We start from the raw sequence: 57671 nt of genomic DNA on the forward strand, positions 1-57671 counted from the left end.
TGGTGAAAAATGAATATCACTCTGCGCTCTGGCAGCATGATAGCTTTCTAACGAAGGCGTGGCGGAGCCTAAAATCACGGCTGCCCCACACTGTTCGGCTCTGCGAATAGCTGCATCACGGGCATGATATTTCGGATTTTCCTCCTGCTTATATGAGGTTTCATGCTCTTCATCCATAATAATCAAACCTAGGTTAGAGAACGGGGCAAACACCGCTGAACGGGCGCCAACGGCAACCGTAGCCTTTCCTTCACGGATTTTGCGCCACTCATCGTAACGTTCGCCAACAGATAATCGGCTATGCATTACCGCGACACCACTTCCGAAGCGCCCCTTAAAGCGCTCCACCATCTGCGGCGTTAATGCGATTTCTGGGACGAGCACTACGGCCTGTCTACCCTGATCCAAACAACGTTTGATACATTGCAAATAGATTTCTGTCTTACCGCTCCCCGTAACGCCATGTAACAGAAAAACTTCATGGAGCTGTTCTTCTAGCGTTCGTGAAATACGTGTGTATACAATCTCTTGTTCTGCTGTAAGTGGCAGAGGCGTAGTAGGCTTAAAATCACGTCCTTGATAAGGGTCGCGATAGACTTCGATTTCACTGATTTCGATAAAGCCTTTTTCCTCTAAACCCTTCACGGTGCTTGCCGTCACTTGAAGTGCAGACAAGACTTCCTTAAGCGCCATTGGGAGTGTAGCTTCCCTTTCAATCAGAAAGCTAAGTACTTCCTTCTGTCGCGCGGACTTTTTGGGGAATTTATTCAACGCCTCACGAGCAGCCGTGATCCCTATCGCAAGATCTACTGCTTTCAGCTTCTTCTTGCCCATTTTATCTTTAATCGATTGGCTCTCTACAAGAACTCCACGTCTTAGCATGAACTTCACCGTCTCCGCAGCCTCCGGAAATGCACGGGTGAGCTGCTTCATGGAAACTTCGCCATTACGTCCGATAAACTCAGTAATTAGTCGTTCCTCATTCCCTGTATCTGCAAACATAGGGAATAATTCATCATCAGAAAATGCTGCTTCTTCTTCCACATCTCCTAGCGAAATCAGTCGTTCTGCCTTCCCTTTTAGAGCAGTGGGCAGCATCGCTTGCAGGGCTGAAATTCGTCTGCATGCATATCTTTTACTCATCCAGTCCGCTAGCTCAACTAATTCAGGAGATAAAGGTGGAAGCAAATCCAGCACCTCTTGAATAGCCTTAAGACCAGGATTCACTACTGTTTCACCTGACTCCAGAGAAACGACAAAGCCTTGCACCGTGCGGTGTCCAAACGGTACTGCTACTCGGCTGCCCACTTCAATCCATAACTTTAGTGATTCTGGAATACTATAATCAAATGGCCGGTCAGTGCTGCGTACAGGCACATCCACAATGACCTTGGCAATATCCATTATAATGAAGCTCCAGTAATCCGCTCTGCCACGAGCGTCAGCAAGCGGCGAGCGACCTCATCCTTAGACAATTGTGGCAATTCGAGCACCAATCCATCTACATCATAAATCGATACAATATTCGTATCCGATCCGAATCCGGCTCCTGCAGCCGCTACATTGTTTGCAACAATGAGATCGCAGTTTTTGCGGACCAGCTTGTCCTTTGCATAAAATTCTGTGTTTCCCGTCTCCGCAGCAAAGCCGATCAAGAACTGCTTGTCTTTGTTCTTACCTAGCGTTTCCAGAATATCCGTTGTTTTTATAAGCTCAAGTGTCAGTGTATCTCCACTTTTTTTAATTTTGGATGGCTCACTTTGCTTAGGCCGGTAATCCGATACAGCAGCCGCCTTGATCATGATATCGCAGCTATCCCACTGCGCAGTAACCGCATCGTACATCTCTTGTGCAGATTGAACACGAATGACATTCATATCCGGGTCCTGCGGAGGCGCTTCATCTGTTCGCGCAGCAATCAAGGTAACCTCAGCACCCATAGCACGTGCAGCACGTGCCAATGCAAAACCCATCTTACCGGAGGAATCATTGGAGATATAGCGTACCGGATCAATCCGTTCTACTGTACCACCAGCTGTGATGACGATCTCTTTACCCTTGAGTGGACTAGACTTCACACTTTCTTGCAACGCAAAAAAATCCTCAACATTACTTACAATAGTCTCTGGTTCCTCTAAACGTCCTTTACCCACGTAACCACATGCCAGCAGACCTTCTCCAGGCTCAATAAACTGAATACCTCGTTTAGCGAGGGTATCCAAATTGCTAAGTACAGCGGGATGCTGATACATATGAACATTCATAGCCGGTGCCACCATTATAGGTGCAGTAGTAGCGAGTAACGTTGTGGATAACATATCATCCGCAATTCCGTGCGCCATTTTAGCAATAATATTTGCAGTTGCTGGTGCTACTATCACAAGGTCCGCCGAATCAGCCAAATCAATATGCGAGATGGAGGATGGATCCCGTTCCTGGAATGTATCGCTATATACTCGTTGCTTCGACAGTGACTGTAGAGTTAATTCTGTAATGAACTGCTTTGCCGAAGCTGTCATAATGACATGAACCTCGGCTCCTTTTTGGACAAGCTTACTGGTCAGGGCTGCTGCTTTGTAAGCGGCAATTCCCCCTGTAATCCCAAGTAAAATAGTCTTCCCCTTTAAGCTCTTCAACATGATCTCCCCCCTGTTCCCTTCTCTTACAACGAATGATCTATTTCTTAAACTTCTTATATTTTGAGAAAAAAATAACAACCTTCCGGTTGTCAGAAACAGCCCGGTCTTGGGCTATCAGCATTCATTAAAGACCCATAATTGCTCCATAACCCAAGAAGAAACGGCATCGCCTAATAACAAATAGGCGGTATCCGTTTCTACAAAAGGTCATATCTAAATAGGCTTGAGACTACTCTTCACCACGGGTAAGCGTAATGCGATCTTCGTAAATTTCCTCAAGAGCAACACCGACGAATTTATGCGATCTAGGGTTCTTCACATCTGTCTTGCCACCCTCACGCAATTGTCTAGCACGACGTGCTGCGGCTACAACGAGCGAATACTTACTGTCAACCTTGGTCATCATTTCATCAATTGATGGATATAGCACAGGGACACCTCTTCATAGTTTACTGGTAATACCTTCAGCCTTGCAGCATTCATTATCTAACTTTACAATGTTCGGCGATAATAATGCTTTCTATTCTCTTACAGGCCAGATCAATCTCATCATTTACAACAGCATAATCATAATGCTGCATTAGATTAATCTCATCCTCCGCTACAGTCATGCGGTGATCGATCACATCTGGATGTTCCGTACCCCGTCCGCGTATGCGGTCCTTCAGCTCATCCATAGAAGGTGGAAGAAGGAACACAAAAATACCTTCAGGAAATTTTTCTTTAACTTTGAGAGCTCCCTGAACCTCAATTTCGAGAATAATATCTTTGCCGTTATTGAGAGTTCTCTCTACAAAATCACGTGGAGTACCGTAAAAATTACCTACGTACTCCGCATATTCAAGCAGTTGATCGGCTTCTATCATAGCCGAAAACTCCTCTTTGCTTTTGAAAAAATAATTCACGCCGTCTTCCTCACCCGCACGCGGACTGCGAGTAGTAGCAGAAACTGAGTAGACAAGTTCGGGCATCTTCGGTCGTAGCGCAGTACATACAGTACCTTTACCCACGCCGGAAGGTCCGGATAATATGATGAGCAATCCTTTTGACATAATACACTCCATTTAGTTGTTATTCGTCGTTGTCGTCATCTTTACTGGATAAGCGATGCGCTACAGTCTCCGGCTGTACAGCCGACAGAATGACATGATCACTATCTGTAATGATTACGGCACGAGTCCGTCGGCCATAGGTGGCGTCGATCAACATATGTCGATCTCGAGCCTCCTGGATAATGCGTTTGATTGGTGCAGATTCCGGACTGACGATGGAAATAATGCGATTGGCGGACACAATATTCCCAAAGCCAATGTTGATAAGTTTGATTGCCATGTTCCGGTAGTTCCCCCCATAAAGTTCTATGCTATTGCCTGTTCCCGGTTACTCTATGTTTGCCGCTTGTTCGCGAATCTTCTCCAGCTCAGCTTTCATGTCTAGCACAAGACCCACGAGTGTTAAATGATTACATTTCGATCCGATTGTATTCGTCTCCCGGTTCATCTCCTGAATGAGAAAATCCAGCTTGCGTCCTACCGGTCCTTTCCCCTTCAGGAGGGTTCTGCATTGTTCGAAATGACTATACAACCGGGTCAACTCTTCATCAATATTACAGCGATCTGCAAAAATAGCGATTTCCATCCCGAATTTATGCTCATCAAAAGCGAACGTCCCATCATTTAACTCATTTAATCGATGACGAAGCTTGTCACGATATTCAATGATTACAACAGGTGCAAGTTCGACCATTTCAGCATGCATGGATTCGAGATGATTGAGACGCTGTTCAATATCAGCGGCTAGAAAACTGCCTTCACGGGCGCGCATCTCTAGCAGAGACTGCAAACTCTGCTCAAGTCCCGTCTCCAACATTTCAGAGTAGTCTTCTAAGGCCGCGGACACGGCACCCGCAGCCTCATCTTTGCTTTCCATAATACCGGGTATAGAAAGTATATCACGTAGAGTCAACTCACCGGACAAACCATACTCGTTCTTAAGCTGATCTGCTGCCTTAAGATAAGTCATGACAGTAGAGCGATTCAGAACCGGTCCGGAAGACGACTCATCGTGCTCTCTATTGATGGTAACATCTATCCTTCCCCGTTTGACGTGCTGCTGAACCTTTCTTCTCAGCACATCCTCATAACCCGTCCAATCCCGGGGCATCCGCAGTACAACTTCGCAGTACCGGTGATTCACCGATTTCACTTCGAACATAATCTTGTAGCCGCCGAATTGCAGGGACGATTGACCGTATCCGGTCATGCTAAATGACAACGGAATCACATCCATTACACTATTGTAATTGATTATTACTAGCGAAACAAGGGGGACAATTTACGTCCTGATTTCTCCCATACATACTCGATCAGCTGTGCGCTCATATCATAGAACATGAAAGGTGTCATTAAATAGATCCCATTAAAATGGGCTGTAGCTACATCTAACAATTCCTTGGCGATGGCGACCCCTTCAGCTCTTCCTGCTTCTCCTTCAAGTCCCTTCATTCGATTCCGGACATCATCCGTAAGCTGGATTCCCGGAACCTCGTTATGCAGGAACTCTGCATTACGCCCACTAGCCAGTGGCATCACACCAATAAACACGGGAATATCCAGATGTGCAGTTGCCTCAGCGATCTTTACGATAAGCTGCTGATCGTAGACAGGCTGAGTCATAATATAATCTGCACCAGAGGCAATTTTCTTCTCCAGTCGCTGTACGGCCTTATCTAAATGTTTAACATTCGGGTTAAAGGCAGCACCGATAACAAAATTTGCTTTCTGCTTCAAAGGTTTACCTGAAAAGGAAATGCCATCATTCAACTGCTTAATCATACGAATAATCTCAAAAGAGGTTAAGTCGTAAACCGAACTTGAGCCGGGAAGATCTCCGAATTTCGCTGGATCTCCAGTCACCGCTAACACATGATCAATTCCTAGCGCATCAAAACCCATCAAATGCGATTGGGTACCAATCAGATTGCGATCGCGACAAGCAATATGCACTAGTGGACGGAGTCCAGTTTTAGCATGCACCAAATGGCCCAAAGCCATATTGCTCATCCGTGTAACAGCCAGTGAGTTATCGGCGAGTGTCAGCGCATCCGCACCTGCTCTTCTCAACGCTTCTGCACCCTTCATGAACTTGCCGATATCCAAATCACGAGGTGGATCAAGCTCAACGATAACTGTATGACGTTCCTTGACTAGATCAAGCAGGTTCGGCTCACGACCATCTCTTCCCTCATCTTCGCCAAAATGCTCCTGCAAAGATACACGCTCCACAGTCGGAAGCGTCGGTTCTGGAAGTGGCTGAGGTACGTAATCTTTCAATGCGGAAGAAATTTCAGCAATATGCTGCGGAGTAGTACCACAGCAGCCCCCAATAATTCTGCAACCCATTTCTGCAAAAGTAACTGCCATTTGTCCGAAATATTCCGGTGAGGCTCCATACCGATATTCTCCATCTACATAATCCGCAACGCCCGCATTCGGATAGACCGAGGTAGGTAGAATAAGATTGCCTTGTACCGCTTTTAGTGCTCTCTTAATCCCGTTTGGGCCAGTATTACAGTTAAATCCGATGATATCCGCTCCATCACCTTCTAAGATCCGGAAAGCCTCTGGTAAAGTCAATCCATCTAATGTACGTGCCGATTCATCCACAGCAAATTGGCAAATGACTGGGAGAGTACTATGTTTACGTACTGTTCTTAGCGCAAGATGCAGTTCCTCGACATCGTAAAAGGTTTCTAGCATAATACCGTCTACTTCTTCTTCTAATAATGCTGTAATCTGCTGTGTAAAATACTTTTTCAACTCTGTCGATGAGAGATTTGCACGCTTACCGGCGCGAATAGAGCCTACAGCACCTAATACATAGCCTGTATCTCCAGCAGCTTTACGAGCGATTCTTACTCCGGCGCGATTAATTTCTTCAACCTTGGACTCCAAACCATATTTGGACAGCCTGTCAAAATTCGCTGAGAAGGTGTTGCTTTCTAGCAGCACTGCTCCTGCATCGATATAGCTGCGATGGACATCTTCGATAACCCCCGGAGAGGTCAAATTTAATTCTTCGTAGGAAATGCCGACAGGGAAACCCTTCTGATATAAATAGGTACCCATCGCTCCGTCTCCGACCAATACTTTGTTTCCCCATGCGGAACGTAAATCCGGCTTCACTGCAAGATCCTCCCCTGTCACATTAGGTTCTACTTTAGTTTCATACTAATGTAACATAAATCGCTATGGATGATAAGCTTTCATAAGAAAAGCAATCAACCCCCAGTGGTATGAATGATCAAGTATTAAAAGCCTCATACTAACGTTAAAAACAATAAAAGGGGTATTTAAGTGAAGAAAAAAACAAGAAAGTTTCTGATCCGAAAATACACGGTAATTCTACTCTTATGCATTCTCTGCTTATTATTTCTGTATTTGGGAGATTGGATGTACGGATATGGTCTGGGCAATATCGGTTATATTCTAAATTACTTGCTATATACCCCCTCTGAGAAAGTCGCTGCTTGTATTTTATTGCTATGCCTGATTATTCCCGATATCCTAGCCTGGAAGACGGGGCATCAACCAGAACGAGGAGGGGAACTGTGACTTCTTATCGCTGTAATAATAATTAGGAGCAATGGAATCAACACCATAAAGAAGGGAAAGACCGTGTATAGCAGTTTCCCTCCCTCTTCAATATGTTCTGTGAAGCTTCGGGCATTCAGCATCGAACTGAACAGGATTATGAGAGCTACCGGATACACCATTCTTCGGTAAGGAATCTTGAACAATTCTGAAATCCCAATAAGTGCTGCTGCAAAAAAAACAGACAATTTGAAAAAAACACCGATTATTAGCACCATGACAATTAGAATATCCACACGTTGAATAAAATCGGAGATAGAGATCTTACTGATCGTAGGCATTAAGGGGAACGGAGAACGCCTGACAATATCTGTACCAAGCACCGATATATTTAAGGCCATGGTCATACTTAACAGTATACCTGATACAAATATGCCCGCTGCGATTACCCAAGGACCTTTTTTAACGTTATTCAGATAGGGCATAAGCATAGTAAAACAGATCATTTCACCAAAAGGGAAAATGTAGTTTTGATGTAAAACAGAAGAAACAATTGGCTTAATTCCATTCTCAAAAACAGGGAGCAAACGGTTCAAATTAATGGAGCCCGAGAACATTAACATGCTCGAACAAAATAAACCGATTAATATCACAATCACCGCAAACACCAACGAAGTTCGGGACAGCACTTCTACTCCTTTATGCAATACATAAGCACTAGATAATACCATTAACATCGCTACAATGAATAACGGCGTCCTGTGCATAGTAGCCATAACTAGCATAGAGCTACCATCTCGCAGATCACGACCAGCCAAATTAAGAAATATCACGATATAAGCTATGGATATCAACGAACCCACATATTTACCAAATAGTTGCCGGATATATGCCGTAAGGGGCAGATTCGGAAACTTTCTATAAAGATAGGCATATCCTGCAAAAACAATTAATCCTATCAAATTCCCCAGCAATATGGAAATCCAAGCATCCTTATCAGACTCCATTCCAAGATTCACTACCAGCGCCGTCCCTAGTTCAAACAACACTGTCAGGGTGAAAAATTGAAGTAGTCCTATTTTTATATTTCCCATAGCTGCCCTCCTAAATTATCATTTCTTTTTGGACTGAAAGGAATCACTCCGCATGTCGGTATGCCGAATAACTATATCCACATTAAACTTGATCTCACAGGTTGCAAATATGCTATCCCAATGATCTTTTACTTGCTTCCACCCCCGCGGATTCTCTCGTTCTACAACTTCACCAAATCCAAGATAATCGCTTTTTAACGAACGAGCTGCTGAGACAGCTGCATGTAACTTATCATTGATACTCTGTTCTAGAAGTTCCGAAAGATTATTTAAGACCTTGGGATCTGTCAAATCCAAAGCATTAGGCGATTCTTTCAAACCTGCCTGCTCAGTGATATTTATTGTGATTACCGGATGCTCCGCGTCCTTCGCATCAGCATGAATATGTACCTGAGATAAATACACGATGAACGCTACATATTCATCCTCACCAATCGAAACCACTACTGGAATTTGTGTAATTTTATTCTTTAGCAGGGCAGTGCCTATAGCTTCATCACCTCGTAGCCAGCCTTTCAGCTTGTCCTCTTTAAATGCAGCGAAGTCTGTAACTCTAAGAATGGCCTCAGGATCTATATTTTTCAAACTGTCGTTATTATCTTTTTTGTCCAATTCGCCTGTTACCATTACCCCATTGACGATAGGCCCACCACCTGGAATTTGAATACCACGAATTATATCGTCTACTTCCATCCGGTAATTATATCCATACTGTTTAGAGGTCGTCTGCAGCTTCTCCACTAGATCATTGGCGGGTATTTTACCAAACGTAGTCATGGTCGTCATACTATCTACCGCCGGCTGTCCCTTTGATATAAAAATAAAACTGCTTAGCCTAGTTTCACTCTCTCTTTCTAGGACATCCATCATATCTTTGATACCTTCGCGAGCAAACTTCTCCGAAATAACGATCACTCGGATATGTCCTAAGGACAAGAAACGCGCAGTCTGACGCGAGGCATTAGCCAACGCTTCAAACATTGTACGTCCACTGCCTTTATATACTACGACTGGCGAAGTACCTCTGGCGTTCTCGCCAGAGATTTCGTCAGCAATTATAATCTGAAAAGATAATACATATTTTTCCTCATCTGTAGGACCTCTATCAATAGCCACTCCAGAAACGATTGCCCTTCTATTTAACTCCACACTGTCCCAGCAGCCTGTAAGACTGAGAAATATCAATAAACATAGCAGGACAACCCCAATAAAAATAGTGCGATTACTCTTCATCCTGCGCTCCTTTTTTTGGATGCTCTGCCCCAGTAGATTTTTCAAGGATTTTAGGAGAAACATTCTGTTCATGTCCTGTTGAGATCTTCTTTCCTTCCGAAATGCCTTCTTGCCTCTTTGTTGTAGAAACTCGCTCCGTTCTCAAAGCCCATAAGGGCAGTCTTAAGAACGCATCTTTTTGACCATGTGAGGATATAGGCACAATAGGGGATAGATAAGGGACACCGAATGAACGCAGACTATTCATATGTGCAAGCAAAACAATTAAGCCTAAAGTAATCCCATAAAAACCAAACATACCGGCCAGTACTAAAAATCCGAAACGGATAATTCTTCCTGATATCGCCATGTTATACGCAGGTATAGCAAAGCTCGCAATCCCTGTCAGCGCTACTACAATAACCATAACCGGTGTGATAATTCCTGCTTCCACTACTGCCTGACCCAAAATAAGCGCCCCTACAACGGATACAGTCTGTCCCACTGCACGCGGCATCCTTACTCCAGCTTCTCTAATGATCTCGAACGCTCCCTCCATCAGGAGTGCCTCCACAAAAGCAGGAAAAGGTACATTTTCACGTTGTGATAATAGATTGATTAACAGGGTTGTAGGAATCATCTCATAATGGTAAGTGGTTAACGCTATATAAACGGAAGGCCCAAGAATTAGTACAATAAAACTGATATATCGAACAAGACGCATGAGAATTGTAATATCGAACCTTTGAGCATAATCCGAGGCAGACTGAAAAAACAGTGTAAATACCGCAGGCAAAATCAATACAAACGGGGTGCCATCTATAATGATCACAACCCTACCCTCTAATAGGTTCGTCGCTGCAACGTCAGGCCGTTCACTATTATTAATGGTTGGAAAAGGTGTGAAGGTTTTATCCTGAATCAGCTCTTCGATATAACCTGATTCCATGATGGCATCGACATTAATCTGTTGTAGCCGATTTCTCACCTCTTCTACCAACTTCTCGTCTGCATTGTCTTTAATGTACATGAGGGCCACATCTGTGTGAGTTACCTTTCCGATCTTTAAATGTTCTAGTCTTAGCTTAGAAGACTTAATTCTTCTCCGAATCAAGGAAATGTTCGTAGCTACAGATTCAACAAAACTATCCTTTGGGCCTCGCACGACTAGTTGGGTGGATGGTTCGCTGACGGAGCGAGCTTCTCCTCCCTCGGTCTCACACACAATTGCACTGTCATAACCTTCAATCAGAATGACCGTTTTGCCAGAAAGGATCGCCAGTAGAACCTCATTCCACTCCTCTTGCAGCTGTGCTTGACCTATTTCCAAAGCACGGTTCAATACGAATTCCTTAAGATCATTTGTTGCAGAGATGTTCTCTTTGAGCATTTCGTCTGTGATTCCGAGTAACGAACCGATTACGAATTCATCGACCGTTTCCTTGTTGACAAGACCATTAAGATGAATCGCTGCTGCTTGAACGGGGCTCTCACCTCCGATCTTTACCTGACGAATTTTGAGATCAGGACTATGACCCAACTCATTATCTATTTGGTCGAGCGTTTGGTCCAAATCATCGGTAAGCCTCGGAATTCGAGTATCTTCATGACCTGAGGCTCCTTGTTGTTCCTTAGCGGATTTGTTTCTTCTGTTTATCCCGTTTATGTTCAACAAGGTCCCCCCTTTTTTTCAATCTTAGGGGTATTATTCTCGGTTATCCCTTCCATTATTCGGCTACATAAAGTCGCAAGGATGTGGAAACACAAAAAGACAGCCCAAGAGATTACTCTTAGGCTGCCTTTTTAAGTGTTTTTCTAAATGTCTACACTGCCTGTGAATGCAACCTCGGCAGGACCTGTCATATACACATGATTATCCTCTTCGTTCCATTCAATATAGAGATCGCCACCCTTTAGACTAATCCAAGCCGCCCGGTCTGTCAGACCATTGAGTACAGAAGACACTAAAGTTGCGCAGGCTCCAGTCCCACAAGCAAGTGTTGGTCCAGCTCCGCGTTCCCATACCCGCATATCTACTCTGCCTCGATCCAGAACCGTCGCGAACTCGACGTTTACCTTTCTCGGGAACAATGGATGTACCTCTAGCTTAGGTCCCCATGTCGCAAGATCGAAAGAAACTGCATCTTCTACATAGATAACGCAATGAGGATTACCCATAGATACTGCAGTAAACTTAAATTCGGTTCCATCCGATTCAATCCGCTCTGAGAGCACGGGTTCTGCATCAATAGCTACCGGAATTTGAAGACCGGACAATACAGGTTCACCCATATCAACCGTTACAGTTTCCACTACACCGTCTTTTACATTCAAGGTAACCTTTTGTTCTCCGGCACCAATCGTTTCAATAACAATCTGCTCGGAGTTTACCAGGCCATGGTCGTAGACATATTTGGATACACAGCGAATGGCATTTCCGCACTGCTCTGCTTCCGAGCCATCAGAGTTCATAATGCGCATCATGTAATCGCCGCGTTCAGACGGAAGGATGTATACAAGTCCGTCCGCTCCAATTCCGAAGAATCGATTGCATAACGTTACAGCAAGATCTGCTGCATTGCTTGGTAGCTCTTGCTCGCCGAAAACTACGATGAAGTCATTGCCTAGGCCGTGCATTTTTGTGAATTCCATTGAAAGTCCACTCCTAAAGGTTATGTTAAGTTAGATACGAGCTGTTAACTGCAACAAGTATACCTTTAGGAATGGAGCGTTACTATTAACTTTATGCCGAAATTTTTGTACTTTTTATCATCGAATTACTGCCGCTACGACCACGATTACGTTTACCGCCCCAAACACTGCCAGCCCCCATCAAGAAGGTCGGAATCCCCGCTGTTACAAATACTAGACACCATTCACGGAAATTAAGCGGCACTGTTTTAAAGACGGGTTGGAGAAATGGAATATACATAACAGCCAGCATCAAAATCACGGATGACAATACAGCAAGAACTAGGTACTTATTCTGGAACGGATTTCGATGGAACACCGAACGAGAACTGCGGCAATCGAAGACATGAATCAACTGAGCCATAACAAGTGTTGCAAAAGCTACAGATTGTGCTCGAATCAGCTGCGCTGGATTCTCTGGTGCTACACGTAAGGTTAGCCAAAATGCTCCTAACGTACATAAACCGATTAAAAATCCACGGCTTATGATCTTCCACCCTAAACGACGGGCAAAAATATTTTCCTTTGCACCACGCGGCTTATGCTCCATTAAGTCCTTCTCAGGCTGGTCAACACCAAGCGCCATCGCTGGCAGTCCGTCTGTCACCAAGTTGACCCATAAAATTTGAATAGGCACTAATGGCAGAGGCAGACCGAGCATCATGGCAAAGAACATGGTCAAGATTTCCCCTACATTTGATGCAAGCAGGTATCGAATGAATTTACGAATGTTCTCATAGATGTTTCTACCCTCTTCAATGGCCGCAACAATGGTTGAGAAGTTGTCATCCCCTAACACTAATGAAGATGCTTCCTTGGTCACATCTGTTCCAGTGATCCCCATAGATATTCCTATATCTGCCGCTTTAATGGCTGGAGCATCATTGACTCCGTCTCCGGTCATAGCCACAACATGACCACGGCGCTGCAAAGACTTCACAATACGAAGCTTATGCTCTGGAGATACGCGGGCGAATACGTACACATTATCCGATACTTTATCCAGCTCATCATCATCCATCCGAGTCAGTTGAGCCCCTGTTAATACTGTGCCCCCACGTTGCAGAATTCCTAATTGGTGAGCAATGGCCTCTGCAGTCGTTCCATGGTCCCCAGTAATCATCACAGTCTTAATTCCTGCTCGGCGTGTGACGCTAATGGCATCGCGAACTTCACGCCGTGGCGGATCAATCATTCCAGCCAATCCGATAAAGACAAGTTGGCACTCCGCATCCTTTTCACTATCCACATGTTCACTTGGACGCATATCACGATAAGCCATACCTAGGACACGAAGTGCACCTGAAGCCATTTGCTCATTGGCATCAAGTACTTTCTGCCGCAATGTTGGCGTTAAAGGCACGACACCGCCCTCCCAGAGCATATACGAACAGCGATTAAGCAGCACATCTGGCGCGCCTTTCGTACATACCATCCTTCCTCCGGGATGACCAATAATAACTGACATTAACTTCCGCTCGGAATCAAAAGGAAATTCCTTCTCACGGGAGTAGGTTACGGCTAGCGTCTGGGCGGTCAAACCCATCTTCCCTGAAAGCGCTACTAGAGCTCCTTCCGTTGGATCTCCTTTGAGTTCCCAGATCGATGAGCTGTCAGAAGATTTATCAACTACAATCTCCTTATCCTTCCCTTTACGCTTACCTCGCACTTCGGTCGGAAAGGTCTCAATAATCTCCGCATTACTGCACAAAGCACCCACCTGTAGCATCCGTCTTAAACTTTGATCATTTTTGAGATCTACCGGTTTACCTTTCTCCAGAACCTGTCCGTTCGGAGCATAACCTTCACCTGTTACTTCAAGGCCACGTCCGCCCGTCCATAATCGGGTCACCGTCATTTTATTCTGAGTCAATGTACCCGTCTTGTCCGAACAGATGACGGATGCGCAGCCCAAGGTTTCCACTGAAGGTAATTTACGAACGATGGCCTTTCGTTTGATCATCCTCTGCACACCCAGCGCAAGTGCGATGGTTACAATGGCCGGAAGCCCTTCCGGAATCGCAGCGACCGCCAAGCTTACCCCGGCCAAGAACATTGCTGTGGCAGGCTGTCCATGTAAAATACCGGCTGCTACAACTACAATAGTTAAACCTAGTGATACATAGATCAAAATTTTTCCTAACTGCTCGAGACGATGCTGAAGGGGAGTCTCCTGAGACTCTGTATTCTGGATCAGGTCTGCAATCTTACCCATCTCTGTGTCCATACCCGTACGAATTACGATAGCTTTACCAGTACCCCTGGTTACCATTGTGCCCATGAACCCAAGATTCTTCTGATCGCCGAGCGGAATCTCCTCCGCGCGGATCACATCCGAATGCTTCGAGACAGGCAGTGATTCCCCAGTTAGCGCGGATTCCTCCACATATAGAGAACTGCAATCCAGCCATCGTATATCCGCGGGTATTCGATCACCACTCTCCAGCAAGACAATATCACCTGGTACTAACATCTTTGCTGGAATGACCTCACTGTTCCCCCCACGCAGTACTTTGGCAGAAGGTGCGGAGAGCTGTTTTAAAGCTCTTAGCGAACGTTCGGCGCGGAACTCTTGAACAAACCCAAGGGCTCCGTTTAAAAGGATAATCGCGATGATCGTGATGGCATCCAAATATTCGCCAAGCAAACCGGATACGAGCGTCGCACCCATAAGCACAAGCACCATGAAATCCTTAAACTGGTTCAACAGCAGGGTAAACGGGGATACGGTCTTTCCTTCGGACAGCTCGTTATACCCATTTTGCTTCCGTCGCTCCGCGGCATCCTCTCCACTGAGGCCCGTCCTCGGATGGACATTGAACATTTTCTGCAGCTCTTCTGCACCGAGCCGGTGCCAACTGTTTTGTTCCATGACTTTTCTTTCCCTCCCGGTCGTTTCTTGACTTCCGGCGGCGCACAGCTTTTCCACCTGTTCATGACCAAGTGTATTCAAGGTCGTCCAATAATATCACCGCCTAACCAATTCCCCTTTTGCACGAATGTCCCAAAGTATGGCATCATAGAGAGGTAAGCTTAAACGTCTTCGGTGTTCTTATAAGGGCGGTAAGCGTTTAAACAAGAAATATAAGATATAAAGTATGATGTGAAACTTATACTTTCTTATATTTTCAGAAATTCATTTCACGTCGACAGGAGAGCTTTATCATGGCATTAGACGGCATTGTTACCCGAGCTATCGTGCACGAACTGCAATCATTCATCGGTGCGCGTATAGGCAAAATATATCAACCGAGCAATCACGATCTTATCTTCAACCTGCGGGGTGCCGGTGGCGGCGGCAAGCTATTGCTCTCTGCTAATCCGACATATCCGCGTCTGCATCTTACAGAAAGAAGCAGCATAAACCCGTCAGAAGCACCTATGTTCTGCATGCTCATGCGTAAGCATTGTGAAGGTGGGGCTATTGAGAGTATCACTCAGGTAGGCATGGAACGAATTATTCACATAAATGTTAAGACTAGAGATGAGCTTGGAGACGTCTCTGCCAAAAAGATCATCATTGAGCTCATGGGACGGCATAGTAATATCATCCTTACTGAGCTCGGCACAGGAACGATCATAGACGGCATTCATCATGTTACTCCATCAATCAGCAGCTACCGGATCGTAATGCCCGGTGTCGCTTACACAGAGCCTCCTCAGCAACACAAGCTGAACCCTCTGGAGATCGATAAAGAACGATTTCTCAATTTGATCTCAGCTGCTGAAGAATCCGCTCTACTGGAAGAAGATGAGAAGGAGGCCGAACCGGAAGAAATCATTGAAGGTGAGCTCGCCAACCTGATTACAAAAGAAGAGGTTGAACAGAAACCTGACGGCTCAGGCGGTCCTTCCCCATCAGCTGACCCGGTAGGCTGGATGGTGCATGCCTTCAGCGGAATGAGTCCACTTGTTGCCGGAGAGATTGCTCTTCGTCTCAGAAATGACCTTGCGATAGGTGATACACAGGGATCTGCACCAGAATTTCCAACAAAGTTATGGGACGCCTTCCAGTCTGTAATGGGACCTGTCCATAATTGCGAATTCTCTCCTGTTTCAGGTGCGAATGCGAAAGGGAAAATGATTTTTTCCGCGATTCCTTTATCTCTATTGGGTGAGAATGCGAAGCAATATAACACGATTAGTGAGTGCATGGAGGATTATTACGGGGATAAAGCTGAACGTGATACGGTGAAGCAACGGGTAAGTGATTTGATCCGTTTCCTGAGCAACGAACGTAGCAAAAACGTTAAGAAGCTTGCCAATCTACAGAAGGATCTAGACGAAGCGCAAGACGCAGATCGCTATCGTATTTGGGGTGAATTGCTATTCGCGTCCTTACATGCCGTGTCCAAAGGAGATAAAGAAGCCTCTTTGGTCAATTATTATGACGAAAATCAGGCAGAAATGGTCATCCCACTCGACCCTTTATTAAGCCCATCGGATAATGCACAACGTTATTTTAAAAAGTACAACAAATATAAAAACAGCCTCCTTGTCATTAATGAGCAGCTGATTAAGACCCATGAGGAAATATCCTACATGGAAAGTTTACTTCAGCAGCTTGCCCATGCCTCATTGAATGACATTGAAGAGATCCGCGATGAGCTTGTAAGTCAAGGATATCTTCGCGACCGAAGCAAAAAAGGCAAGAAAAAGAAAAAAGCAACCAGACCTACATTGCAGGTCTTCACCTCGTCTGAAGGCATCGACATTTATGTCGGAAAAAATAATTTACAGAACGAATACGTCACTAATCGACTGGCTTCACCTAATGACACTTGGCTGCATACCAAGGATATTCCTGGTTCTCACGTTGTCATCCGTAGTGAGGAATTTGGAGATGCCACACTGGAAGAAGCCGCCCAGCTTGCCGCTTATTTCAGTCAGGCGAAGCAGTCAAGCAGTGTGCCTGTAGACTGTACACTAATCCGCCATGTCCGCAAACCGAGTGGCTCGAAACCCGGATTTGTGATCTATGATCATCAGAAAACATTGTTTGTCACTCCAGATGAAAATCGCATTAAGAGTCTTCCAAATACGCTGAGAAGCTAATTAACAAAAAGAACCGGCTGTCGTCCATTTGTGGATGACAGCCGGTTTTCGTTTTTTTGTATATTATGTGCAACTGATTGAACTTAGTTTAGACGTAACATGCCAGCAACCTTCTTCAACTGTTCCAGCGCTTCAACAGAAACCGTAACACTACCGATATCTCCATGGAATACAACACCTTGGCGGGCACCATGAAAATCCGAGCCACCGGTTATAATTAAGCTGAATTCTTCAGCCATGGTTAGGTAACGCTCTGAATCAGCGGGTTCGTGATCCGAATGATAAACCTCAATCCCTTTAAAAGCCCCCCGCTCCATAATCCCTCGTACTAACTGGTCGTCACCATATAGGCCTGGATGCGCCAATACTGGAGACCCACCCGCCTCGATGATCCAATCACAGGCATCCTCGGGCGTGATTCGTGGGGGTGACACGTAAGCCGCTGCACCTTCGGCTAAATACTTATTGAACGCATCTCTCATATCCGTAGCTGCTCCAAGACGAACCAGCTCATCAGCAATATGTGGTCGCCCAATACTCTCATCAGGCTTCAGTTCCCGTCCAATTCCCGCGACAACTGCCTCAAGCGTAATTTCAATCCCAAGCCCACGTAATTTTGAGAGGATCGCCTCATTCCTTAGTGCCCGGGTTTCTCTTAGCCCTCCCAAACGGGAAAGAAACAACTCATTTGCTGGATCTATGTAGTATCCAAGGACGTGAATATCTTTTCCTCCAGCACGAGTGCTGATCTCTACACCCGGTACAACAGTGATTCCGTATTTCTCTCCTGCTTTGAGAGCTTCCTTCACACCAGCCACAGTATCATGATCCGTTATGGCAACTGCGATTAGTCCCTTCTCTTTAGCGAGGCGTACATTTTCCTCCGGTGGCTGCATGCCATCAGAGGCTTGAGTATGCGTGTGAAGATCGCATCGTGAGGCGTCAATATTCTCCGGTCTGTCGCCCTTCAGTTCATCCAGTCTAGTTTCATTCTCCATTTCTATCACCTCTATCGCTAGTTTCTAAGTTTCCTGCCTCTGGTCATATTGCTTTAGTTATCATTCGAATGCTCGCGCAAAAAAGTCAAGAACGTTACTGCAGAAATTGGCAGCAGTGTCGATTTTAGATGAATGGCGTAGAATTGTCTTTTAAATGAGGCATCCGAGATATTCACGATTTTCAGTAGTCCAAGCGCAACCTCATGTTTAACAGAAGAAGTCGAGATAATAGTAACCCCAAGACCTGCCTCCACTGCCGACTTCACAGCACCCGTACTACCAAGCTCCATCACTATTTTCATCGATCCCGGATCAAGCCCCTTCGAGAAGAGCTGCTCTTCCATCACACGTCGCGTTCCTGAGCCCTGCTCACGCAGAACAAAAGGGTGCTGAAGCACCTCCTCCAAAGTGACCTCTTGCTGCTCTGCAAGCGGATGATCATGGGGCACAATCAACTTCAATTCATCCCCCATCACCGGCTCAATCACCATATCAGGATGTGTTACCGAGGCTTCAATTAAACCAAAATTCAACTGATGTTTTAGGATCTCCTCCATAATTTGCGAGGTATTCATGACCTTCATCATGATTGAAATGTTCGGATATTGCTTTCCAAAAGGACCTAAGAGCCGTGGCAGCACATACTCCCCAATGGTAAGGCTTGCCCCAAGCTGCAAGCGCCCTTCCAACATATGCGTAAACGCCGACATCGCTTGATCCGTCTCCCGCATCAATTGGATACTGCGCAGCGCGTATGGCATTAACGTATGACCTGCTTCGGTGAGCATGATTTTTTTGGTAGAACGATTGAAGAGCTTGGTTCCAAAATAATCCTCTAGCGCCTGTACTTGCATTGTCACTGCTGGTTGAGTCATATGTAGTGTCTGTGCCGCTGCCGAGAAGCTTCCTCGCTCTAAGACAGTATAAAAAATATGTAATTGATGAAAGTTCATGCTCTGCAACTCCTTGTGCTATCTATAAAAGAAACTTAAGGGATTATGTACGATATGAAGCTTATATATTCTTATTTTCAAAAAGGACATGCAGCCACCGCCGCATGCCTCCTGTTCGTTCTTTATACACTATTTACGTTTACGCTTCTTCTTCGTTAGCTTAGTGCGGCGGGAATTGCGCAGCAGCGAAAAGTAAGTTTTTAAATCTCTCAACTGTGGAGTCGCAGAGATTCTCCCAAGAAACGAAACGATGATCATAGAATATAATGGCTGACCTGAAATATCTTTTTCACCTATCAATTCCGTGAACTCAGCGATTACTACAGAGTCATCGTCAATTAAATACGCGTTAAAATCACTGTCTGAAAAGGGCTTGAGCCGATTCTGCATCAGGCACTGCCACATCCATGCGGCGACCTCTTCGTCATCGCTTACACCTTTACTGATCCGGTCCAAATAACGACTCTTCGCATGATTTGTTATAACGATGTCAGCGACCCTGTAGTCGTTCAGCATGATGTGGAAGGGCTCGTAAGAACTGGGCCAATCCGTCCCTTTGTTGCGCATCATCATCACACTCCACCATAAGGGTCTTTGTATGTACTTAATGTTGTCATCTTACCTCATTGCTGAAAGTTGTACAAGTTCCAGAGCACGGAAGAAACCGCGGTTACCCGAGATCTGCGCATAAAAAAACAGGTGCTACTTAAGCACCTGTTCATCTCCAAGAATTACATACCGTAGTTACGGGACTTGTCCGGCCCATTACTGGTATACTCTGTCTTAATTTCGTTACGATAGGATCTTTCGATCTTACGAACGTAGGAGAGTCTGCGGACATTCTTCATAACCTCCTCGGCACGTTCTGCATTTACATACATCACTGCATAATGCATTTTCCGAGAAACATAATGTAATGTTCCGTATTTCTCAAGGTTACGTGCCGCTTTAACGTCACTTACCCAAATGATGTATCCTGTCCGTTCCGCAAACATAAGCTAAACCGCCTTTCTCTCTCTAAATCCTAAGGGAAGCTTATCCGCAGGAGCATTTTCCCCCGCTACCGCATCCACCTTTAGGGGAAGGATCATTGCTTGGTACTTTAATGCTATCCGATACTGAAAAAGCAATCGCTTCCGACATGGAATGCAGAATGTCATCAAGAGTCTTCTCCGCCTGCTTAAAACGAGCGACCTCTTCAAAATTCTCCAATTCCGCTTCTACTGCCGAAACCTCATCCTTCGCTGAATGATAGTTCGGATGAAAATGTCCGAATCGCTGTGTTTCTTCAAACAACTCCTTCTTGGCTTGAAGCTGTTTGACCATGGCCTGAATTTCTGGGTTCGAATCAACCCGTCCTTTCCAGTATAAGTAATCCGACACTTCGGCGGATTGATTAATCATATCGCCTAATTCATAGGCGTATGTCAGCACTTCAGCCATATCGACCGTATTTAATTCCGCTACGCTCATGAACTCAGCTCTTTTCTACGTTAATGTTCTACCGAATTCAGTAGACTTTTCTATCATACCATAATCACTCGCTTCAGCAGAAGAGGAATTTCTTCGCCTTTTGGGAATTACTAACTTCATTTCCTTCCAGTCTTCAGGGGCCAGCTCTATTTCCTCAACCGTTTCACCATCGTTATACAGCAGATGGCCTTCCACTTTCCAAGGATTACCTTTTATTCTGGAGGGGATGAAATCTAACATTTGGTCCTTTAAGGAAAACCGCACCTTAATTCCCCATTTCAGCCCTTGTTCCATTACTTTCTGAGCGGTTGAGCTATGATAATGGCGCCATTCCTTGCTCCAGATCTGTGGCACATTTTCTCCACCTAATAAGATATCCTCCTCCTGATCAGGAGAAATAACTGGTAGGTTTAAAAAGGGATTCCCTCTGTCGAGTAGCTTTAGTTCAGCATTTAGTTCTGGAAGTGAATACAACGCTTGCCCGGTTTCGGCTTCTTGATGAAATGAAGTCCATTCAGCATCCACCTCTTCCTCACGTCCTCCAATCATCCTAGAAGGGGCCAATCCTGCTAAGAACAGCTCCTTACGCATCTGTTCCACATTCTCCGGAGATACAAGAAAATGAAGCGGTCCGATACGTTTAAGGCTCTCTTGCAGTCGCGGATGGGCTGCAATAGCCCCTCCGTCCTCCTCCGTCTGACAAGTCAACAGAATCACTTCAGAGAGTGATGTTCGGCCAATGCTCTTTCCCCATTGCTCTAAAGACAGCTCCACCACAGATGGCAGACCACCCAGTGCATGATCTTTAATCCAAGCTATCGCTTCTTCTGGAGGCATCCCTCGCTCTGATGCATGCACTAGCATCTCACGAGTCAGTCGGAAGCTCCACATCGTATCTGTTTGCAGAAGTTCAGCGCATTCAGCTAAAACCCAGCGCACAGTATAGAGAACATCCGGTGGAATCAGGACTTCAAAATCGGGTTGCACAATAAACTGGTCATTCGAATGCTCTGCCACAGAATCAGGGAAGGACTCACTACTGTACATCAGCTTCGGTTTTGCAGCAGTCCAGCGAAAACACTGGATACCCTCAGGCGTGCTCCCCAGTTCACACCATCCAAAGCCTGTTAGACAACGAAGCCAGTTTAAGCTTGATTGTTCCAGCTCTTTTCGGGCAACTGTTCCGGTTAAATTCATATCTGCCATCCAGTCCAGAAGCTCAGGCAACACTGTCCATTTCTCGGGTACAAAAGCAGTGCTGGATATTAAATAGCGAAAATGCTGATCGGCAGGCCCAATGCTTCCAAAACGATGAATAACAATCCCATACAGGATGTCAGTCATTCTTGTCTCAGGAAGTTGCAACCAACGTCCCAGTATATCCTTGTCAAGTCTATAGCCTGTTTTCAGCTTGCTAATAAGCCCAAGACACAACATGATATCTACTACAAGAGCCGCTGACAGGGCATCCACCTCATTCGAAGGATTACCCATAGAGAGCCCCGCTAAATGCTTTTCCTGAAAAGAAAGCTGAGCCGCTAAACGATTTAAATTCTTTTTATGAATAATTCCCTTAGCGGTAAAAGGCAGGCCTTCACGAGCCATGAACAGCAAGGCCCGAAACAGATCTACTGCCAGTCCAGCACCCGCCTCCATGGATAGATTTACTGAATAACCCTCAATAAACTTAGGCTGGTATGGGAAGAATTCTTGTTCTAGCACTAATAATTGTTCAACTGGAATTTGGTACAGCTTCTCCCCCAATATTTTATGCCTCGCAGTTAACAACCCAGCGTGCCGCAGTTCATTCATTGCAAGCTTTTGCTCTGCCCGGCAGAGCGTCGAAGGACGCCAACGCTCTTCTTTTCCCTCGTCAAAGGGCTGGGCCGCGTAAGCAGCACATAATCGCTTTAAGACCTCTAGGGCTTCCGCTGATAGCTGGTTCAATGGATCGTCCGCTCCTTTCCGTTCGGCACCATTTTAACGACATATTCATACCCCTGTTCTGTTAAAAACATCCGTCGGCGCATAGCGAATTCCTGCTCCCGGCTATCTTCAGATACTAGCGTATAGAAGTACGCTTTGTTCTCACCCGCCTTCGGACGCAAGATTCGACCCAAGCGCTGGGCCTCCTCCTGCCTGGATCCAAAAGCTCCTGAAACCTCAATAGCAATCGACGCATCTGGCAAATTCACCGCAAAATTCGCTACTTTAGAGACAACAAGCACCTGTATTATTCCCTCGTTAAAAGCTGCATACAACTCATCTCTTTCTCGCTGCTTCGTTTTACCCGTAATCAGAGGTGCACCGATCTTATCCGCCAGTTCAATTAATTGGTCGAGATACTGTCCAATAACCAGAACCGATGATCCCTGATGGGCTTTTAGAAGCTCGACTATAACCTCAGCTTTTGCAGGATTGCATGAGGCCATACGAAATTTCTCTTTCGCTTCCGCATACAAATACTTCTGTCTCAGCTCAGAGCTCATCGGTACGATCATCTCGACACATTCTACCTCTGCAATCCAGCCCTGCTGCTCCAGCTCCTTCCAAGGCATGTCGTAACGCTTAGGCCCGATCAATGAGAATACGTCCCCTTCCTTCCCGTCTTCTCTAACCAGAGTTGCAGTGAGACCTAGTCTTCTAGTAGCCTGAATATCTGCTGTAGCCCGGAATACTGGAGCTGGAAGCAGATGAACCTCATCATAAATAATCAAACCCCAGTTGCGTTCATTGAACAGCTTCATATGGAGAAAAGGACCGCCTTTGGATTGACGGTGCGTTAATATCTGATAGGTAGCTATAGTAACAGGCCGCACTTCTCTTTTTTCACCGGAGTATTCGCCAATAGACTCATCAGCCAAATCGGTTCGCTCAAGCAGCTCATCTACCCATTGTCTTACCGAAGTTGTATTTGAAGTTAAGATCAGTGTTTCGCATTGTAGACTTTCAAGAACGGCCAGTCCCACTACCGTCTTACCCGCTCCACAAGGCAACACTACTACCCCGCTGCCTCCCTGCCCTTCTATGCCTTGAAACATCTGGACAGCCTCCTGCTGATATTCACGCAGTCCAAAAGCTTCACCTTTCGCTCCATCCTTTGCGTGATTGTGAGACTCCTTCCAGGTCAAACTTAGAGCTTGTCCGACATGATAACCAGCATAATCCAGTACAGGGTAGCCTAGTCTCATCAGCTCTTGCTTTAAAAGCCCTCTGTTCTCCGCACGGCATGAGCTTTCTAGTGGATTTATTCTCTGCAAACCTAACTCCTTTAGACCTGATTCATTAAATAGTCCATTCAGAATCTCAGCTGTCTCAGCCCTAAGCGTAATGATCTCATTCGAAGTCTCCTGACCGTGAAGGGTGAGCTTTCCATACCTAGAGAGAAGAGTTGCGATCTCATCCTCCAGCCCGGCAGGAACACCCCAGCGCGCGAGTTGATGCAGACTCGAAATAATCGTTTCAGCTGTATAATTAAGCGCTGCAGCATTCCATAATGATAATGGAGTGATTCTATAGGTGTGATAAGCCGGAGGACTCTTTACGAGCTCTGCAAAAGCTCCTAGTTCTTTCCTAGCCTTCTCAAAACCAGGATGTGCACATTCCAGTAGAATCGTCCGATCCCTTCGCACAATGCAAGCCCCTGTTTCATTCATAACGTTCCCTCCCCAATCATTAATTTTATTCAAGCCTGCGCTATGTAATCTGCTTACATTCATACAAGCAAAAACGCCCTCGGCGTCTCAAAAGGACGGTAAGCGTTTATGCGAGAAATATTAGGATAATGTATTGTGTGAAATCTATATTTTCTTAGATTTGAACAGGAAAAAGCTCATCCCCGCATAACGGTCATGAGCTTCCCTATCAAACTATTTAATGTAAATGCTGCTGCGAAATATCATGAAGCGCTTCTCCAGCCTCGTCCGCAAAAATGTTGCGCACAGCCAAGTCACCGATGGACACTACACCCATCAGCTTCTGGCCACTAGTCACAGCCAATCTGCGAATTTGCCAGCTCGACATCAGTTCTGCAGCCTCATCTACAGATGTATTCTCTGAGACGGTCTGAATTTCTCTACTCATTACCTTTTCCACAGCTGTTGATCCAGGGTGTTTAGCCGCGTAACCTCTAATCACTAGATCACGATCTGTAATTACACCGAGTAATGTCTTATTGTCTTCATTATCAATGACTGGTATAAATCCAGTGTCATGCTCTCTCATTTTAACAGCGACTTCATACACATTATCCAGTAGTGTAACTGTTACTGGATCCTTCGTCATAACCTCTTTCACTGTCTTCAAGAACGAACCCTCCTAAACGTAATCTCCATGTTATGGAATAGGTTCTCCTCTATGAAACGAAATTATACGATTGTCTTCTCTTGCAAACAGGAATTCGCCATAGCGATTAATAATTTCATCCCATGCAACATAGCATCCTCGTCAAAATCAAATTTGCTATGATGATGCGGGTAAGCTGCATCTTTATCTGGATTCCCAGCCCCTACGAACATAAAGCAGCCAGGAATTTCTTTTACATAGTAGGCAAAATCCTCAGCTGGCATCAGCTTTTCCATCCGAATCACTTGAACAGCTTCTCCTAGTGCTCCTGGTGCCACCTCGGAAAAACGCTGGTATTCGCCCTCGTGATTTACGAGTGGCGGATATCCCATCACATAGTCTATCTTAGCTTCTGCACCGTATGCGCCAGCTATTGAAACTGTCATTTCTTCGATTCTGCTGCGGATCAGATAACGGGTCTCCTCGTCGAACGCCCGTACGGTTCCTGTAATGCGACAATGCTCAGCAATGACATTCTGGGCGAATCCCCCTTGAATGGTTCCTACACTAAGAACAGCGGGCTCCAGCGGGTTCACAGAGCGGCTTACGATGCTCTGAAGCTGAGTCACAAGCGCCGCCCCGGCCACAATACTGTCTATCGTGCGATTCGGCATACCGCCATGTCCACCCCGGCCGATGATATCAATGAAAAATTCATCAGCAGATGCCATAAGAGGTCCTGGCGCACTGCCCACGGTCCCCATTGGAAGCGGAGTCCACAAATGCAAACCATACACCGCATCCGCGCCTTCCAGCATGCCTTCGGCAATCATCCCCTGTGCACCACCCGGGCATACCTCCTCCGCTGGCTGAAAAAGAAAACGCAGCTCCCCTTCTAACTCTTCAAGGCGGCTGCTATAGTAAGAGGCTACACCCAGCAGTATTGAAGTGTGTCCATCATGCCCACAGGCATGCATAACTCCTTCATTTTGCGAAACGTAGTCATTCTTATTCTCTTCTTTAATAGGTAGTGCATCCATATCCGCGCGAAGGACTACCGTTTTCCCCGGCCGATGTCCTCGCAATATACCCGTTACACCATACCCAGACGTGCTTCTCCTAACTTCAATGCCGAATTCTGCTAACTTGTCTGCTATAAATGCTGACGTTTCCTTTTCATGAAAAGACAACTCCGGATGACGGTGTAAATGGCGTCTCCATTCCACGATCTCCGGCATGAGAGAATCAACCGCTAAGCTCTTCATACGTTCTCCATCCCCTTCTTCATAAACCCGCATCAATAGCATGCGACAGCAGTCCTGTACACTTTGTTCCAGCCGTATACGGCTATAATTCTTTTATTGTAGCAGAAACGCAAAAAACTGGGTATCGTTAGGAGGTGCCTACTCTTGCACAACGTTTAGAAACATACTATCATGAGGTAGAACATCAGCAAACGGATCATGAATTCATCATTATACTTCATAAGGGGGATATGCGTGCTATGATTTTTGAGAACACGGGCCTCGTAGGATTGAAGAGTGATCTTCTCTATCTGGACGAGAGTGCGACAAAGGCTGGCTTCATTCGCTGGCAATGGGAATACTATCGTGCCACTTACGACTGCAAAATTGAAGACCCACAGGATGGTGGCGAATACTTTCTACGCATCAACACTCGCGCTGTCGAGGGGAAGCTGGAGAAAGCTGATGCCGTACTTGCAATTGAAGCCGTATACTTAGGGAAAGCAACATTCCCCCATGGCCTGGAGTATGACTCCCCGGTGCCTAAACCAGTATTGGACACTGCTGCTACTCGGATTCTCGAATTAAAGCAGCTGTTGGAGGCTTGAGTAACAGAAAGGGAAAGACGAAACAAAATGTCAGCCTGCCCAAAAGAGGAACACCCGATTTCCAACTACTCATCTTAACACTACTACTTGTGGGTTTCGGTCTAGTCATGGTCTTCAGTGCTAGCTCCAGTTTGACCTTAGCAAGCTCGAAGTTCGGTAATGACCCTCTATATTTCATGAAACGCCAAATGATTTGGATCGTACTTGGAATCGTTGTTATGTTTATAGCCATGAATATTCACTACAGTAAATTCAAAAAGTGGTATGTCCCTATCTTCATCATCACCGTTATTCTCCTGCTAATTGTAGCCTTCTCCGAAAGAATCAATGGCGCCAAGAGCTGGTTAAGTATCGGGAAGCTAGGGATTCAACCTACCGAGCTGGCCAAAATATCAATTATCCTGTATCTCTCTGCACTGATTACCAAAAAAGGTGAACGGTTTAGAGATTTCCGTACAGGATATATCCCTGTAATGGTCATTGTGGGTATAGTTGCCGGACTTATTATGATGCAGCCAGATTTGGGCTCATGCCTTATTCTCGTGGCTACCAGTGGACTTGTCATTTATGCAGGCGGTGCCAGCATGAAGCATATCCTTGGCTCTATTGCACTCTTGGTGCTAGGTGTAGGAATTGTTATGGGGGCTAAAGCAGCGATTGATTCTCTTTCCCCCGCAACCGACAAAGTAGCTGCCAATCAGGACTATAGAAAAGGCCGTATTCAAGCTTTCATAGATCCCTATCAGGATGCTGAAGGCGAAGGATATAATATTATTCAGTCTTTGACCGCTCTCGGACAAGGTGGAGTCAGTGGCTCTGGCTTTGGCAAAAGCATTCAAAAGCTGGATTATCTTAAATACCCGTATACGGACTTTATTTTCCCCGTCATTGGTGAAGAATTCGGCTTTGTAGGAACGGCATTATTTCTGATGTTATATCTGTATTTTATCTGGCGAGGTATTTTAATCGCATTAAGGTGTAAAGATCCCTTTGGCACACTAGTGGGCATTGGTATTATGGGCCTCATTGCCATTCAGGCCTTTGTCAATATTGGTGGCGTAACGAAGACGATTCCGCTTACTGGTGTAACCTTGCCATTTATCAGCTACGGCGGTTCTTCACTTCTTGTGAGTATGCTGTCCATGGGAATTATGCTGAGCATTTCAAGAGAGACTAATCTTCCAGCTAAAGAGGAAGTCACGAAATCTGTAACTACAGTTAGACAAGTTCGTTCCCGGTAAGATTCATAAATCCGGATGTAATGGAATATATAAAAAAGCAGTCCAAGTTAAATATCTTGGACTGCTTTTTTGTGTACAAGCACTTTTGCATTAAGCAATTTCATCGTTCTTAAAGGCTACGCCTTCAACTTTGACATTCACTTCAACAATATGAAGTCCAGTCATGCTCTCCACAGCTTCGCGTACGTTCTGTTGAAGCATCCGGCACACTTCATGTATCGGAGTTTCATAGAGAACTATTATACGCAGGTCTACTGCTGCTTCTAGCTGTCCCACTTCAACGGTAACGCCCTTTTGGACGTTCTTGCCACTAAGACGCTTTGCCCAGCCCTCTGATAGGCCACCTGACATGGCTGCAATACCTGGAGTCTCCAAGGCAGCCAATCCGGCAATTTTCGAGACGACGTCATTTGAAATTCGTATATTTCCCATTTCCAATTGAAGTTGTTCTGCCATGCCATATCCCCCCTTAACTCATTATCAATTATTGTAATTCCTAAACAGGCTAAAAAGCAAATCAGTTTCTCGCTTTCTCGTTTACACTTAGGAATAATTTGGGTATATTGATTATGAATTGATCCTGAATACATAGATTGGAGTGTACTTTACATTGAAAAAATGGATTTCACCAGCTTTGCTGGCAATCACCTTTATCCTTAGTGCCATAGGACATTATGCAGATTGGGACCACACGCTTCAGTTCGTTCTCTCTGCAGTAGCCGTTGTATTTGTGGCTGGCTTTCTGGGCCGCGCCACAGAAAGTGTAGCACATTATGCTGGACAGCGGTTAGGCGGCTTCCTAAACGCTACCTTCGGTAATGCCGCAGAGCTAATCATTGCCTTTTTCCTAGTGAAGGAAGGACTGTTCGACATGGTGAAAGCCAGTCTTACCGGTTCCATTATTGGCAATCTGCTGCTTGTCCTAGGTTTAAGTATTTTCGCTGGTGGAATGAAGTTCAAAGTACAGAACTTTAACGTAACCCTTGCCGGTATGAATGGTTCCCTTATGATCGTAGCGGTGATCGCTTTATTTGTACCGGCTATGTTCTTCAATACCCATTCCATAACTGAAAAAGATACAGACGTGCTGAGTTTAATCGTTGCTGGGCTGCTCATCGCTTCTTACATGGCCTGGCTGGTCTTCTCCATGATTACGCACAAGAAACATCTAGAGGACGTTACAGAAGCCGGTAAGGAAGAAATGGCTCATGAGCATGCGCCTAAGTGGTCCAGAAACAGATCCATCCTTTATCTACTTCTTGCTACCGTAATGGTAGCCTTTGTGAGTGAGTGGCTGGTAGGGACGCTTGAGACACTAACTGAGCGCTTTGGATTTAGTGAACTGTTTGTAGGCGCCTTCCTCGTGGCAATCATCGGTAATGCCGCAGAACATAGTGCAGCCATTATGCTAGCCATGAAGAACAAAATCGGTGCGGCAGTAGAAATAGCTGTCGGGAGCAGTCTTCAAATTGCACTATTTGTAGCGCCTGTACTTATCTTCGCCAGTTATTTCATGGGTGATACTATGGACATTGTGTTTACAACGATCGAAATTGTCGCCATTGGTGTCGCCGTCTTTATTGCCAAATCAATCACTCAGGATGGTTCGACCAACTGGTATGAGGGTCTCTTGCTATTAACGGTTTATCTAATTCTCGGAGTCTCCTTTTATCTAGTATAAATACTTCCCTATTCATTCTATAATTCTCAAAAAAAAAACGCACATGAGTGACGAAAGTCCTCATGTGCGTTTCTATGAATACTATAAATCAAAACTTATTCTTCTTTTGCTTTGTTATTCAATGCCTCATAGAGTACTGCTAAATTCCGCTCCAGCTTACTCAGCACCATTTTACCGGTAATCTCTGGCACCAAACCTGCTCTAACCGCAAAATCGACCTCTCTTGAGAAACCGTACATTTGGGTATCGAGCACTTCCTCATAGAGAGGGCAGTAGCGTGTTGCCAGATTTTCCATCTGCACTTCAATAAGTTGCTGAATTTTATCGGCATCTTCTTGTAGAAGATTGATCGCTTTAAGATTAAACTGTTCCTGTAATTCCGACGAAGTCATGCCTCTTCCCCCCCATGTCCAAAAGTTAAGCTGCTTTTACTATTTTACTTAATATTAGTCGAAATCGGATATCAATACAACAATTCTGTTTATACTAACCATTTATTTGAAAGAAGCAGCTATGTTGTTTATAAGGGCTGGCATTAATTCCTCATCTATTTCTAGAAAAAACGCCCCACCGTAAATCGGTAGGACGTCTTTACATACAACTATTACTCAGCTACAACTGTAAAGTTCAAACCGTGTTTAGCAAAAACTTCACTCATTGCCTTCTTAGCTTCTTCTGCATCTGTTCCGTGAACATGAAGCTCGTAGCTTTGGCTTGATACCAAAGTCGTGAACAAACCAAGGATACTCTTAACATCAATGTACTTGTTGTCCGCTTGAAGAACGATTGAAGAGTTGAACTGACCTGCCGTTTGAGCAATATCAACGATTGCCGCATTGTTACTGGACATAGAAATCCCTCCGCAACTTGATTATGAAACATAAGTCATTTGTAATCATTTCTTATGATACCTTGAATCCGCTTACTTGTGCAAGGTGTTTTCTTACTTTTACAGCTTATTTCAAGTTTTCAGGATTCAGACCTTCCAGTTCTGGTAACACGAAGATTCCATCCTTACGGATTAATACATCGTCAAAATATATCTCCCCGCCGCCATAGTCTGGACGTTGGATTAATACAAGATCCCAGTGAATGGAGGACCGGTTTCCGTTATCTGTAACATCATATGCTTGTCCTGGTGTAAAGTGCAGGCTGCCTGCAATTTTCTCATCGAACAGAATGTCATTCATTGGGTGCAAAATGTAAGGGTTAAAGCCTATGGCAAATTCTCCAATGTGACGTGCGCCGTCATCTGAATTCAGGATTTCATTCAAGCGAGCGGAGTCATTGCTTGTTGCTTCAACAATTTTACCGTTCTCGAATTTGAATTTGATATTTTCAAAAGTCACTCCGTTATAAACGGATGGTGCATTATAGCTGATCGTTCCATTTACAGAATCACGAACAGGAGCGCTGTAAACCTCGCCATCCGGAATATTCTTTTGTCCAGAGCATTTCTCTGCACCGATTCCTTTGATGGAGAACTTAAGATCTGTTCCAGGACCTGAAATATGTACCTTATCTGTTCTGCGCATGAGATCAGCCAATGCATCCTGAGCCTTGTCCATTTTGGCGTAATCCAAATTACACACTTCGAAATAAAAGTCCTCAAATGCTTCTGTACTAATATTTGCAAGCTGAGCCATACTCGCATTGGGATAACGTAATACTACCCACTTCGTATGCTTCACGCGTTGTTCACTATGCACTGGATGGGAATACAAAGAATTATACAATTTCATATTTTCTTCTGGAACATCGGACAGGTCATTTACATTCTCACCTGCACGGATGCCGATATAGCAATCCATTTGCTTCATCCGGTTCAAGTCAATTTCAGCCCATGTCTGAAGACTCTCACGTGTTGCATATTTAAGCATGCTGCGTAGGACTGTACGATCTGTCAACTGAACAAAAGCATGACCGCCAGCTTTACCGATTTCCTCAACAACAGCTTTGATTAAATCTCTTTCATTGCCAATCATTTCTACAAGCACGTTCTCGCCTGGCTGAACATCTACGGAATAACCTACAAGATTTGCCGCCAGCTTTTGAATTCTGGGATCTTTCATTGTGTACTCTTCCTTCCTCTGTCTGAAAAATAAGCATGCTGTTCTATTGTAGCACGCCCTTTATGGAGCGCAAGACCTGCATAACCATATAAAGATTAACGGTAACCTGTGAAATCCACCTTAGATACATAAGTTTCATTTTCAGATATATTCATCATTTCACCGGAATAGCTTACTTTTCGATTCAAGGTAAGTCTTCTGGGAAGATTATGCTTCTTATCAACCGTTAGGTGGTAGACCGTTTCTACATTAGCCTGTTTCAGCTTTTGCTGTAGCTCATTATTTTTCTTCTGCCACAGCTTCTCCAAAGCTTTCGTCACTGCCTGATCAGCCTCTGAGTTGTTCTCAGCGGATTGGGGGACTTTAGGACGAAGGTTCTGCATTTCTTTCTCCAATTCAGCAGACAGCTGCTTCCTAGCCTCTGAAGGCGTCAATTCGATTCGCAGCACACTTGTCCCTCTGCCTGCTCCAGCCTCTTCGGTTACACTCGTCTCCATGGACTCAAGCTCCTCGAGTTGCTTTAGCGGATTTAGCGCAGGTAATGGATTTCCCTCCTCCGAGGAATTTTCAGTAGTCTGAAGTTCCCATCTGCCCTCTTTTTTCTCTAACTGACTGTAATAAGATTTCAGAGCATATGCGCTACTCTTTAAGTCTTTAATGCCATCAGCTGCTGTTTTTTTGGTCATGGATTTATCTGGAAGAAGCGTGTACAGCTTGACCTTTTTATGATCCTCCACTGTGCCTCCGTAGAACAATAAGGATTCAGGAACCGTTGTTCCCCCTCGTTTCAGCATATTCGCCCCTTCAAAAACAACCTCATCACTTCCAGCCATCCCTGCCAACGCCAAACTTAAATCTTCCTTCGCAGGTTTGTCTCTTATGACGCTACATCCGCTACATAACAGGCAATACAGTGTCAGAACTAGAGGGACTCCTCCCTTAAGTAATAATAGCTTTCTCACGGACCTCAGGCCTTTCTCGGAGTATTTTACTTAAGTACAACCCACGTATAGGGTTCTCCCTTCCTGCAAGCCTTATACCGCAATTAGAGCCAGAATAACTGTGCATATAAAAAAAGAACCCATGAGGCTTACCTCACGGATTCTTAATATTGCTATCATTTTCTTTCGTATCATAAACAACTTGGTTCCGGCCGTTATTTTTAGCTTTATACAGCGCCATATCCGCTCGATAAAATAATGACTCAACACTTACTCGATCGTCCATCCAGCTCCATTCCGCTATTCCGCAGGATACCGTTACACTAGGTTCGGTTTCTTCCATAACGCGTTTGCGTATACGCTCAGCTACATAACCCGCCTGCTGCATTCCCATTAACGGTAAATAAACGGAGAGCTCCTCCCCACCCCACCTCGCAGCAATGTCGCCTTGACGGATGGAAGATTTCACAATTTCACTAACCTCTTTTAGAATCTTATCGCCTTTTTGATGACCATAGGTATCATTCACGATTTTGAACTGATCAATATCCACAACAATTAAACAACCGCAGAAGTCCGTAGACTGTCTTTCTTTTATCTCTTCGTCCAAATAATGACGAGCATAGAGACCTGTTAGGCTATCTCTATTCGCAAGACGTCTGACTTCAGCATGTAGCCTGGCGTTACCTACTGCTAGACCAATATGTCCCGCCATCGCCTGCAATAGCCTGTAGTTGTCATAGGAAAAATAATGAGAATCTCGATGTGCCAGCATAATCGCACCTCGCACTTCTCCACCTACACTAAGAGGTGTGGCAATCAACGACTGCGAACCGGTAGCATTCATTAGTCGGGAAGTTGTCTTAGGATTATCTATGTAGTCAGACATGATCAGTGACTCACCTGTGGAATACACCTTTCCACCTAAACCTGCCCCTACTTCTAATACTTCATTCTGCAATGAGGGATGGTTGCAGGCAATAACTTCTAGGCCACCCTTTTCCTCATTCATATGTAAGATACAGCAGTAATCTGCACCAAACATTTCAAGTAGCTCTTCAAACGCAAATTGAAAAATATCGCCTAAACGCAAGCTTTGATTCAAACGTTGGGTAAGCTCATTACTCATGCGAAGCTCACGGATTAACTGATTGGAGCGCTCATAAAGCTTGGCGTTCTCAAAAGCAGTCCCTGCCGTATCGGCTACCATTGTGAGAAACCGTAAATCAACGTCAGGGAAGATTGGATTATCCATCACCATATGGAATACTCCATAAACCCCCTGCTTACCACCTAACGGAAGCCCTATTTCTACATTTCGGTGATTTTCATTACTAGTGTGCAGCGCAACACGTCCATCCTTGAACGCCCTTGCACAGACATCATCACTGGACATGTGGAAAGGTAATGGTTTGACTTGCGGATTAGTGCTGCGGTGATCTTGTGACATATACAGGTCGAGTCTGGCTCCAGGATACATCGCAGAAATGCTATCAATGACTTCCGAAAGTACAGCATCTACATCAATATTGTCATGCATCCGCTGGACAATCTGAAATAACAATGAACGACGATTACTTTCACGTTCTGCATGAATATGGGTACTTGCAAGATCAGCTACAAATATATGTTCAAACTTATGATAAAAACAGGTGCGGTAATGCAGCGACATAGCTTCTGCAGTATCTCGTCCACCCATTTCATATTGTTGCGTAGGCATAGAACAGCCCAAAAACGCAAAAATTTTATTGTCGACGCGAGTGAATAGCGGTATGGTAAAAAAACTCAGATCCTTACCTTCTACGGTTAACGGAACGGCAGAGATTGTTTCTGAAATCAAGCTTGAAGCCGCCGCCTGTTCCCACTGCTGCCTCCATAGTTCTTGTTGATCCAAACTATTGTTTATATATTTACCTTCAAAATTCAGCACACACCATTCCCATGATCTAGAGAATGGAAGGACATTGAGCCCACCAAACCATTCATTGAAACTGTCTGCAATCAAATTTGCTAGATAAGGGAAGTCATGCGTTACTATTTCCGTTTCCCTAAGCCAGGCGGTGGGATCTTCGGAATCTCTACTAGCGTGTAAGTTGTCCTGTAACAGCATACGGCTGTCTTTATGGACGTATGCTTTCTGCTCTGACATAACGAAGATCCCCTTTGCATCTTGATTAAGAAAACTATCTTCCCTAGTAACAACTAATTAACTATATTTTACTCCCTTTCTTTGTGCATTGCATTATATTTTCATCATTTCCGGGACTTTTTTTTAGGACCAAAGAACTATCGACAAAGATTGACAAAAACTCTTTTAATAAGCGCTTGACTTTATATGCTGTATTCATATAATATTTATTGTTGAACAAGACTGTAACAAGTCTTACTTGGGCGTAACGTTGTGTCACCCTCACGCATTTCGTTACTGCCAGGGCAGCGGCTGAACTTCCCTGGCAGTGTGGAAGCCATTAATGCTAATCACGGATACGAAATGCGGCGCAAATAGGCCCTACCCTGAAATTTCAATTATAAAGGAGTCTACTATAACATGGCACGTTACACCGGACCTAAATTCAAACTCAGCCGCCGTCTGGGAATTTCCCTTAGCGGTACAGGAAAAGACTTGAAACGCCCTTTTCCACCAGGACAACACGGAGCTAACCAACGCAGAAAAGTAAGTAACTACGGAATGCAGCTTTTGGAAAAACAAAAACTGCGTCACATGTATGGTTTGGGAGAGAAACAATTCAAAACTCTCTTCACTAAAGCACAAAAGCTTCCAGGTCTTGCGGGCGAAAACTTCATGTTCTTGCTTGAAAGCCGCTTGGACAACCTAGTTTACCGTCTTGGATTTGCTAACTCCCGTGCTGGTGCACGTCAGTTGGTATCCCACGGACACGTAACTGTTAACGGCAAAAAAGTCGACATCGCTTCTTACCGTGTAAGCTTGGGCGACGTTATCGGTCTTCGCGAAAGAAGCCAAAGCATGGCTTCCATCAAAGAAGCTCTTGCTAACCGTTCCCACCTTCCAGCTTACCTGGAATCTGCTGAAGGATCTTTCGAAGGTAAATACATTCGTTTGCCAGAACGTTCCGAGCTTTCCCAGGATATCGATGAGAAACAAATCGTCGAGTTCTACAACCGTTAATATCTCGCTTATAGCGAGTATGACCAAAGCCTCCGGATTTATCCGGAGGCTTTTTGTTATTCTAATAGGTAATGAACACTCCGACTGCATTCAAAATCGCCAATTTGTGCTATAATAATTCCGTTAAAAGGAGGAATTATCGTCGATGGTTCAAGAGAACAAGAAAAAAAACGTAAAGAAGCCTTCACCCCGCAGATCTGGGCTTAGCAGGTTCGGTTCTGTAGTTAAGTGGATGTTTATTCTTGGCATAATAGGCATTCTGTTCGTCGGTGGTGCAGCAGCAGGATATGTCACTTCCATGGTGAAAGATGAACCTGTTCGCTCTGAGGAAATGATTCAACAGCAAGTCGGACAAAATGCGATCACCGGATTCGCATACTTCCGTGATGGCGCACCGATCGGCCAGCTTCGTACAGAAGAAGATCGAAGGCTCATTCAATACAACGACATCCCCCAGATTATTATTGATGCAGTTCTCGCTATAGAGGACAATAATTTCAATGAGCATAATGGCGTGGATTTCAAAGGCACCTTACGTGCCGTCAAACAAAAGATATTAAATGAATCCGTTCAGACCGGAGGCAGTACACTTACTCAACAGCTCGCAAGACGTGTATTCCTCAATCTGGATCGAACAGAAGATCGTAAAGCAAAAGAAATTCTACTTTCACTTAGACTAGAGCGCTTCTTGACCAAGCAAGAGATTTTAACAGCTTATCTGAACAAGGTTCCGTTCGGAAATGGCTCGAATGGCTATAACGTATTTGGGATTAAAGCTGCATCCAAAGGTATATTCGGTCTGGATGATCTAGACAAGTTGAATATTGCCCAAGCGGCGTATTTGGCCGGTCTTCCACAGCTCCCATCCGCTTATTCAGCATTCAATGGCGTTGGAGAATTCAACGCAAAGGCGTTCAATAGAGCTATGGATCGTCAACAGCTTGTACTTCGTCGTATGCTAGAGGAGAACAAGATCACTACCTCCCAATATGATGAAGCACTCAAGTTTGATATTAAAAGCTCTCTCGCTCCTCACACTAAGAAAGCCTATGCTACATATCCATACCTAATGATGGAGACGGAGCGTAAAGCATCTGAGATTCTTTTGTCACTAAATGAAAAGAATAACAGTACAGCTGATACCAATAGCTCTAGTGATAATGCCGTACTTCTTGAGGAAGCAAGACAACAGTTAATGACCGGCGGTTACCGAGTCTATACCACGATTGATAAGAAAGTATACAGTGCAATGCACAGTATTTCCGAAGATAGTAGTAATTTCACCAAGGACAGCAAAACAAAAGGTGTTGAACAGACGGCGGGCATTTTGATCAACAACAAGACCGGAGCCATTCTCGGTATGATTGAGGGCCGCGATTTTAATATCGAGCAAATGAACTACGCAACCCAAATGGTCCGGCAACCCGGCTCAACGATGAAGCCGATTTCAGCATACTTACCTGCCTTAGATGCAGGACTGATTCAACCTGCTGGAATCTTAGATGATGCTCCAATCATTTTGAAGGATGGCGGGAAAGGCTTCCATATCCCTAAAAATGCTAACAATCGCTATCAGGGTTTAGTTACGGCTCGCTATGCACTTAATAAATCCCTCAACCTACCGGCGCTTAAACTTTTTAACGAGAAGGTCGGAATAGAGGATGCTTGGGCCTTTACTAAAAAGCTAGGGATCACTACACTCACCGAAGATGATTACAGAGCGCAGACTGGGGTTATAGGTGGTCTTCGATACGGTACATCCGTTGAGGAATTAACCAATGCCTATTCCGCCATTGGCAATAAGGGAGCATTTAATGATGCTTATATGATTGAGAAGATTGTGGATTCGGAAGGCAAGATCGTTTATCAGCACAAGGTTAACCCTGAACAAGTATTCTCTGAGCAAACTGCTTATCTAATGACCGATATGCTGCGTACAGTAATCACAGAAGGTACTGCAAGCACAGTAAGAAGAGATTATAAACACTTTAAAGACGTTCCGATTGTAGGTAAGACTGGCTCCACTCAGAACTATGGCGATGTCTGGTTCATGGGCTACACCCCTGATGTCACACTCGGCATGTGGGTTGGTTATAAGGAACAAATTAATACCCTTACAGGAGATACACAAAAACGACAAGCACAGACCTTATGGGCTAAAGTCATGAATGCTGTTATTGATAAGCAGCCAGACTTGTTCGTTACAGACAAATTCACACAACCTGAAGGAATTACCAAAAAGACAGTTTCCGCGTACAGCGGTAAGCTGCCAACGGCTCTAACTGATAAATTTACAACGGATCTTTTCAATACGAAATATGTACCTAAAGAGAGCGACGATGGGATTTCCAAAGCCAAGTATATTACTTACAATGGCGTCAACTATATCCCACTCGAAGGTACACCGGAGGATTTCCTGAAAGAAAAAATCGTCGTTAAACGTGAAAAGCCGATCCAGGAATTAGTTAAGGAGCTCTTGGCAGCCTTCCCTAAGATGAAGGAGCATAAATCGCTGGAGTATTATATGCCAGCCGATGCTAAGACAGATTTCCCTACTGAAGTCGATCCACGTGTGGACGATGGTGCTTCCCCTTCTGCTCCTGGGAATGTTAGTGTCTCATATAGCACTGGAAAAGCTGTGATCAGCTTCTCCCCAAGCGGCTCTCCAGATGTAGTAGGGTACCGCTTATACCGTTCTTTAAACGGCGGGTCTTTCCAGAAGCAAGCTGTAATTATGGCTGACGAGAGCAAGGTATTCTCGCCAGGAACGCCTGCGAGTGCCAATGCAACATTCTATGTCAGTGCTGTTGATGTCGCAGGTAATGAGACAGCTTCTGGCAGCGTTGCTGGAGGCACTACACCAACTCCGGAAGCAACACCAACTCCAGATCAGCAACCGGAGACAACGCCTCCTACAGGCTCTGAGAGTACACCAGGAGAGGATATCGAGATTCCTGGAACCATTCTACCTACGCCTACTTCGACGCCATCTGGTGAAGGTAGCAGTAACGGAAACAGTAATAGTGGTACAGCCGGCAATACGACTGGAAACCATTAACCGGTAGTCCGAAGAATAACTTCACACAACAAAACACCGTTCCCTTAAATTCATTAGGGAACGGTGTTTTTTTATGATCCATTCTAATCTTCTATCGTTGATAAATCGCCAGTTGGGAGATGAAGCTCCCAAGCCTTTAATACACGCCGCATGATTTTACCTGATCGTGTCTTAGGAAGTTTATCCTTAAATTCGATCTCTCTCGGCGCAGCATGCGCAGACAGTCCGGCTTTAACAAATGCCGCGATCTCCTCTTTGAGAGCAGCTGTAGGAGTATAGCCTTCTCTCAGCGAAATGAAAGCCTTGATAATTTCCCCACGCACCAGGTCTGGTTTACCAATTACACCCGCTTCTGCCACAGCAGGATGCTCTACCAATTTACTCTCCACTTCAAAAGGTCCTATACGCTCACCAGAAGAGTTGATAACGTCGTCAATCCGTCCTTGAAACCAGAAATATCCATCATCATCCATATAAGCAGAATCACCAGAAATGTACCAACCAGGAATGCGGAAATACTCCTCATACTTCGCCTTATTGTTCCAGATCGAATTCATCATGGATGGCCAAGGCGTCCGTATTGCAAGATTCCCCATTGAGAATGGTGGGAGAACATTGCCTCGATCATCTAAAATCGCTGCTTCAATGCCTGGCAACGGACGGCCCATAGAACCTGGTTTGATATCCATTCCAGGATAATTACAGATCAGTTGCGCTCCCGTCTCTGTCATCCACCAGGTATCATGAATGCGCTGGTTGTAGAACTTATCTCCCCATCGCACGACTTCAGGATTTAACGGCTCTCCAACAGACAGGACATGGCGCAGGCTGCTCAAATCAATTCCCTGAATTGAACTCTCTCCTGCCCCCATCAACATACGAAATGCTGTAGGTGCACTGTACCAAATACTAACCTTATTTCGTTCAATCGTCTTATACCAATCCTGAGGACTAAAGCGTCCCCCTCTCACGACATTCGTTACCCCATTTAACCAGGGAGAAAATATTCCGTAAGATGTTCCTGTCACCCAGCCTGGATCAGCAGTACACCAGTAAATATCATCTGGACGTAGATCCAGCACCACTCTACCTGTATAATAATGTTGAATCATTGCTCTTTGCACATGATAAACGCCCTTAGGTTTTCCTGTAGAACCAGATGTATAATGCATGATAAGGCCATCGTCCAGGTCAAGCCATTCCAATTCGAGCTCAGAAGACGCGTTATCCATCTCCTCAGTGAAACCTAAGTTACCTTGCTCGATATCAGTGGTACCGCCTACTAGAAAAATATGACGCAAATTCGGAAGCTCATCACGCTTCACACGATGAAGAAGCTCAGGTGTAGTAACCAAAGCAACCGCACCACTATCTTCCAGCCGATCCTTAACTGCTGTCTCCATAAAGGCTTCGAACAGAGGGCCTGCTATTGCCCCAATCTTCAGAATTCCTAGTAAACTAAAATATAGTTCCGGTTGACGAGGCATAAAAATAAATACCCGATCTCCCTTACCGATACCATATTTACGCAATACATTTCCGAACCGATTCGACCGTTCCTGCAGATCGGCAAATGTATAGGATTCATCCCGCACCGCATCACTGTAGAGCAGGGCCGTTGCCGCTCCCCGTCCTTCTTGAACGTGGCGATCCACTGCTTCATGTGCCATATTAACCTTTCCAGTGTCATACCATGAGAAGTTACGTTCAACATCCTCCCACTTAAAATTGGCTACTGCCTGGGTGTAATCAGACATATTGGAGCTCTGCACACGGCCAGGCAAAATTTCGCTATGGACTTGACCCATCACTCTTGCCTCCCTCACTCGTTTGATTTAAGCTTTAAGGGTAAGACTCTCCTCTTAGATAATGATGTCAATGCAATGAATGTGAATTTTTTATGTCTGAATTAGTATAACATAGCAAACGTTTACATTCCATATTTTATCATCCGAAAGGAGCACGGCTATGGAGCATCGTAAAATCCCTGTTACCCATACGCTTTCATATAAAGGTAGAACAATAACAATAAGTGGCCCCCGATCTCCAGAGGACCTTAAAGCCCTCCACATGCATCATGATCTTGATGCCTTCCGCAAGCCGATTGAACAGCAAGAAGCTCTCATAGAGATTGCTAGCTTGCCAGAAGGACGTATAATTACAGCTGTAGAAGATGGCACTATAATAGGCTATGTAACCTTTCATTATCCAGATGAAATGGAGCTTTGGTCACAGGGTGGAATGATGGATCTAATTGAGCTTGGAGCTATTGAGGTGAGTAATGATTATAGGGGAGCCGGACTAGGCCGGCTGCTGATTTCCACTGCTTTTGAGCAAGAGCAATTGGAGAATTGTATCGTCTTTACAACAGAGTATTATTGGCACTGGGATTTAAAAGGGAGTGGGCTTGATGTGTGGGCTTATCGTCAAATGATGGAGCGGCTAATGAAAACTGTAAATATGGTTTGGTATGCTACGGATGATCCTGAAATCTGTTCACATCCAGCAAACTGCCTAATGGTTCGTATTGGACAAGAGGTACCTATGTCCTCACAGGAGACTTTCGACAGAGTACGCTTTAGACAGCGCTTCATGTACTAAACGAGTATTAAAGATGCTGCAGCATATATTCTAAGATAGAATGTGAGCGCCCTGAGGCTTCCACCGTGAACTCCTTAAAACTCACATTTGCTGACCCGTCAGACTTATCAGACATCGAACGAATAATAACAAAGGGAGTGGCGTTCATCACACACACTTGTGCAACCGCCGCCCCTTCCATCTCCACGCACGCTCCGTCCAATTCCTCTCTTAATTTGGCTACAATCTTCGCATTAGAAATGAATTGATCACCTGAAAGTACTTTGCCGACCAAGTACTTTTGGCCTAACTCGTTACACGCCCTCTCAGCAAGGAGTACCAATGAAGGGTCTGCCTGAAAGACAGAATTATCCTGATAAGGTATTTCACCTTTTGAAAAGCCAAGTGCTGTAGCATCCATATCATGCTGAACACAAGTAGATGATATTACAATATCTCCAATATTCAATTCAGGGTGCACAGCCCCAGCAACCCCAGTAAACAACACACGAGACACACCAAAGGAATCAATTAGAATTTGTGTCGTAACTGCTGCATTTACTTTACCTACCCCAGATTTACAGAGCACTACAGACTTTCCTAATATATTTCCTATGTAATAATGAATTCCTGCCTTGACCTTCGTCTCCTTATTCTCCATCCTTTCTAGTAATAGCTTAATCTCTTCATCCATCGCACCAATTAATCCGATTATTTCAGGCAAAGATAACGCCTCCTCCGATGATTTACTCTGTAAAAAACATAAAAAGCTCCAAAAGGAGCTTTTTACGGAAATACTGTTTAGTTCTTAAATTACTTATTCAGATGATTAACAGACAGGCGGAGAATCGTTTCATGAGGCAAGATAACCCGCGGATTCTCAACCGTCTCTTTCTTCATGAGTTTCGTCAAAAGTCTCATTGCTACCGCACCTAGGTCATACATAGGCTGGGCTACAGTTGTCAACAATGGACGAACCATCGAAGCCATACGGATGTTATCCACACTAATAATGGAGAAGTCATCCGGTACCTTCAGGCCTTCATCCTGAATACTGTGAATTGCACCAATAGCCATCTCGTCGGTTGCGGCAAAAATAGCGGTTGGCTTCTTCTTGAGTCCAAGGAAATACTTCATGGCTTCGACACCAGATTCATAGCGGTAGTTACCGATACGTACCAAGTCTTCTTGATACTCGATTCCAGCCTGTTCAAGTGCCTTCTTATAACCATGGAAACGTGCATATCCATTCGCAGGATCCTGGAGTGTACCACTGATCATTGCGATTTCTCGGTGACCGTGACGAATCAAAGTATTCACTGCATCAAAAGCAGCGGTTTCATGATCGATGTCAACGGAAGGATAAGTTCCCTTCTCATCCCGTGTAGCACATAGGACAATCGGAACTGCAGAAGTCTGGAAAGCTTGAATATGTTCTTCGGTTACCGTACCACCCATGAAGAGCAGACCATCGACCTGTTTCTCCAAAAGGGTATTGATGACACGGATTTCCTTTTCTTTACGCTTATCCGCGTTACACAATATAATATTGTAATGATACATATTCGCGATATCTTCAATCCCGCGTGCAATTTCTGCAAAAATCGAGTTTGAAATATCAGGGATGACAACCCCAACGGTTGTCGTTTTCTTACTGGCAAGCCCTCTCGCCACGGCATTGGGACGATATCCCAAACGCTCAATCGCTTCAAAAACTTTCTTCCGGGTCTGCGGTTTCACGTTAGGGTTATTGTTCACAACCCGTGATACCGTAGCCATAGATACGCCTGCTTCTCGAGCTACATCGTAAATGGTTACCGTCAAATTACTCTCTCCATTGCGATAAATTTTATCGTTCGACTAATTAAAAATATGATACGACACTTTGTACAATTGTGCAATGATAACGCTTCATTTTCCTTTCAAAATTTCTTTCAAGGCTGAAGACGTAACCCCTAATTACAATTTTTGACTAGTGTAGGTTTCCCTATTCACGAGCACAATAATGTAACTTCTATCTATCGTAACAAAAAGTGAGTGAAAAATCCAACATTCCGTGAAAGTTTTTCATTATTTTCACAGAATGTTTTAATAATTTGCGTTTTTAGTCGTTTGGAACGTTAATTGAGACAGTCTTCGACTAGTTTCTTCCATCCAATTCTGGTCTTTAAGCCCCTCAGCTAGTCGGTATAGATCAAGTAACATATCCACTCTAGCCTGAATTGTCTCTCGGATAGCCAACTCTAATTCTTGAAATCCTCCGACAACAACCTCTGTCAAAGCTTCTTTTAGGACACTAGCTAATTCATTTCTTTGAGTAAACGAAAAATCTTGTCTTGGCACATCCGCGTTCAATTCTTTCACTAGCTTTCCTAGATCTGCTTTAATAAACGACAAGGGCTCATAACTAGTACATTTCGGACAAGTATAGACAGGGACATGTGTAATCTTCACCCTCGTATTAAAAATCAATGAATGCATATGTAAGTTCATGAGGCCACCGCAGCTGCACAACTTCTCCATTAAGTTATCTGTATACATCTTCTACACCTCTTGCAAGAAATGAATTAAGTACAAAGTATGACTTTTCAATTTCTATATTCGACCTCCCTCGATTAAAACCCTCCTTAATTGCATATAATGATTAAATTGGCAATTCGTCTATAATTTACAACCCTTCAGATGACTTCGTATTTTAAATTTGATAGAATATGAAGGATCATGTGATACGAAAGGAGCTTAACAAAATGAGACTAGCTGGAAAAAAGGTCATAGCACTCGTAGACGATGAATTTGAAGATTTGGAGCTCTGGTATCCCGTGTACCGAGTTAGAGAAGAAGGCGCTGAGGTTCACTTGGTAGGTTTGGAAAAAGATAAAACATACATCGGCAAATATGGTGTGCCTGCAAAAGCGGAGTACTCCTGGGACGATCTTAATGCCGCAGATTATGACGGGATTTTAGTTCCTGGCGGCTGGGCTCCTGATAAAATCCGTAGATACAGTGCCGTACTAAAACTAGTACAGGATTTCAATGCAGCTAAGAAACCTATTGGGCAGATCTGCCACGCAGGCTGGGTATTAATTTCCGCTAAAATTCTGGAAGGTGTAACCGTCACCTCCACACCCGGCATCCGTGATGACATGGAGAATGCCGGAGCGATATGGAAAGATGAAGCTGTGGTTACGGATGGACATATTATTTCTGCTCGTCGCCCGCCAGATCTGCCGCCCTATGGCAAAGCTTTTTGTGATGCGTTAGCAGGGAATAAACAGTAGAAATAAAGTTTAAAATCAAACAAGCCCTGTCTCTCCATTTGAGGAACAGGGCTTTTGATTTGATTCGCTCGACTTTGGAGCTACTTACTTAATTCTAATGGACGCTTTCTCCTTGATTTTGTTTGGATAAGAATTAAACCAGAAAGTCAACGGTTGGGGTAGCTTTTCCTTGCCTACATTGAAGAGATAGGTTACTGTAGTTCCCCTGCTATCTTCATTAAACTCTTTATATCCTGAGTAGCCATCTTTAACCCATCCTAACCAATGTCCACTACCAGTGCTATCCACAAAATTATCGTCCAATGCAAAACCGCTATCAGCAAACGCCTCCATATCATCTTTAGGAATAAAGTAATCCAAAACCAGAATTCCCTGCTCTTCGTTCTCCATCCGCTTTGAAATCGTTAGATTGTTATCCGGTGCCTTTAGAATCTGCTGTGTTTCCGTGTCAATCACGAGCTCGACCTTTGATTGATCTAGAGCGGAGATTCCTTCAACTTCTAGTTTGATTGGTTCAGCAGGTCTCATATTGTCATTGTTGAAAATATAAGTTTTCAAGCCCCCTACTACTGAAGAAGCACCACTTACCCTCATTAACTCCTCTTGATGCTCCCCTTTCCCGATAACCAGCTTAGGTGAAATTATATTAAAAATCCTCATTTTATTCTCTTTGTCAAAGGTTTCCCGCATGTAAATACCCGTAGGTCCAATATAGATATTGTCCATTTTGATTTTCTGTCCACCAATAGACAGACTATCCTTCAGATCAACAATCTCTCCCTTAAAATAGTTGTTATCGTCTTCCAGCGGAATTTTAACACTTAGCTTTTTAATATCCATGCTCGAGCTAGAAGGGTCCTTGGATTCTGGATATAGAGATAATGTAATATTCAACTCATCTGTCAGATCATCTCGATATTTATCCCAGACGATTTGTTCTAACATGCGGGTCGTCCCAGGTGAACCTGCCTCTTGTGCATTAGAATTGCTAAACCCGCTATATCCGGTGAGGTCGTAATTATTCTTTTGATTTTTTTTCAATGACAGGCCTATCATTTGCATCTTCTGATCTGTATTATTCTGGATTGTAAAAAGCACAGCAATACCTCTATGATCTGCCATGATTCCGTTAACCGTCCACTGTATCCCATCCATCTCAGGAGAGGAGATATTTACCTCCTTCAGTATACCTGCATCAAGTGCTGATTTAATCGTCAGATTATCAGCAACAATGGGTCTAAACACTTCAAGCGATCCCCAGCTTTTTGGTGGTAACTGCGCACGAACAGGATTGGCCATCTGATGTGCCCAAGGTACAATAATTAATAAAGCGATGGCTAGGACCGCCAACGCAACAACAGCGTATCTTTTTCTAAAAGAGAATCTTTTGTGGCTACCTTGCTGCATCCCCTTGCGAATCGCGGCATCCAGCTTAACATCCGGGATCTCCTCAGCCTCGACATCAATTCTCTGAAAATAATCGTTAAGCAGCTTTTCTTCAGACTCAGCCATAAAATAGATCCCCCTTCCGTTTCATTCTGTCACGCAGCTGTTTCAGACCTTTATTGAGCCATGTCTTCACGGTGCCCTCCGGTTTATCCAGTACCTCTGCAATTTCTGCAAGGGTCATATCCTTGTAATATTTGAGTACAAGCACCTGGCGATACTTCGGCTTTACCCCTTCCAACGCCTGTTCCATGTCTAATCTGCGGTCGCTTTTCATTTCCATGATCCCTACATCACTTCGAGCAGCTTCTGTGACAGCGTTCCTCTTTCTGCGCTTCAACTCATCGTTACAGCAATTGATCAGAATACGTGTTAACCATGGAGCAAATCTCTCGAAGTCTTTTAAGCTTTTACGTTTAATCCATGCACGGCAGGTTGCCTCCTGTAGAACTTCCAACGAATCCGCTTCGTTTCGTAAATAGCTATAAGCAATGCTGTATAGCTTTCTTTTCTGTTCAGCTACCAGCTCATAAAATATGTCTTCATCCGTAGCGACTATTTCCATTTCGTCATTAATAATGTGTTCCATGCTTGTTTTGTCCTCCCCCCTTGCTTTCACGCATAAATCATTCCTGTACAACTCGCTCTATGTATAGACTGCGCCGAAGCGCAAACGGTTTTGTTTTTTTATAACAATCTAGTACAAAAGAAAAAGGCCCGGCAAGAATGCCGAACCTTGATGTGGACTTGATGATGTAGCGCTTGATAACTATGAAGAAGCTTTCTCCTTTGTTTCCACGCTCGTTCCAAGCGTAATACCGCTTTTCTGAGCATAAGCACTTAGGATTTCTTCCGTTTCCGAGCTTGTACGATGATGGAAGCAAGCTTTGGCAACCCTTGTAGCGTCTATAGCCAGTGTATTCAGGGTACGGTGTTTAACCTTCAGCAGTGCCTGTGGTGACATGCTTAGATCACTAATCCCTAACTCCAGCCAAAGTGGCAAAGAACGCTCATCTGCCGCCATTTCACCACATACACTAATATCTATTTTTGCATTACGCGCTGCTTCTACAGTCATACGGATCATTCGCAGAACCGCTGGATGATATGGATGATACATATGCGCAATTTGTTCATTCATTCGGTCTACAGCTAGTACATATTGCACCAAATCGTTCGTACCGATACTGAAAAAATCAACTTCCTCCGCCAGTAAATCCGCAATCATAACCGCAGCTGGAACTTCAATCATAATACCGACTGGAATATTCCGATTAAACGGTATGCCCCGTAGCTCCAGTTCAGCCTTCACTTCTTCCAGTACAGCTTTTGCTGCTTGTACTTCTTCTACGGAAGATATCATAGGGAACATTAGCTTTACATTCCCATATGCGCTCGCCCGCAAAATGGCTGTTAGCTGAGTTTTGAACATATCCTGTCGATTTAAGCTGATTCGAATGGCACGATAGCCAAGGAACGGATTCTGCTCTTCTGGCAGCTGGAAGTAATCCAGATGCTTGTCCCCGCCTATATCCAGCGAACGGATCACAACCATATTACTGCCTACCTTCTCGACAACCTGTTTATACACTTCGAATTGTTCATCCTCCGTCGGAAAAGAACTGCGATCCATATAAAGAAACTCTGTACGGAATAGACCTACACCCTCGGCTCCATACTTGAGCGCTAAATTCAGTTCTTTGACGGAGCTGATATTACCGGCCAATCGCAGGTTAACGCCATCTTTAGTGACGGCATCGACTGTAGCAAGCAATTCCAGTTGTTCTTTCTTTTTATGTTGCTTATTCCGAAGAGAAACATATTCATTGATCGTTACCTCATCAGGATGAATTTGCACTGATCCGGTGTCTCCGTCTATCACGAGCATGTCTCCGGTCTGAATTGGGTTAGATAAATTATTCTCCAAACCCGCTACGAGCGGAATGCCCAGCGCACGAGCCATAATGGAGGAATGTGAGGTTTTACCGCCCATCATAGTAACAATACCTAGAACATAAGTTGGGTTCAAGTGAGCTAACTGGGAAGGAGACAACTCCTTCGCTACGAGAATATACGGCTGTGTATCCGATGGCAGCGTGACCTCAGGGGCACCTAAAAGATGCTTTAACAGACGGTTACCGACATCCTTGATATCCACCGCCCGCTCCTTCATGTATTCATCATCCAGCAGATCAAACATCGCTACAAAATGATCAATCGCTTCCTTAACAGCCACTTCCGCCGCCTTATACTGGCGTTCAATAATCCCCCGGATTTCGCTCATAAACACCGGATCATCCAAAATCGCCAGATGAGCATCAAAAATGCTGGATTCCTCCGGACCGACTACTTCTCTGAATTCTTTTTTGATGAATTCAATCTCGTCCTTAGAGGTACGGATACCTTCGTATAAACGCTCAAACTCCTTAGCTAGATCCACTGGGTTCACTTGTGTGTCTGGTAAGCTCCACTCCCAGTTCGGTAAGACAAAGGCCTTCCCGATAGCTACACCTGCTGCTGCGCCTATGCCTTGTATCATCCTTCTATCCCTCCAACGTTACTTTCATGTAAGACTACGGACATTACTGAAGATTGCCCCTTTTTAACATTTTTAAATGGAGCATAGCTCCATGATTTTACTCGATCAGGATTCGTAATCACCATTGGTGTAGCCAGTGAAGCTGCATGCTCACGCAAATAAGCGAGGTCGAATTTAACAAGCAATTGACCTGGTTCCACACTGTCGCCTTCTTTTACAACCGCCTCAAATGGGCCTTTAAGCTGCGAAGTGTCGATCCCTATATGCATAAGCACCTCCAGCCCTTCCGGCGTAGCAATACCAACGGCATGCATTGTAGGATAGACGTGCATAACCTTCCCGAATACAGGCGAAGTAAGCTCCCCTTTTTCCGGCAAAAATGCAACTCCATCACCCACCAGCTTCGCTGCAAAGATGTGATCCGGCACTTCCTCAATGGGCATCATTCTACCCTGCATCGGAGAACTGAACAATACCTGAGGCAAATCACGAAGCATTAGCTTATTAATCTCCTCGCGGATCAACTCTGAATACGTACCAAATACTACTTGGACATTCCCGCCACCGAGCTTGATAATCCCAGCGGAACCAAGACCTTTAAGCGCCCCTGTATCTATAAATCGATCATTATGGACGGTTAGCCTCAAACGAGTGATACAGGATTGTACTTGTACGATATTCTCCTTGCCACCAAGCGCCTCCAAGATCAGTGGTGCCTGATAAGGGATATTGCCTGCCCAATCACCAAGTTCAGAACCTTCTTCACGCCCTGGTGTCGGGATCTGAAAACGGCGAATCGCCCAGCGGAACAAATTATAATACACAATCCCATAGCCAATACCGATCGGAATCAGAAGCCAAGCTCTCTGTGACAGATGCAAATTCAAAAAGAAGTCAATTGCTCCTGCCGAATAAGAGAACCCGTGATGAATCCCCAACATGTAGGTAATCACCATAGCAAGACCGGACATTACTGTATGTACCGCAAATAAGTAGGGAGAAGCAAACAAAAACGCAAATTCAATCTGCTCCGAAACCCCGGTTAGAAAACAGACCAGAGCCGCCCGCACAAAAGTCTTTTTAATCTTAGGCTTCAAGTCCTCGCGCGCTTCCTGAATAATTGCAAAAGCAATGGCTGGCAGTGCGAACATCATAATCGGAAACAAACCCGCCATAAAAATGCCCGCCGTAGGATCGCCTGCAAAAAAACGTGGCAAATCCCCCTGAACGACAGTGCTACCATCAGGAGTTGTAAAGTTTCCAAACTGAAACCAAAACACATTGTTGAGAATATGGTGAAGACCGAAGGCTGTTAGTACTCTATATAGCACTCCATAAATAAAAACGCCAAAGCCGCCTGTCTGCAATATCCCTTGAAAAAGATCATCCAGTCCTCTTTGCAGCAGTGGAGAGATCCCTAACATCACCCATGCAAAGCCAGCCGAAAACAATCCCATGAACAGCAAAACAAAACGCGAACCTCCAAAAAACTGTATCGCCTCTGGAAGCTTGATATTTTTGAACCGGTTTTGAGCGATACCGGCAACTATACCCAGCAAAATTCCGATAAGTGTTGCAGGTTGTACAAGCCCGTCTCCCATATGGGTAACAATCCGGTCGTAAGTGAACATTCCAGCCAGTGCTGCAAGACCCGCCGTTCCAGCTTGATTGGATAATCCCCATGCTACACCCACAGCGAACAAATAAGGCATAAAATAAAAGATTCCTTGCCCAGCGTATGTAGCCACTTCGGATACCGAAGAAAGTCCCCATGCAGACCAAGGTAAGCTGCCCAAACTAAGCAAAATGGCTGCCGCCGGCAGTACCATGGTAGGAAGCATTATGGCTCTGCCCAATTGCTGCAATGATCCGAGCCAATTCAAGGCTACCCTCTCCTTTCTTTCTATATTGAATGGTAAGCGCTGCGGGGGTTTTTGTCAAAATAAACTGAAGGAAAAGATCAGGTTATATTTAAAACAAATAAACACTCACTCCACAATAAAATCACCTAGAAACACCATTCTCTGGGCTCAGGATTCCAAAGCACTAAAGCAAACAATGCTAAAGCTGGTTAAAACCGATAAAAAGTTACTCCGTATGGATGCTGATAATGCTTCAAGTGAATGAGTAATATTTTATTGAATTAAGTTTTGTCTGCTGACTGAGTCTCTTTCTTTCGCTGCCGCTGATTAGAAAAGAAGTTAATTGTACTTTGTGCAGCTATTTATATCCTAGAAAAACTGAAATCCATATAAGTGTACTTTGTGCAATTATTTTTAATAATTTCACCCTTTTTCTTACCTTTGGTGTGTAATAAGTGTACAAAGTACAACTAAACCACAATAGAACAGAGATATTTCCGATATAGTTGTATATAGTGCAATTATTCTCCCTCTCCTACCATATTTGATCTGGTCGCATAGCTTTCACTTCGTATTGTCGAACCCGTTCTCCCGTAATTACAGGCGTTATTAGTCCCTTCTCACTCAACGAGTGCAACAATCTGCGCGCCGTTCGAAAGTTAATGCTGAAATGAGTGGTCACATCCTTTGGACGGATCGCCCTACCCAGTCGCCAAGCCAACCGCAGAACCTCCTTCTCCTCAGACAAAATATCCACGCCTGCAGATTTGCGCGCCAAATGAGGTGCCAGCACCAATTGCAAAAGCATACGGCACACCTCGGGGCGGTGCTGAAGATCATCAACAGAAAAATGAATCATTTTCCACCCCATTCCGGTCAGAAAAGTGTCCCGATTAACTGCGTAGTTGAATCTCTCGCGGTCCATGTCCTTCACATGACTTTGAAACCCGTCGCACTCAATCCCGAGACTGCCGCCGCTCTGCGGAAGAAAAGCGAAGTCCAGAAACTGAGATTTACGATTCCAGTCGTACACTTCGTATTCTGGATGCAAATCATCAAGGCTCTCAAACAATGGCCACCATACATTCTGCAAGAACAGCTTCTCCGCATAATTATGCCCTCTAACCAGCCTCCCCCTTCTTTCTCCTGATCTTTCAGTCAAGTGCTTGTTAATGAACATACCATGTGCTTCTTCAAATTCCATTATGGTATCCTCCCCTATAAAAATAAAAAAACGCCCTTCACCGCAAATCATGCGGATAAAGGACGTTCTTCGTCTAACTTCAGTATAACAAGCTCAGTTAGTGATTTGCATTAGAAATTGCACAGTCTGTACAACCAAGATCAAACGATGCTTTTGATCTTAGCTGTTCTTTAACATTAAAGTTGCAACTACTTCAGCGTCAAAAAATTTAGTTCGCTGGTTTGTTAATTCGTTCTTTTGTCTGTCGGCTCGCCCGTTCATTGTTCTCTCGTTGTAGGTTCGTTTGTCGGCTCGTAAGCTCATAAGCTCGTCAGTTCATCGTTTGTCCGCTCGTCGGTTCGTTCGAAATCCCTTGATACACGCTCAGATCATCATTTTTTCAATAGTCAGATAAAGTGTTGAATTACCGAACCTTATGCCCGACTCCGCCCATGCATCGTGATCGCTTCTTCCACCTTGATACAACGGTCCATAATCACCGTCATACCGTGCTCAGCGGCGATTTCAGCAGCTTCCTGGCTGATTATACCCTGCTGGAGCCAGAGCACACGTGCGCCGATTTCAGCGGCCTCCTGTGCGACCTTTGCGCAGTATTCGCTTCGACGGAACACATTAACAATGTCCACCGGCTCTGGAATTTCCGCTAACGTATGATAGCACTTTTCTCCCAGTATTTCACCATCAACCAATGGGTTTACAGGAATGATCCGATATCCCCGACTTTGCATAGCACCCGCAACCATATAGGAGGTACGGTCTGTTTTGTCAGACAGGCCAACAACTGCAATATTACCGGCAGATGCAAGGATATCTCCGATCTGCTCCCGGCTTGGATTCTCAAAGCTCATACACAGTGCCCCTTTCCATAGTTACACTTTATGATCCTGATTTACTTCACTGAAGACTGAAGCTAAATTCGCTAGCTCCCTTACTTCTATTGTACCCACTCCACATTCGCACCAAGCGCACGCAGGTGATCAAAGTATTGCGGATACGACTTAGCGACATGGTGAGCATCCTTGATCAATAGTGGTTTACGGGCTCGTAAACCTACTACTGACAGCGCCATAATTACACGGTGGTCGTAATGCGCGTTAATGGTTACACCACCTTCGACGCCTTCAGGCATGCCGTGAACGATAATTTCATCGCGGCGTTCCTCAACATTGGCTCCTGCACGAGTCAATTCTGCCAAGTAATCAGTTATACGATCACATTCCTTATACCGAAGGTTCTCAACGTTATAGAATCGTGAAGTGCCTTCAGCAAATACTGCAGCAGCTACCATAGCCAGCACTGCATCGGTTGCAGCATCTCCGTCGAATTCAACAGCTTTTAGTACGCCGTTCCCTTGTACGTGAACTGTTCCCTCTTTATGAGTAAGCGGTACTTCCATCATACGCAACACATCAACAATGGCTCTTTCTCCCTGCTTACTCTGTTCCATAAGTCGATGTACCTTAACATCAGACTTTGTCACAGCAGCAGCCGCAAGAATAGCCGCAGAGCCAGGATAGTCACCTTGCACAGTATACGTCTTAGCCGCGTAGGCTTGACGACCCGGCACTTTAAAGGACATATAATCATCTGCCGCATGAACCACAATTCCTGCCTGCTCCAACACTTCTAGTGTCTGACCTACGACAACCTTTGATTTCAAATCATCAAGGACAATAATTTCACTATCTTCTTCAAGCAATGGTGTCAAGAATAATAGAGCACTTAGGAACTGGGAGCTGACAGCACCCGAAACTGTAATTCTACCCCCAACAGGTTTGCCACCGCGGATCGTGATCGGCAACTTACCTTCATTATGCTCTACCTTCACACCAAGCTGTTCTAGAGATACGATCAGGTCGTCATGTGGACGTTTACCCAATGAGTCAGGATACGTATTTACGAATGTGACCTCAGGGCTTAAAGCAGCTACAGCCATTAGAAAACGTAATACTGCTCCAGCATTCCCCACATTAAGTTCCTTAACATCCTTAGGTTTGCGTCCAAAGCCTTGAATCACAATCTTCTCATCATCTTCTGTGAGTACAGCTCCCAAATCTGCAATACAACGACGGATGGCATCGCTATCTTCACTATGTGCCGGATGATAAATCGTACTTACGCCTTCTGACAATGCGGCAACCAGCAAATAGCGAGTGGTATAGTTTTTGGAAGAGAGGGCCCCAAATTCTCCTTGCAGGGATGGCGTTGGCCTAACAATAACGTCCATAATATAAACTCTCCTTAGTAGATATAGTTGTATGTAGTGCTCGTTTGACAGGGTATTCCATGCTTGTGTTATCATTAAACCATTCTTCTGATGAAAAGAGGTCACAACCATGCATAATGTTCCACAAATTACACCGCAAGAATTGCGGCAGTGTCTAGAGACAGGGGAAGACCTTGTACTCATCGACGTTCGTGAAGACGAAGAGGTTGCCTTCGGGATGATTCCCGGTGCACAGCATATCCCCATGGGAGAAATTCCACACCGCACTGAGGATATTCCAAGCGATGCCAAAGTGATCTTTATCTGCCGTTCCGGTGCTCGAAGCCAGCGTGTCTGCGAATATCTACAACAGTTTGGCTATCATGCTACAAATTTAAGCGGCGGTATGATTGAATGGAATGAAACACTCTCTTAAAAGCTCAGCCGCGGTAATGCATTAAAATATATTGCGACACTTCTGCCGCTGTCAGTCCCGTTGTATCGACCGTGTAATGCGCGAACAGGTAAGCTTCTCGACGGTCTTCCATGATACGTCTAACCCGTTCTTCTGCATTGCCGGCGAGCAGCGGACGATTCTGATCTCCACTAACGCGGGTAATAATCTCTTCTTCTGTTGCCGTTAGCGCAACCACATGCCCTTTACTCAGCATTAAATCTGTATTCCCCGGCGCCAATACCGCGCCACCACCAGTAGATATTAATTTATTCTCAGACTCTAACATACGCTTTAGTACTGCTGTTTCCACGCTTCGAAAGTAATGCTCTCCATCTTCCGCGAAAATTTCTGCAATACTTCGGCCTTCAGTTTCAACAATGACATGATCCAGATCAACCAGCTCGTAACCCAGTTCCTCGGCCAAAATTGCGCCTACTGTTGACTTCCCCGTTGCCATCATCCCTACTAAAATAATGTTCTTATTTCTTTGCTCTTCATTGAACTTTTTAAATTCTTCTGTATCCCCAGCCATGTCTATCCTCCAACCGCGATATTTGTCATATCATAACACAGGGTCAAAACATTAGACAATCTGCTTCACATAGTAAATATACATCAAAACTTCAACAAAAAAGGCCCGAAAGCCTCCCCATTTCTGGTGAAGCAATTCGGGCCACTTTTTTAAAATATAAGAAAGTACAAGTTTCATGTTATACATTAACCTTATATTTCTCGCATAAACGCTTCTTACCGTCCTTTAGGGACGCCGAAGGCGTTATTGCTTATAACCGTAATAAACTAGATTATTCTGCAGACATCCAGTTGTGGTGGAAAACGCCTTCTTTGTCTACACGTTTGAACGTATGTGCGCCGAAGTAATCGCGTTGAGCCTGAAGCAGGTTCGCAGGCAGTCTCTCTGTACGATAGCTATCATAGTAAGCCAATGCGCTGGAGAATCCAGGTACTGGAACACCCATCGTTACAGCTGAAGCGATAACTTTACGCCATGCGGATTGGTAATTGTCCATAACATCCTTGAAGAAAGGATCAAGCAATAGGTTCTTAAGATCTGCATTGTTCTCGTAAGCATCCGTGATGTTTTGTAGGAAACGGGAACGGATAATGCAGCCGCCGCGCCAAATTTTAGCCAACTCGCCATATTTCAGATCCCAACCGTATTCGTCGGAAGCTACACGAAGTTGAGCGAAACCTTGAGCATAGGATACGATTTTACTTGCAAACAATGCTTTACGCACGTTCTCGATGAATTCAGCTTTGTCACCATCAAATGGTGTAGCTTCTGGTCCGTTAAGCACTTTGCTTGCTTCTACGCGCTCATCCTTCATTGCAGAGAGGAAGCGTGAGAATACGGATTCGGTAATCATGGACAAAGGTACACCAAGATCCAATGAGCTTTGGCTTGTCCATTTACCAGTTCCCTTTTGGCCAGCGGAATCAAGGATCACGTCAACCATTGGTTTACCAGTTTCTTCATCATACTGAGCAAAAATATCTGTAGTAATCTCGATCAGGTAGCTGTCGAGCTCACCGCTATTCCACTCTTTGAAAATGTTGTGAAGTTCTTTTGCATCTAGACCTAGAACGTCTTTGAGCAGCTGGTAAGCTTCACAGATTAATTGCATATCACCATATTCGATACCGTTGTGCACCATTTTAACATAGTGTCCCGCACCGTCTGGTCCGATATATGTACAGCAAGGCTCACCGTTAACTTTAGCTGAGATTGCAGTTAGGATTGGTTCAACTAGCTTATACGCGCTTTCTTGACCGCCAGGCATAATGGAAGGACCTTTAAGAGCTCCTTCTTCACCGCCAGAAACCCCAGTTCCGACAAAGCGGAAACCTTTTTCTTCCAGATATTTACTGCGACGAACCGTATCAGGGAAATAAGCATTTCCTCCGTCGATAATAATGTCGCCTTGATCAAGATGCGGCAACAGTTGCTCGATGGTAGCATCAGTAGCTTTACCAGCTTGAACCATGATCAGAATTTTGCGCGGTGTTTCCAGCGAAGCTACAAATTCCTCAACGGAAAATGTGCCTACGAGGTTTTTACCTTCCGCCTCAGCAAGAAGATCATGTGTCTTCTCCGGTGAGCGGTTAAACACGGATACGGAAAAACCTTTGCTTTCGATATTTAGAGCCAAATTCTTGCCCATTACCGCCAAGCCAATAACGCCGATTTGTTGTTTTGCCATCTGGTCCTCCACCCTTTGCACCCTATATTTTTGGGAAATCCATTTCTCGCAGTATAAGAATACCACCCTTTATCAGAGACAGCAAAGCCTGCCCTGCGAATAAAGATCAAATTCATCGACAAATCCATTGCCAATATGAAAATGATCACAATGACTATTTTAACGTTTTTAGCACCAGAAGTGAACCCCTGTCTGCAAGTTCTCAAACAAATCTAAGACACCCCGAAATTCGGGGTGCCCCTAAGCAACTTATTTCGGCACCTTGTTTACCATTCTAACATATACAATTCCTTCGTCAAAAAGGTAAGCTGAGCTCGGCATTTCTCCGCGCGAATCATATCCTCAGCCTTAAGTGCATCATTTAATCGATCCAGCTGCTCATCCACTTCAATCCGGCGCTGGCGAATTCGTTCCTCTCCTTCAACAGAATAATAGAGCTTGGTCAGCTCCTCATCGGTGAGCATAGGACCCTTCTGGTATAAGACTCGCTGCTGATAACCCGAGATTTCAACAAGACGAATCACTTCGCCGAACAAAATATTTTCAATAATAATCTGACGGTCTCTGAAGCGCTTTACAATGGCATGGCCTCGCATGTCCCCAATTAACTTCTCCATCCATTCTGACAAGCGAGCATCACGAATCATATAGTCACCCACGAGTTTATAGCCATCTTTAATCCTTTGAAAACGTAATTTCACCAGTTTACGACCCGTACGGACCGAAATTACAAAGACCTGTTCGTTCTCGCTCCAATATAGGGAATAACCTTTTTGAATCAAATCCTTGATCAGGTCCTGGATATGCTGTCTGTCGAAACGCAGCTCCAGGTTACAATACTCCACCTCGTCGTTTTTGTTCACGGCACTCCCCCCTAACTACTTCACATCTGCAAA

Annotated in this window: 51 protein-coding genes (1 of these 51 only partly in view); 10 read left to right on the top strand and 41 right to left on the bottom strand. The window is 44.7% G+C overall.

Features of this window, described 5'->3' with window-relative positions; genetic code table 11:
- From priA to ACQKMP_RS02700, 7 genes are all read right to left on the bottom strand, one after another.
- Positions 1-1404, bottom strand: the 5' portion of a protein-coding gene (gene priA, locus ACQKMP_RS02670; protein WP_076299453.1) for a primosomal protein N'. 1128 nt of this gene lie to the left of the window's left edge; 1404 of the gene's 2532 nt are visible here — the first part of the coding sequence; the start codon lies at positions 1402-1404; the stop codon falls past the left edge of the window.
- Positions 1404-2639, bottom strand: a complete 1236-nt coding sequence (gene coaBC / locus ACQKMP_RS02675; RefSeq protein ID WP_427468772.1) for a bifunctional phosphopantothenoylcysteine decarboxylase/phosphopantothenate--cysteine ligase CoaBC — start codon at positions 2637-2639, stop codon at positions 1404-1406. The genes priA and coaBC overlap by 1 nt, the downstream gene beginning before the upstream one ends.
- A gap of 229 nt (positions 2640-2868) precedes the next feature.
- The gene (rpoZ, locus tag ACQKMP_RS02680; protein WP_036686188.1) at positions 2869-3069 is read right to left on the bottom strand and encodes a DNA-directed RNA polymerase subunit omega; all 201 of its coding nucleotides are present in this window, start codon (positions 3067-3069) and stop codon (positions 2869-2871) included.
- A 52-nt stretch (positions 3070-3121) separates the two neighbouring features.
- Positions 3122-3691: a guanylate kinase gene (gene gmk, locus ACQKMP_RS02685; RefSeq protein WP_076299454.1), complete on the bottom strand. Its 570-nt coding sequence runs from the start codon at positions 3689-3691 to the stop codon at positions 3122-3124.
- A gap of 19 nt (positions 3692-3710) precedes the next feature.
- The gene (remA, locus tag ACQKMP_RS02690) at positions 3711-3971 is read right to left on the bottom strand and encodes an extracellular matrix/biofilm regulator RemA (protein WP_006209218.1); all 261 of its coding nucleotides are present in this window, start codon (positions 3969-3971) and stop codon (positions 3711-3713) included.
- Positions 3972-4019: 48 nt separating this feature from the next.
- The gene (locus tag ACQKMP_RS02695) at positions 4020-4913 is read right to left on the bottom strand and encodes a YicC/YloC family endoribonuclease (protein ID WP_042187381.1); all 894 of its coding nucleotides are present in this window, start codon (positions 4911-4913) and stop codon (positions 4020-4022) included.
- A gap of 38 nt (positions 4914-4951) precedes the next feature.
- Positions 4952-6823 carry a bifunctional homocysteine S-methyltransferase/methylenetetrahydrofolate reductase gene (locus tag ACQKMP_RS02700; protein WP_149644187.1) on the bottom strand — a complete coding sequence of 624 codons (1872 nt, stop codon included), beginning with the start codon at positions 6821-6823 and terminating at the stop codon, positions 4952-4954.
- Between the two features lie 171 nt (positions 6824-6994).
- Here ACQKMP_RS02700 and ACQKMP_RS02705 point away from each other — a divergent pair, with 171 nt between their 5' ends.
- Complete coding sequence (locus ACQKMP_RS02705; RefSeq protein ID WP_143759425.1) at positions 6995-7252, top strand: hypothetical protein; 258 nt, start codon at positions 6995-6997, stop codon at positions 7250-7252.
- On the opposite strand, the gene ACQKMP_RS02710 is transcribed toward ACQKMP_RS02705, so the two are convergent.
- The 5 genes from ACQKMP_RS02710 to ACQKMP_RS02730 all read right to left on the bottom strand — a co-directional run bounded on the left by ACQKMP_RS02710 (position 7225) and on the right by ACQKMP_RS02730 (position 15100).
- Complete coding sequence (locus tag ACQKMP_RS02710; RefSeq protein ID WP_076299456.1) at positions 7225-8325, bottom strand: GerAB/ArcD/ProY family transporter; 1101 nt, start codon at positions 8323-8325, stop codon at positions 7225-7227. The two genes, ACQKMP_RS02705 and ACQKMP_RS02710, sit on opposite strands and share 28 nt — an antisense overlap.
- Positions 8326-8343: 18 nt before the next feature.
- Entirely contained in the window at positions 8344-9558 is a 1215-nt protein-coding gene (locus ACQKMP_RS02715; RefSeq protein ID WP_076282920.1) for a Ger(x)C family spore germination protein, read from the bottom strand.
- Positions 9548-11212, bottom strand: coding sequence for a spore germination protein (locus tag ACQKMP_RS02720; RefSeq protein ID WP_427468773.1), 1665 nt, complete (start codon positions 11210-11212; stop codon positions 9548-9550). The genes ACQKMP_RS02715 and ACQKMP_RS02720 overlap by 11 nt, the downstream gene beginning before the upstream one ends.
- 140 nt (positions 11213-11352) lie before the next feature.
- Positions 11353-12189 (bottom strand): diaminopimelate epimerase, encoded by an 837-nt coding sequence (gene dapF, locus ACQKMP_RS02725; RefSeq protein ID WP_076282922.1) that lies wholly within the window; start codon positions 12187-12189, stop codon positions 11353-11355.
- 91 nt (positions 12190-12280) lie between these two features.
- Entirely contained in the window at positions 12281-15100 is a 2820-nt protein-coding gene (locus ACQKMP_RS02730) for a calcium-translocating P-type ATPase, SERCA-type (RefSeq protein WP_427468774.1), read from the bottom strand.
- 293 nt (positions 15101-15393) lie between these two features.
- Between ACQKMP_RS02730 and ACQKMP_RS02735 the strand changes: the two genes are divergently transcribed.
- Entirely contained in the window at positions 15394-17283 is a 1890-nt protein-coding gene (locus ACQKMP_RS02735; protein WP_427468775.1) for an Rqc2 family fibronectin-binding protein, read from the top strand.
- A gap of 83 nt (positions 17284-17366) precedes the next feature.
- On the opposite strand, the gene ACQKMP_RS02740 is transcribed toward ACQKMP_RS02735, so the two are convergent.
- The 9 genes from ACQKMP_RS02740 to ACQKMP_RS02780 all read right to left on the bottom strand — a co-directional run bounded on the left by ACQKMP_RS02740 (position 17367) and on the right by ACQKMP_RS02780 (position 26256).
- A complete protein-coding gene (locus tag ACQKMP_RS02740) occupies positions 17367-18281 on the bottom strand; it encodes a PHP domain-containing protein (RefSeq protein ID WP_427468776.1) in 915 nt (304 codons plus the stop codon).
- 53 nt (positions 18282-18334) lie between these two features.
- Positions 18335-19234, bottom strand: coding sequence for a selenium metabolism-associated LysR family transcriptional regulator (locus ACQKMP_RS02745; protein ID WP_042187365.1), 900 nt, complete (start codon positions 19232-19234; stop codon positions 18335-18337).
- Positions 19235-19363: 129 nt separating this feature from the next.
- Entirely contained in the window at positions 19364-19801 is a 438-nt protein-coding gene (locus ACQKMP_RS02750; protein WP_042193736.1) for a hypothetical protein, read from the bottom strand.
- A 164-nt stretch (positions 19802-19965) separates the two neighbouring features.
- Entirely contained in the window at positions 19966-20229 is a 264-nt protein-coding gene (locus ACQKMP_RS02755; protein ID WP_042126853.1) for a YlbG family protein, read from the bottom strand.
- Positions 20230-20269: 40 nt separating this feature from the next.
- Positions 20270-20707 (bottom strand): YlbF family regulator, encoded by a 438-nt coding sequence (locus ACQKMP_RS02760; protein ID WP_042187363.1) that lies wholly within the window; start codon positions 20705-20707, stop codon positions 20270-20272.
- A gap of 15 nt (positions 20708-20722) precedes the next feature.
- The gene (locus tag ACQKMP_RS02765; protein WP_427468777.1) at positions 20723-22654 is read right to left on the bottom strand and encodes a helicase-associated domain-containing protein; all 1932 of its coding nucleotides are present in this window, start codon (positions 22652-22654) and stop codon (positions 20723-20725) included.
- Positions 22651-24363 carry a DNA repair helicase XPB gene (locus tag ACQKMP_RS02770; protein ID WP_427468778.1) on the bottom strand — a complete coding sequence of 571 codons (1713 nt, stop codon included), beginning with the start codon at positions 24361-24363 and terminating at the stop codon, positions 22651-22653. Before ACQKMP_RS02770 ends, ACQKMP_RS02765 begins: the two co-directional genes overlap by 4 nt.
- Before the next feature lie 217 nt (positions 24364-24580).
- A complete protein-coding gene (locus ACQKMP_RS02775; protein ID WP_042187355.1) occupies positions 24581-25012 on the bottom strand; it encodes a CBS domain-containing protein in 432 nt (143 codons plus the stop codon).
- Positions 25013-25074: 62 nt separating this feature from the next.
- Positions 25075-26256, bottom strand: coding sequence for a M20 family metallopeptidase (locus ACQKMP_RS02780; RefSeq protein ID WP_042193734.1), 1182 nt, complete (start codon positions 26254-26256; stop codon positions 25075-25077).
- Positions 26257-26495: 239 nt separating this feature from the next.
- Between ACQKMP_RS02780 and ACQKMP_RS02785 the strand changes: the two genes are divergently transcribed.
- Both ACQKMP_RS02785 and ftsW read left to right on the top strand, forming a co-directional pair.
- Positions 26496-26843, top strand: coding sequence for a YugN family protein (locus ACQKMP_RS02785; RefSeq protein ID WP_042187352.1), 348 nt, complete (start codon positions 26496-26498; stop codon positions 26841-26843).
- Entirely contained in the window at positions 26840-28084 is a 1245-nt protein-coding gene (gene ftsW, locus ACQKMP_RS02790) for a putative lipid II flippase FtsW (RefSeq protein ID WP_042187350.1), read from the top strand. The genes ACQKMP_RS02785 and ftsW overlap by 4 nt, the downstream gene beginning before the upstream one ends.
- A gap of 90 nt (positions 28085-28174) precedes the next feature.
- Here the strand turns inward: ftsW and ACQKMP_RS02795 are convergent, their stop codons facing one another.
- On the bottom strand, positions 28175-28540 hold the full coding sequence (locus tag ACQKMP_RS02795; RefSeq protein ID WP_042126837.1) for an Asp23/Gls24 family envelope stress response protein: 366 nt from the start codon (positions 28538-28540) through the stop codon (positions 28175-28177).
- Between the two features lie 154 nt (positions 28541-28694).
- Between ACQKMP_RS02795 and cax the strand changes: the two genes are divergently transcribed.
- Complete coding sequence (cax, locus tag ACQKMP_RS02800; protein WP_042187348.1) at positions 28695-29765, top strand: calcium/proton exchanger; 1071 nt, start codon at positions 28695-28697, stop codon at positions 29763-29765.
- 95 nt (positions 29766-29860) lie between these two features.
- On the opposite strand, the gene ACQKMP_RS02805 is transcribed toward cax, so the two are convergent.
- The 5 genes from ACQKMP_RS02805 to ACQKMP_RS02825 all read right to left on the bottom strand — a co-directional run bounded on the left by ACQKMP_RS02805 (position 29861) and on the right by ACQKMP_RS02825 (position 34927).
- Positions 29861-30157 carry a YlaN family protein gene (locus ACQKMP_RS02805; protein WP_042126833.1) on the bottom strand — a complete coding sequence of 99 codons (297 nt, stop codon included), beginning with the start codon at positions 30155-30157 and terminating at the stop codon, positions 29861-29863.
- Between the two features lie 212 nt (positions 30158-30369).
- The gene (locus ACQKMP_RS02810) at positions 30370-30615 is read right to left on the bottom strand and encodes an HPr family phosphocarrier protein (protein WP_042126831.1); all 246 of its coding nucleotides are present in this window, start codon (positions 30613-30615) and stop codon (positions 30370-30372) included.
- Between the two features lie 106 nt (positions 30616-30721).
- Complete coding sequence (locus ACQKMP_RS02815) at positions 30722-31837, bottom strand: aminopeptidase (protein ID WP_076282932.1); 1116 nt, start codon at positions 31835-31837, stop codon at positions 30722-30724.
- A 95-nt stretch (positions 31838-31932) separates the two neighbouring features.
- Positions 31933-32685: a hypothetical protein gene (locus ACQKMP_RS02820; protein ID WP_427468779.1), complete on the bottom strand. Its 753-nt coding sequence runs from the start codon at positions 32683-32685 to the stop codon at positions 31933-31935.
- A 247-nt stretch (positions 32686-32932) separates the two neighbouring features.
- Positions 32933-34927 (bottom strand): sensor domain-containing diguanylate cyclase, encoded by a 1995-nt coding sequence (locus ACQKMP_RS02825; RefSeq protein ID WP_427468780.1) that lies wholly within the window; start codon positions 34925-34927, stop codon positions 32933-32935.
- A gap of 399 nt (positions 34928-35326) precedes the next feature.
- On the opposite strand from ACQKMP_RS02825, the gene rpsD reads away from it, so the two are divergent.
- Both rpsD and ACQKMP_RS02835 read left to right on the top strand, forming a co-directional pair.
- Entirely contained in the window at positions 35327-35926 is a 600-nt protein-coding gene (gene rpsD / locus ACQKMP_RS02830) for a 30S ribosomal protein S4 (RefSeq protein ID WP_042187338.1), read from the top strand.
- A gap of 145 nt (positions 35927-36071) precedes the next feature.
- Complete coding sequence (locus ACQKMP_RS02835) at positions 36072-38984, top strand: transglycosylase domain-containing protein (protein ID WP_042187336.1); 2913 nt, start codon at positions 36072-36074, stop codon at positions 38982-38984.
- An 83-nt stretch (positions 38985-39067) separates the two neighbouring features.
- Here the strand turns inward: ACQKMP_RS02835 and acsA are convergent, their stop codons facing one another.
- Positions 39068-40792 carry an acetate--CoA ligase gene (gene acsA, locus ACQKMP_RS02840; RefSeq protein ID WP_076282936.1) on the bottom strand — a complete coding sequence of 575 codons (1725 nt, stop codon included), beginning with the start codon at positions 40790-40792 and terminating at the stop codon, positions 39068-39070.
- Between the two features lie 160 nt (positions 40793-40952).
- Here acsA and ACQKMP_RS02845 point away from each other — a divergent pair, with 160 nt between their 5' ends.
- The gene (locus ACQKMP_RS02845) at positions 40953-41585 is read left to right on the top strand and encodes a GNAT family N-acetyltransferase (RefSeq protein WP_339247397.1); all 633 of its coding nucleotides are present in this window, start codon (positions 40953-40955) and stop codon (positions 41583-41585) included.
- A 7-nt stretch (positions 41586-41592) separates the two neighbouring features.
- Here ACQKMP_RS02845 and ACQKMP_RS02850 read toward each other — a convergent pair whose 3' ends face one another.
- From ACQKMP_RS02850 to ACQKMP_RS02860, 3 genes are all read right to left on the bottom strand, one after another.
- The gene (locus tag ACQKMP_RS02850; RefSeq protein ID WP_081951093.1) at positions 41593-42288 is read right to left on the bottom strand and encodes a 5'-methylthioadenosine/adenosylhomocysteine nucleosidase; all 696 of its coding nucleotides are present in this window, start codon (positions 42286-42288) and stop codon (positions 41593-41595) included.
- A gap of 89 nt (positions 42289-42377) precedes the next feature.
- Positions 42378-43388 (bottom strand): catabolite control protein A, encoded by a 1011-nt coding sequence (gene ccpA / locus ACQKMP_RS02855; RefSeq protein WP_042187330.1) that lies wholly within the window; start codon positions 43386-43388, stop codon positions 42378-42380.
- 264 nt (positions 43389-43652) lie between these two features.
- On the bottom strand, positions 43653-44105 hold the full coding sequence (locus tag ACQKMP_RS02860) for a hypothetical protein (RefSeq protein ID WP_042187328.1): 453 nt from the start codon (positions 44103-44105) through the stop codon (positions 43653-43655).
- A 206-nt stretch (positions 44106-44311) separates the two neighbouring features.
- On the opposite strand from ACQKMP_RS02860, the gene ACQKMP_RS02865 reads away from it, so the two are divergent.
- Positions 44312-44842, top strand: coding sequence for a type 1 glutamine amidotransferase domain-containing protein (locus ACQKMP_RS02865; RefSeq protein WP_427468781.1), 531 nt, complete (start codon positions 44312-44314; stop codon positions 44840-44842).
- A gap of 84 nt (positions 44843-44926) precedes the next feature.
- Here ACQKMP_RS02865 and ACQKMP_RS02870 read toward each other — a convergent pair whose 3' ends face one another.
- The 7 genes from ACQKMP_RS02870 to aroA form a co-directional block, all read right to left on the bottom strand.
- A complete protein-coding gene (locus ACQKMP_RS02870) occupies positions 44927-46354 on the bottom strand; it encodes a hypothetical protein (RefSeq protein ID WP_427468782.1) in 1428 nt (475 codons plus the stop codon).
- Positions 46347-46877 carry a sigma-70 family RNA polymerase sigma factor gene (locus tag ACQKMP_RS02875; RefSeq protein WP_427468783.1) on the bottom strand — a complete coding sequence of 177 codons (531 nt, stop codon included), beginning with the start codon at positions 46875-46877 and terminating at the stop codon, positions 46347-46349. Before ACQKMP_RS02875 ends, ACQKMP_RS02870 begins: the two co-directional genes overlap by 8 nt.
- A gap of 180 nt (positions 46878-47057) precedes the next feature.
- Entirely contained in the window at positions 47058-48827 is a 1770-nt protein-coding gene (ptsP, locus tag ACQKMP_RS02880) for a phosphoenolpyruvate--protein phosphotransferase (RefSeq protein WP_042187321.1), read from the bottom strand.
- Entirely contained in the window at positions 48824-50710 is a 1887-nt protein-coding gene (locus ACQKMP_RS02885) for a glucose PTS transporter subunit IIA (protein ID WP_427468784.1), read from the bottom strand. The genes ptsP and ACQKMP_RS02885 overlap by 4 nt, the downstream gene beginning before the upstream one ends.
- A gap of 514 nt (positions 50711-51224) precedes the next feature.
- The gene (locus ACQKMP_RS02890; protein ID WP_427468785.1) at positions 51225-51893 is read right to left on the bottom strand and encodes a hypothetical protein; all 669 of its coding nucleotides are present in this window, start codon (positions 51891-51893) and stop codon (positions 51225-51227) included.
- 413 nt (positions 51894-52306) lie between these two features.
- The gene (locus tag ACQKMP_RS02895) at positions 52307-52741 is read right to left on the bottom strand and encodes a CoA-binding protein (protein WP_427468786.1); all 435 of its coding nucleotides are present in this window, start codon (positions 52739-52741) and stop codon (positions 52307-52309) included.
- A gap of 86 nt (positions 52742-52827) precedes the next feature.
- Positions 52828-54120, bottom strand: coding sequence for a 3-phosphoshikimate 1-carboxyvinyltransferase (aroA, locus tag ACQKMP_RS02900; protein WP_339247378.1), 1293 nt, complete (start codon positions 54118-54120; stop codon positions 52828-52830).
- Between the two features lie 109 nt (positions 54121-54229).
- Between aroA and ACQKMP_RS02905 the strand changes: the two genes are divergently transcribed.
- Positions 54230-54535 carry a rhodanese-like domain-containing protein gene (locus ACQKMP_RS02905; RefSeq protein ID WP_042187309.1) on the top strand — a complete coding sequence of 102 codons (306 nt, stop codon included), beginning with the start codon at positions 54230-54232 and terminating at the stop codon, positions 54533-54535.
- 4 nt (positions 54536-54539) lie between these two features.
- Here ACQKMP_RS02905 and ACQKMP_RS02910 read toward each other — a convergent pair whose 3' ends face one another.
- The 3 genes from ACQKMP_RS02910 to ACQKMP_RS02920 all read right to left on the bottom strand — a co-directional run bounded on the left by ACQKMP_RS02910 (position 54540) and on the right by ACQKMP_RS02920 (position 57638).
- Entirely contained in the window at positions 54540-55088 is a 549-nt protein-coding gene (locus ACQKMP_RS02910; RefSeq protein WP_339247376.1) for a shikimate kinase, read from the bottom strand.
- Positions 55089-55359: 271 nt separating this feature from the next.
- Positions 55360-56775 carry an NADP-dependent phosphogluconate dehydrogenase gene (gene gndA / locus ACQKMP_RS02915; RefSeq protein ID WP_042187305.1) on the bottom strand — a complete coding sequence of 472 codons (1416 nt, stop codon included), beginning with the start codon at positions 56773-56775 and terminating at the stop codon, positions 55360-55362.
- A gap of 266 nt (positions 56776-57041) precedes the next feature.
- A complete protein-coding gene (locus tag ACQKMP_RS02920) occupies positions 57042-57638 on the bottom strand; it encodes a hypothetical protein (RefSeq protein WP_042187304.1) in 597 nt (198 codons plus the stop codon).
- Positions 57639-57671 lie beyond the last annotated feature (33 nt).

The sequence above is a fragment of the Paenibacillus sp. NPDC101420 genome (assembly GCF_050277435.1).
GTDB lineage: Bacteria > Bacillota > Bacilli > Paenibacillales > Paenibacillaceae > Paenibacillus_AQ.

What these genes read in the sequence shown, in the direction of transcription:
- ACQKMP_RS02730 (WP_427468774.1), bottom strand. Translation starts at nt 15,100, where the DNA reads ATGGAACAAAACAGTTGGCACCGGCTCGGTGCAGAAGAGCTGCAGAAA.
- ACQKMP_RS02745 (WP_042187365.1), bottom strand. Translation starts at nt 19,234, where the DNA reads ATGAACTTTCATCAATTACATATTTTTTATACTGTCTTAGAGCGAGGA.
- ACQKMP_RS02795 (WP_042126837.1), bottom strand. Translation starts at nt 28,540, where the DNA reads ATGGCAGAACAACTTCAATTGGAAATGGGAAATATACGAATTTCAAAT.
- ACQKMP_RS02805 (WP_042126833.1), bottom strand. Translation starts at nt 30,157, where the DNA reads ATGACTTCGTCGGAATTACAGGAACAGTTTAATCTTAAAGCGATCAAT.
- ACQKMP_RS02735 (WP_427468775.1), top strand. Translation starts at nt 15,394, where the DNA reads ATGGCATTAGACGGCATTGTTACCCGAGCTATCGTGCACGAACTGCAA.
- ACQKMP_RS02750 (WP_042193736.1), bottom strand. Translation starts at nt 19,801, where the DNA reads ATGCGCAACAAAGGGACGGATTGGCCCAGTTCTTACGAGCCCTTCCAC.
- ACQKMP_RS02770 (WP_427468778.1), bottom strand. Translation starts at nt 24,363, where the DNA reads ATGAATGAAACAGGGGCTTGCATTGTGCGAAGGGATCGGACGATTCTA.
- ACQKMP_RS02870 (WP_427468782.1), bottom strand. Translation starts at nt 46,354, where the DNA reads ATGGCTGAGTCTGAAGAAAAGCTGCTTAACGATTATTTTCAGAGAATT.
- coaBC (WP_427468772.1), bottom strand. Translation starts at nt 2,639, where the DNA reads ATGTTGAAGAGCTTAAAGGGGAAGACTATTTTACTTGGGATTACAGGG.
- ACQKMP_RS02910 (WP_339247376.1), bottom strand. Translation starts at nt 55,088, where the DNA reads ATGGCTGGGGATACAGAAGAATTTAAAAAGTTCAATGAAGAGCAAAGA.
- rpsD (WP_042187338.1), top strand. Translation starts at nt 35,327, where the DNA reads ATGGCACGTTACACCGGACCTAAATTCAAACTCAGCCGCCGTCTGGGA.
- ACQKMP_RS02890 (WP_427468785.1), bottom strand. Translation starts at nt 51,893, where the DNA reads ATGGAATTTGAAGAAGCACATGGTATGTTCATTAACAAGCACTTGACT.
- dapF (WP_076282922.1), bottom strand. Translation starts at nt 12,189, where the DNA reads ATGGAATTCACAAAAATGCACGGCCTAGGCAATGACTTCATCGTAGTT.
- ACQKMP_RS02715 (WP_076282920.1), bottom strand. Translation starts at nt 9,558, where the DNA reads ATGAAGAGTAATCGCACTATTTTTATTGGGGTTGTCCTGCTATGTTTA.
- gndA (WP_042187305.1), bottom strand. Translation starts at nt 56,775, where the DNA reads ATGGCAAAACAACAAATCGGCGTTATTGGCTTGGCGGTAATGGGCAAG.
- ACQKMP_RS02755 (WP_042126853.1), bottom strand. Translation starts at nt 20,229, where the DNA reads ATGTTTGCGGAACGGACAGGATACATCATTTGGGTAAGTGACGTTAAA.
- ACQKMP_RS02760 (WP_042187363.1), bottom strand. Translation starts at nt 20,707, where the DNA reads ATGAGCGTAGCGGAATTAAATACGGTCGATATGGCTGAAGTGCTGACA.
- remA (WP_006209218.1), bottom strand. Translation starts at nt 3,971, where the DNA reads ATGGCAATCAAACTTATCAACATTGGCTTTGGGAATATTGTGTCCGCC.
- ACQKMP_RS02895 (WP_427468786.1), bottom strand. Translation starts at nt 52,741, where the DNA reads ATGAGCTTTGAGAATCCAAGCCGGGAGCAGATCGGAGATATCCTTGCA.
- ACQKMP_RS02865 (WP_427468781.1), top strand. Translation starts at nt 44,312, where the DNA reads ATGAGACTAGCTGGAAAAAAGGTCATAGCACTCGTAGACGATGAATTT.
- ACQKMP_RS02905 (WP_042187309.1), top strand. Translation starts at nt 54,230, where the DNA reads ATGCATAATGTTCCACAAATTACACCGCAAGAATTGCGGCAGTGTCTA.
- ACQKMP_RS02845 (WP_339247397.1), top strand. Translation starts at nt 40,953, where the DNA reads ATGGAGCATCGTAAAATCCCTGTTACCCATACGCTTTCATATAAAGGT.
- ACQKMP_RS02835 (WP_042187336.1), top strand. Translation starts at nt 36,072, where the DNA reads ATGGTTCAAGAGAACAAGAAAAAAAACGTAAAGAAGCCTTCACCCCGC.
- gmk (WP_076299454.1), bottom strand. Translation starts at nt 3,691, where the DNA reads ATGTCAAAAGGATTGCTCATCATATTATCCGGACCTTCCGGCGTGGGT.
- ACQKMP_RS02780 (WP_042193734.1), bottom strand. Translation starts at nt 26,256, where the DNA reads ATGAAGAGCTTAGCGGTTGATTCTCTCATGCCGGAGATCGTGGAATGG.
- ACQKMP_RS02815 (WP_076282932.1), bottom strand. Translation starts at nt 31,837, where the DNA reads ATGAAAGATCCCAGAATTCAAAAGCTGGCGGCAAATCTTGTAGGTTAT.
- ptsP (WP_042187321.1), bottom strand. Translation starts at nt 48,827, where the DNA reads ATGATACAAGGCATAGGCGCAGCAGCAGGTGTAGCTATCGGGAAGGCC.
- ACQKMP_RS02740 (WP_427468776.1), bottom strand. Translation starts at nt 18,281, where the DNA reads ATGGAGAATGAAACTAGACTGGATGAACTGAAGGGCGACAGACCGGAG.
- ACQKMP_RS02810 (WP_042126831.1), bottom strand. Translation starts at nt 30,615, where the DNA reads ATGTCCAGTAACAATGCGGCAATCGTTGATATTGCTCAAACGGCAGGT.
- aroA (WP_339247378.1), bottom strand. Translation starts at nt 54,120, where the DNA reads ATGGACGTTATTGTTAGGCCAACGCCATCCCTGCAAGGAGAATTTGGG.
- ACQKMP_RS02710 (WP_076299456.1), bottom strand. Translation starts at nt 8,325, where the DNA reads ATGGGAAATATAAAAATAGGACTACTTCAATTTTTCACCCTGACAGTG.
- ACQKMP_RS02825 (WP_427468780.1), bottom strand. Translation starts at nt 34,927, where the DNA reads ATGTCAGAGCAGAAAGCATACGTCCATAAAGACAGCCGTATGCTGTTA.
- acsA (WP_076282936.1), bottom strand. Translation starts at nt 40,792, where the DNA reads ATGGGTCAAGTCCATAGCGAAATTTTGCCTGGCCGTGTGCAGAGCTCC.
- ACQKMP_RS02785 (WP_042187352.1), top strand. Translation starts at nt 26,496, where the DNA reads ATGATTTTTGAGAACACGGGCCTCGTAGGATTGAAGAGTGATCTTCTC.
- ACQKMP_RS02860 (WP_042187328.1), bottom strand. Translation starts at nt 44,105, where the DNA reads ATGTATACAGATAACTTAATGGAGAAGTTGTGCAGCTGCGGTGGCCTC.
- ACQKMP_RS02875 (WP_427468783.1), bottom strand. Translation starts at nt 46,877, where the DNA reads ATGGAACACATTATTAATGACGAAATGGAAATAGTCGCTACGGATGAA.